At 46.7% G+C, this 57093-nt stretch carries 61 protein-coding genes (1 of these 61 cut by a window edge); 24 read left to right on the top strand and 37 right to left on the bottom strand.

What is annotated here, in order from left to right; translation table 11 throughout:
- From gluQRS to pgi, 7 genes are all read left to right on the top strand, one after another.
- Positions 1 to 378 carry the 3' end of a tRNA glutamyl-Q(34) synthetase GluQRS gene (gene gluQRS / locus E0D71_RS16325; RefSeq protein WP_243712065.1) on the top strand. It extends 504 nt beyond the left edge of the window, so 378 of the gene's 882 nt are visible here — the last part of the coding sequence; the start codon falls outside the window, past its left edge; its stop codon occupies positions 376 to 378.
- Positions 379 to 469: 91 nt separating this feature from the next.
- Entirely contained in the window at positions 470 to 1885 is a 1416-nt protein-coding gene (locus E0D71_RS16320) for a sigma-54 dependent transcriptional regulator (RefSeq protein ID WP_133004380.1), read from the top strand.
- A 538-nt stretch (positions 1886 to 2423) separates the two neighbouring features.
- Positions 2424 to 3854, top strand: a complete 1431-nt coding sequence (pcnB, locus tag E0D71_RS16315) for a polynucleotide adenylyltransferase PcnB (protein ID WP_133004379.1) — start codon at positions 2424 to 2426, stop codon at positions 3852 to 3854.
- Positions 3855 to 3865: 11 nt separating this feature from the next.
- Entirely contained in the window at positions 3866 to 4351 is a 486-nt protein-coding gene (gene folK, locus E0D71_RS16310) for a 2-amino-4-hydroxy-6-hydroxymethyldihydropteridine diphosphokinase (protein ID WP_133004378.1), read from the top strand.
- Between the two features lie 3 nt (positions 4352 to 4354).
- Positions 4355 to 5182: a 3-methyl-2-oxobutanoate hydroxymethyltransferase gene (panB, locus tag E0D71_RS16305; RefSeq protein ID WP_133004377.1), complete on the top strand. Its 828-nt coding sequence runs from the start codon at positions 4355 to 4357 to the stop codon at positions 5180 to 5182.
- A complete protein-coding gene (gene panC / locus E0D71_RS16300) occupies positions 5179 to 6030 on the top strand; it encodes a pantoate--beta-alanine ligase (protein WP_133004376.1) in 852 nt (283 codons plus the stop codon). The genes panB and panC overlap by 4 nt, the downstream gene beginning before the upstream one ends.
- Before the next feature lie 27 nt (positions 6031 to 6057).
- Positions 6058 to 7704, top strand: coding sequence for a glucose-6-phosphate isomerase (gene pgi, locus E0D71_RS16295; protein ID WP_133004375.1), 1647 nt, complete (start codon positions 6058 to 6060; stop codon positions 7702 to 7704).
- A 119-nt stretch (positions 7705 to 7823) separates the two neighbouring features.
- On the opposite strand, the gene E0D71_RS16290 is transcribed toward pgi, so the two are convergent.
- A complete protein-coding gene (locus tag E0D71_RS16290) occupies positions 7824 to 8162 on the bottom strand; it encodes a zinc ribbon domain-containing protein YjdM (RefSeq protein WP_133004374.1) in 339 nt (112 codons plus the stop codon).
- Between the two features lie 286 nt (positions 8163 to 8448).
- Between E0D71_RS16290 and E0D71_RS16285 the strand changes: the two genes are divergently transcribed.
- The 3 genes from E0D71_RS16285 to E0D71_RS16275 are packed head-to-tail and all read left to right on the top strand — an operon-like array spanning position 8449 to position 10158.
- Positions 8449 to 8781 carry a cupredoxin domain-containing protein gene (locus E0D71_RS16285; RefSeq protein WP_133004373.1) on the top strand — a complete coding sequence of 111 codons (333 nt, stop codon included), beginning with the start codon at positions 8449 to 8451 and terminating at the stop codon, positions 8779 to 8781.
- Positions 8782 to 8795: 14 nt separating this feature from the next.
- Complete coding sequence (locus E0D71_RS16280; protein WP_133004372.1) at positions 8796 to 9632, top strand: FTR1 family protein; 837 nt, start codon at positions 8796 to 8798, stop codon at positions 9630 to 9632.
- Positions 9619 to 10158 carry an iron transporter gene (locus E0D71_RS16275; protein WP_133004371.1) on the top strand — a complete coding sequence of 180 codons (540 nt, stop codon included), beginning with the start codon at positions 9619 to 9621 and terminating at the stop codon, positions 10156 to 10158. The genes E0D71_RS16280 and E0D71_RS16275 overlap by 14 nt, the downstream gene beginning before the upstream one ends.
- Positions 10159 to 10276: 118 nt before the next feature.
- Here the strand turns inward: E0D71_RS16275 and E0D71_RS16270 are convergent, their stop codons facing one another.
- From E0D71_RS16270 to E0D71_RS16225, 9 genes are all read right to left on the bottom strand, one after another.
- Positions 10277 to 10531, bottom strand: coding sequence for a Txe/YoeB family addiction module toxin (locus E0D71_RS16270; RefSeq protein ID WP_133004370.1), 255 nt, complete (start codon positions 10529 to 10531; stop codon positions 10277 to 10279).
- Positions 10528 to 10779, bottom strand: a complete 252-nt coding sequence (locus E0D71_RS16265) for a type II toxin-antitoxin system prevent-host-death family antitoxin (protein WP_113916061.1) — start codon at positions 10777 to 10779, stop codon at positions 10528 to 10530. Before E0D71_RS16265 ends, E0D71_RS16270 begins: the two co-directional genes overlap by 4 nt.
- Positions 10780 to 11122: 343 nt before the next feature.
- Positions 11123 to 11779: a nitroreductase family protein gene (locus E0D71_RS16255; protein WP_133004399.1), complete on the bottom strand. Its 657-nt coding sequence runs from the start codon at positions 11777 to 11779 to the stop codon at positions 11123 to 11125.
- A 194-nt stretch (positions 11780 to 11973) separates the two neighbouring features.
- On the bottom strand, positions 11974 to 12450 hold the full coding sequence (gene greA, locus E0D71_RS16250; RefSeq protein WP_115898375.1) for a transcription elongation factor GreA: 477 nt from the start codon (positions 12448 to 12450) through the stop codon (positions 11974 to 11976).
- Positions 12450 to 15665 (bottom strand): carbamoyl-phosphate synthase large subunit, encoded by a 3216-nt coding sequence (carB, locus tag E0D71_RS16245; RefSeq protein ID WP_133004368.1) that lies wholly within the window; start codon positions 15663 to 15665, stop codon positions 12450 to 12452. Before carB ends, greA begins: the two co-directional genes overlap by 1 nt.
- Before the next feature lie 16 nt (positions 15666 to 15681).
- Positions 15682 to 16812, bottom strand: coding sequence for a glutamine-hydrolyzing carbamoyl-phosphate synthase small subunit (gene carA, locus E0D71_RS16240; protein WP_133004367.1), 1131 nt, complete (start codon positions 16810 to 16812; stop codon positions 15682 to 15684).
- A gap of 259 nt (positions 16813 to 17071) precedes the next feature.
- Positions 17072 to 17623 (bottom strand): DJ-1 family glyoxalase III, encoded by a 552-nt coding sequence (locus tag E0D71_RS16235; protein WP_133004366.1) that lies wholly within the window; start codon positions 17621 to 17623, stop codon positions 17072 to 17074.
- 63 nt (positions 17624 to 17686) lie between these two features.
- Positions 17687 to 18166, bottom strand: coding sequence for a GNAT family N-acetyltransferase (locus tag E0D71_RS16230; protein ID WP_133004365.1), 480 nt, complete (start codon positions 18164 to 18166; stop codon positions 17687 to 17689).
- Between the two features lie 87 nt (positions 18167 to 18253).
- The gene (locus E0D71_RS16225; RefSeq protein WP_133004364.1) at positions 18254 to 19075 is read right to left on the bottom strand and encodes a hypothetical protein; all 822 of its coding nucleotides are present in this window, start codon (positions 19073 to 19075) and stop codon (positions 18254 to 18256) included.
- Between the two features lie 265 nt (positions 19076 to 19340).
- Between E0D71_RS16225 and E0D71_RS16220 the strand changes: the two genes are divergently transcribed.
- A complete protein-coding gene (locus E0D71_RS16220) occupies positions 19341 to 20135 on the top strand; it encodes a transporter substrate-binding domain-containing protein (protein WP_133004363.1) in 795 nt (264 codons plus the stop codon).
- Between the two features lie 32 nt (positions 20136 to 20167).
- On the top strand, positions 20168 to 21031 hold the full coding sequence (locus tag E0D71_RS16215; protein WP_243712064.1) for an amino acid ABC transporter permease: 864 nt from the start codon (positions 20168 to 20170) through the stop codon (positions 21029 to 21031).
- A gap of 127 nt (positions 21032 to 21158) precedes the next feature.
- Here the strand turns inward: E0D71_RS16215 and E0D71_RS16210 are convergent, their stop codons facing one another.
- Positions 21159 to 21605 (bottom strand): DUF6314 family protein, encoded by a 447-nt coding sequence (locus E0D71_RS16210; protein WP_133004361.1) that lies wholly within the window; start codon positions 21603 to 21605, stop codon positions 21159 to 21161.
- Between the two features lie 245 nt (positions 21606 to 21850).
- Between E0D71_RS16210 and E0D71_RS16205 the strand changes: the two genes are divergently transcribed.
- Positions 21851 to 22630: an acetoin reductase gene (locus tag E0D71_RS16205; protein WP_133004360.1), complete on the top strand. Its 780-nt coding sequence runs from the start codon at positions 21851 to 21853 to the stop codon at positions 22628 to 22630.
- A gap of 103 nt (positions 22631 to 22733) precedes the next feature.
- Here the strand turns inward: E0D71_RS16205 and E0D71_RS16200 are convergent, their stop codons facing one another.
- The 9 genes from E0D71_RS16200 to nrdR form a co-directional block, all read right to left on the bottom strand.
- The gene (locus E0D71_RS16200) at positions 22734 to 23216 is read right to left on the bottom strand and encodes a phosphatidylglycerophosphatase A (RefSeq protein WP_133004359.1); all 483 of its coding nucleotides are present in this window, start codon (positions 23214 to 23216) and stop codon (positions 22734 to 22736) included.
- Positions 23217 to 23277: 61 nt separating this feature from the next.
- Positions 23278 to 24228 carry a thiamine-phosphate kinase gene (gene thiL / locus E0D71_RS16195; RefSeq protein WP_133004358.1) on the bottom strand — a complete coding sequence of 317 codons (951 nt, stop codon included), beginning with the start codon at positions 24226 to 24228 and terminating at the stop codon, positions 23278 to 23280.
- Positions 24229 to 24400: 172 nt separating this feature from the next.
- Entirely contained in the window at positions 24401 to 24697 is a 297-nt protein-coding gene (locus E0D71_RS16190; RefSeq protein ID WP_133004357.1) for a YkgJ family cysteine cluster protein, read from the bottom strand.
- 71 nt (positions 24698 to 24768) lie between these two features.
- Positions 24769 to 26052 (bottom strand): MFS transporter, encoded by a 1284-nt coding sequence (locus tag E0D71_RS16185; protein ID WP_133004356.1) that lies wholly within the window; start codon positions 26050 to 26052, stop codon positions 24769 to 24771.
- 442 nt (positions 26053 to 26494) lie between these two features.
- Positions 26495 to 26995, bottom strand: a complete 501-nt coding sequence (gene nusB, locus E0D71_RS16180; protein WP_133004355.1) for a transcription antitermination factor NusB — start codon at positions 26993 to 26995, stop codon at positions 26495 to 26497.
- 8 nt (positions 26996 to 27003) lie between these two features.
- Entirely contained in the window at positions 27004 to 27480 is a 477-nt protein-coding gene (gene ribE, locus E0D71_RS16175) for a 6,7-dimethyl-8-ribityllumazine synthase (RefSeq protein WP_133004354.1), read from the bottom strand.
- An 11-nt stretch (positions 27481 to 27491) separates the two neighbouring features.
- Positions 27492 to 28634 (bottom strand): bifunctional 3,4-dihydroxy-2-butanone-4-phosphate synthase/GTP cyclohydrolase II, encoded by a 1143-nt coding sequence (gene ribBA / locus E0D71_RS16170; RefSeq protein ID WP_133004353.1) that lies wholly within the window; start codon positions 28632 to 28634, stop codon positions 27492 to 27494.
- Positions 28635 to 28800: 166 nt separating this feature from the next.
- Entirely contained in the window at positions 28801 to 29967 is a 1167-nt protein-coding gene (gene ribD / locus E0D71_RS16165) for a bifunctional diaminohydroxyphosphoribosylaminopyrimidine deaminase/5-amino-6-(5-phosphoribosylamino)uracil reductase RibD (RefSeq protein WP_133004352.1), read from the bottom strand.
- A complete protein-coding gene (gene nrdR / locus E0D71_RS16160) occupies positions 29964 to 30464 on the bottom strand; it encodes a transcriptional regulator NrdR (RefSeq protein WP_133004351.1) in 501 nt (166 codons plus the stop codon). The genes ribD and nrdR overlap by 4 nt, the downstream gene beginning before the upstream one ends.
- Positions 30465 to 30748: 284 nt before the next feature.
- On the opposite strand from nrdR, the gene E0D71_RS16155 reads away from it, so the two are divergent.
- On the top strand, positions 30749 to 31654 hold the full coding sequence (locus tag E0D71_RS16155; protein ID WP_133004350.1) for a DMT family transporter: 906 nt from the start codon (positions 30749 to 30751) through the stop codon (positions 31652 to 31654).
- Between the two features lie 129 nt (positions 31655 to 31783).
- Positions 31784 to 33445, top strand: a complete 1662-nt coding sequence (gene ettA, locus E0D71_RS16150) for an energy-dependent translational throttle protein EttA (RefSeq protein WP_133004349.1) — start codon at positions 31784 to 31786, stop codon at positions 33443 to 33445.
- A gap of 131 nt (positions 33446 to 33576) precedes the next feature.
- On the opposite strand, the gene E0D71_RS16145 is transcribed toward ettA, so the two are convergent.
- The 4 genes from E0D71_RS16145 to E0D71_RS16130 all read right to left on the bottom strand — a co-directional run bounded on the left by E0D71_RS16145 (position 33577) and on the right by E0D71_RS16130 (position 36452).
- Entirely contained in the window at positions 33577 to 33879 is a 303-nt protein-coding gene (locus tag E0D71_RS16145; protein ID WP_133004348.1) for a DNA-binding transcriptional regulator, read from the bottom strand.
- Positions 33872 to 34213 carry a type II toxin-antitoxin system RelE/ParE family toxin gene (locus E0D71_RS16140; RefSeq protein ID WP_133004347.1) on the bottom strand — a complete coding sequence of 114 codons (342 nt, stop codon included), beginning with the start codon at positions 34211 to 34213 and terminating at the stop codon, positions 33872 to 33874. The genes E0D71_RS16145 and E0D71_RS16140 overlap by 8 nt, the downstream gene beginning before the upstream one ends.
- A 299-nt stretch (positions 34214 to 34512) precedes the next feature.
- A complete protein-coding gene (locus tag E0D71_RS16135) occupies positions 34513 to 35178 on the bottom strand; it encodes a DUF2971 domain-containing protein (RefSeq protein WP_165943022.1) in 666 nt (221 codons plus the stop codon).
- A gap of 314 nt (positions 35179 to 35492) precedes the next feature.
- Entirely contained in the window at positions 35493 to 36452 is a 960-nt protein-coding gene (locus E0D71_RS16130; protein WP_133004345.1) for a DMT family transporter, read from the bottom strand.
- A gap of 134 nt (positions 36453 to 36586) precedes the next feature.
- Here E0D71_RS16130 and E0D71_RS16125 point away from each other — a divergent pair, with 134 nt between their 5' ends.
- Genes E0D71_RS16125 through E0D71_RS16110 form a run of 4 tightly spaced genes read left to right on the top strand, consistent with a single transcriptional unit; the run spans position 36587 to position 41155 of the window.
- Positions 36587 to 37063 (top strand): Lrp/AsnC family transcriptional regulator, encoded by a 477-nt coding sequence (locus E0D71_RS16125; RefSeq protein ID WP_133004344.1) that lies wholly within the window; start codon positions 36587 to 36589, stop codon positions 37061 to 37063.
- A 37-nt stretch (positions 37064 to 37100) separates the two neighbouring features.
- Positions 37101 to 38342 carry a cytosine deaminase gene (gene codA / locus E0D71_RS16120; protein WP_133004343.1) on the top strand — a complete coding sequence of 414 codons (1242 nt, stop codon included), beginning with the start codon at positions 37101 to 37103 and terminating at the stop codon, positions 38340 to 38342.
- On the top strand, positions 38343 to 39737 hold the full coding sequence (locus tag E0D71_RS16115; protein ID WP_133004342.1) for a DUF2868 domain-containing protein: 1395 nt from the start codon (positions 38343 to 38345) through the stop codon (positions 39735 to 39737). It begins immediately after the preceding gene.
- A 2-nt stretch (positions 39738 to 39739) separates the two neighbouring features.
- The gene (locus E0D71_RS16110) at positions 39740 to 41155 is read left to right on the top strand and encodes a DUF3482 domain-containing protein (protein ID WP_133004341.1); all 1416 of its coding nucleotides are present in this window, start codon (positions 39740 to 39742) and stop codon (positions 41153 to 41155) included.
- A gap of 17 nt (positions 41156 to 41172) precedes the next feature.
- Here E0D71_RS16110 and E0D71_RS16105 read toward each other — a convergent pair whose 3' ends face one another.
- The 4 genes from E0D71_RS16105 to E0D71_RS16090 all read right to left on the bottom strand — a co-directional run bounded on the left by E0D71_RS16105 (position 41173) and on the right by E0D71_RS16090 (position 46719).
- A complete protein-coding gene (locus tag E0D71_RS16105; protein WP_133004340.1) occupies positions 41173 to 41895 on the bottom strand; it encodes a 1-acylglycerol-3-phosphate O-acyltransferase in 723 nt (240 codons plus the stop codon).
- A gap of 132 nt (positions 41896 to 42027) precedes the next feature.
- Complete coding sequence (locus E0D71_RS16100) at positions 42028 to 44325, bottom strand: EAL domain-containing protein (protein ID WP_133004339.1); 2298 nt, start codon at positions 44323 to 44325, stop codon at positions 42028 to 42030.
- Between the two features lie 401 nt (positions 44326 to 44726).
- Positions 44727 to 45716: a 23S rRNA (adenine(1618)-N(6))-methyltransferase RlmF gene (rlmF, locus tag E0D71_RS16095; RefSeq protein WP_133004338.1), complete on the bottom strand. Its 990-nt coding sequence runs from the start codon at positions 45714 to 45716 to the stop codon at positions 44727 to 44729.
- Positions 45717 to 45786: 70 nt separating this feature from the next.
- On the bottom strand, positions 45787 to 46719 hold the full coding sequence (locus E0D71_RS16090; RefSeq protein WP_133004337.1) for a LysR family transcriptional regulator: 933 nt from the start codon (positions 46717 to 46719) through the stop codon (positions 45787 to 45789).
- Positions 46720 to 46757: 38 nt separating this feature from the next.
- Here E0D71_RS16090 and E0D71_RS16085 point away from each other — a divergent pair, with 38 nt between their 5' ends.
- Together E0D71_RS16085 and E0D71_RS16080 are read left to right on the top strand one after the other, a co-directional pair.
- Complete coding sequence (locus E0D71_RS16085) at positions 46758 to 47798, top strand: DMT family transporter (protein ID WP_243712062.1); 1041 nt, start codon at positions 46758 to 46760, stop codon at positions 47796 to 47798.
- 107 nt (positions 47799 to 47905) lie between these two features.
- A complete protein-coding gene (locus tag E0D71_RS16080) occupies positions 47906 to 48322 on the top strand; it encodes a CBS domain-containing protein (RefSeq protein ID WP_133004336.1) in 417 nt (138 codons plus the stop codon).
- On the opposite strand, the gene E0D71_RS16075 is transcribed toward E0D71_RS16080, so the two are convergent.
- The 9 genes from E0D71_RS16075 to E0D71_RS16035 all read right to left on the bottom strand — a co-directional run bounded on the left by E0D71_RS16075 (position 48319) and on the right by E0D71_RS16035 (position 55166).
- On the bottom strand, positions 48319 to 48669 hold the full coding sequence (locus E0D71_RS16075) for a DUF6164 family protein (protein WP_133004335.1): 351 nt from the start codon (positions 48667 to 48669) through the stop codon (positions 48319 to 48321). The two genes, E0D71_RS16080 and E0D71_RS16075, sit on opposite strands and share 4 nt — an antisense overlap.
- 76 nt (positions 48670 to 48745) lie before the next feature.
- The gene (locus E0D71_RS16070) at positions 48746 to 49306 is read right to left on the bottom strand and encodes a DUF3833 domain-containing protein (protein WP_243712061.1); all 561 of its coding nucleotides are present in this window, start codon (positions 49304 to 49306) and stop codon (positions 48746 to 48748) included.
- A gap of 23 nt (positions 49307 to 49329) precedes the next feature.
- Positions 49330 to 50061, bottom strand: a complete 732-nt coding sequence (locus E0D71_RS16065) for a hypothetical protein (protein ID WP_133004334.1) — start codon at positions 50059 to 50061, stop codon at positions 49330 to 49332.
- Entirely contained in the window at positions 50058 to 50582 is a 525-nt protein-coding gene (locus tag E0D71_RS16060; RefSeq protein WP_133004333.1) for a DUF2878 domain-containing protein, read from the bottom strand. Before E0D71_RS16060 ends, E0D71_RS16065 begins: the two co-directional genes overlap by 4 nt.
- A gap of 6 nt (positions 50583 to 50588) precedes the next feature.
- Positions 50589 to 51860: a cyclopropane-fatty-acyl-phospholipid synthase family protein gene (locus E0D71_RS16055; RefSeq protein WP_133004332.1), complete on the bottom strand. Its 1272-nt coding sequence runs from the start codon at positions 51858 to 51860 to the stop codon at positions 50589 to 50591.
- Between the two features lie 23 nt (positions 51861 to 51883).
- Complete coding sequence (locus E0D71_RS16050) at positions 51884 to 52681, bottom strand: DUF1365 domain-containing protein (RefSeq protein ID WP_133004331.1); 798 nt, start codon at positions 52679 to 52681, stop codon at positions 51884 to 51886.
- Positions 52675 to 53925 carry an FAD-dependent oxidoreductase gene (locus tag E0D71_RS16045; RefSeq protein ID WP_133004330.1) on the bottom strand — a complete coding sequence of 417 codons (1251 nt, stop codon included), beginning with the start codon at positions 53923 to 53925 and terminating at the stop codon, positions 52675 to 52677. The genes E0D71_RS16050 and E0D71_RS16045 overlap by 7 nt, the downstream gene beginning before the upstream one ends.
- Before the next feature lie 52 nt (positions 53926 to 53977).
- Positions 53978 to 54724, bottom strand: a complete 747-nt coding sequence (locus tag E0D71_RS16040; protein ID WP_133004329.1) for an SDR family NAD(P)-dependent oxidoreductase — start codon at positions 54722 to 54724, stop codon at positions 53978 to 53980.
- A 10-nt stretch (positions 54725 to 54734) separates the two neighbouring features.
- Positions 54735 to 55166: a nuclear transport factor 2 family protein gene (locus E0D71_RS16035; protein ID WP_133004328.1), complete on the bottom strand. Its 432-nt coding sequence runs from the start codon at positions 55164 to 55166 to the stop codon at positions 54735 to 54737.
- 247 nt (positions 55167 to 55413) lie between these two features.
- Here E0D71_RS16035 and E0D71_RS16030 point away from each other — a divergent pair, with 247 nt between their 5' ends.
- From E0D71_RS16030 to E0D71_RS16020, 3 genes are all read left to right on the top strand, one after another.
- Positions 55414 to 55989 (top strand): sigma-70 family RNA polymerase sigma factor, encoded by a 576-nt coding sequence (locus E0D71_RS16030; RefSeq protein ID WP_133004327.1) that lies wholly within the window; start codon positions 55414 to 55416, stop codon positions 55987 to 55989.
- Between the two features lie 2 nt (positions 55990 to 55991).
- Positions 55992 to 56699 (top strand): ChrR family anti-sigma-E factor, encoded by a 708-nt coding sequence (locus E0D71_RS16025; protein WP_243712060.1) that lies wholly within the window; start codon positions 55992 to 55994, stop codon positions 56697 to 56699.
- A 122-nt stretch (positions 56700 to 56821) separates the two neighbouring features.
- A complete protein-coding gene (locus tag E0D71_RS16020) occupies positions 56822 to 57004 on the top strand; it encodes a hypothetical protein (protein ID WP_133004326.1) in 183 nt (60 codons plus the stop codon).
- The last annotated feature ends 89 nt before the right edge of the window (positions 57005 to 57093 follow it).

The following is a 57093-nucleotide window of genomic DNA, read 5'->3' as shown; positions in this document are numbered from 1 at the left end:
TCTTACCAGCTCGCGGTTGTGGTCGACGATCATTTGCAAGGCATTACCCACCTAGTGCGTGGCGCTGACCTCATTGAAACCACCGCACAACAACTGCACCTCTACCGTTTATTCGGCTGGCAAGCTCCGGCCATTGGCCACATACCTCTTGTCGTCAATCAAGCGGCCGAGAAAATCAGCAAGCAAAATCATGCCAAAGCCATTTTAAACGGCGATTTAACCACCTTAAAACGCGCGCTAAGCTACCTAGACATCAACGCAGACAAAGCAAGCAATATAGAAGAAGCGCTGAACCTCGCGGTTCAACAATGGCAACCTCAGCGACTCGCTCAAAAAACCACCACCGTCATTGCACCAGAAGATCTTCACTTCTTATAAGGCTTCCAGCACAGACACACCTACTCCGCTCTAGCTGTTAACCGGCCGATGTGTATAATCGTTACATTGGTTACAAGAGGTGACACCTGAAATGCATCATATAATGATAATCTGTCCTGAAGACTCACCACTCAAAGACGCAGACCGCTGGCTTTCTCGCTACGGATTTCAAGTCAACTTAAGCTACTCCCTTGAGCAAGCGAACAAGTATTACGAGCTGGCAGACTTTGACCTTTTGCTGATTGATCAAGTCATTCTAGCCGCGTTAGAAAACACCCAATCGGCACTAGCAGGCACACCGCCGCGCCTAGTCTTAGACGCTCGCCCTAGCCTCAATAACGGTATAGACGCGATGGCAATGGGTGCAAAATATTATCTCCCCTTGCCGACTGACTCAGAACAGCTTTTAAAACACGTTATTGATGCCTTAGAAAACACCACGCCACAACACAAACAAAACGCCGAATCAGAACCTGAGCTCGCGGCGCCACTCTTGTTTGCGCGCTCCGAAAAAGAAGAGGAAGCGGAAAACTTAGGCGCCTTAGACAGCGGCATCATAGGCAACTGCCCTCCCATGCAAGAACTCTTCAGCGACATCAGAAAAGTCGCTGGTACAGATGTGACCGTACTGATCCGCGGCGAATCAGGAACCGGTAAGGAGTTGGTGGCGAAAGCTCTGCATAATTTAAGCACCAGACATGACAACCCTTTGATCAGCGTAAACTGCGCCGCCATCCCAGAAAACCTAATAGAATCAGAGTTATTTGGTCATGAGAAAGGCGCCTTTACCGGTGCGGTTTCTGCCCGCGACGGGCTTATTTTCGCAGCGGACAATGGCACACTCTTCCTCGATGAAATAGGTGAGCTACCCCTTGAAGCCCAAGCTAGATTATTGCGTGTCCTGCAAGAAGGTGAAATACGCCGTGTGGGCGCCATTCAATCGACCAAGGTCAATGTCCGCTTAGTCACGGCGACACACAGAGACCTAATCGACATGGTCCGCAAGGGCTATTTCCGAGAAGATTTGTATTACCGCCTCTATGTCATGGAACTGCTTATTCCGCCTTTACGTGAGCGCAGCGACGACATTTCTATGATCGCCAAATTCCTGCTTGAAAAGGCCTGCAAAAAGCACAATCGCGCCGCGTTGGATTACAACAAAGAGTTTGATAAAGCGATTCGCGCCCACAATTGGCCTGGCAATGTACGAGAGCTCGAAAACGCCATCGAACGCGCCGTTATTCTCAGCCCTACTCATAGAGTAGAGGCGGCCAACCTAAAGCTAGCAAGCCATTTAGCCAGCCCTAAAGCGAACACCACAAGCGCTGAACTATCTACACCATTAGATGGCACCACGCTGGACGATTACTTCAAACATTTTGTTCTGACGCACCAACACAAGATGACCGAGACCCAACTTGCACAATCTTTGGGCATCTCTAGAAAAAGTCTGTGGGAAAGACGACAAAAACTTGGCATACCCAAAAAAGTAACAAATGATAAGTAACACTTGTTACCAAATAACACAAAAAATAAGCAAGATATTGTAAAAAATATGAACAACAAAATGGCAAATCCTATACAATTCAATGAATTATCATTTTTGGCACAAGAAATGCCTTATATAGATCACAACGATAATAAGATTGACCAAGAATAAGAATAAGTTAGTCGTCGTGTGTAAGTTCTTAACAATAAAAATAAAATATAAGAACACCGTAGCCTCTTAAAACAAAAATAAAAACTTGAGGCTATGGATAGAAAATCGCTTTGGATAATTGATTTTTTTAGATATAGAAGCCTTCGGGCAATGAAAACATTGCAATAATAAAAATAAAACCTGAGTAGAACTGCATAAGCAGCACCCACTTTGTTTTCGGAACTAGTATCTTCATGTATCCAAAGCGATTATTTTGTTTTTAAATAATCGCTTCCCCCCTACGCTCGTCACACTAAAATCTTCCAATTTGAATACTCTAATACTCGTGTAACTTTTTAGCCACACGTGTAGAATACAGTTTTCGCTAACTAAAATTTGTCGTCTAATGCTTACAGGATTAAAATCTCTGGTACGTAAAGCCACCTCAATCTTTGCCTCCCCAAAGGCTCAGACTTACCCCATTATTATTCCGCGCAGCGATCACAGCTTATCTCGCCAAAATTTAAGCCCGAACGCAGTCAAAGTTCTCTATCGCCTAAACAAAGCTGGCTTCGATGCTTACCTTGTTGGTGGCTGTATTCGCGACCACCTTATTGGTGTTGACGCGAAAGATTTCGATGTCGTGACGAACGCGACCCCAGAAGAAATCCACGACCTTTTCTCAAATTCACGACTCATTGGCCGACGCTTTCGCCTTGTTCACGTGACATTTGGCCGTGAGATTATCGAAGTCTCTACCTTCCGAGCACCCTCCGCTCAAGAAGACAGTGCAAGCAAGCCACAAGAGTCCCTGAAAGGGAAAGACTCAGCCCGCTCTGCCCATGGCATCGTGCTACGTGACAACGTGTACGGCAGCATTGAAGAAGACGCCGAACGCCGCGACTTTACTTTTAACGCCCTGTATTACAATGTCCAAGATTTTAGCATCCACGATTATTGTGGCGGCCTAGAAGACATTGCGAATAAAAAAATTCGCATCATAGGCGACGCGAGACAACGCTATCAAGAAGACCCTGTACGCATGTTACGTGCGATTCGCTTCGCGGGTAAATTAGGCTTTGATATTGATGAAGAAACCGCCGCCCCGATCAAAGAAATGGCGCATTTACTAGACCATATTCCGCCTGCCCGTTTGTTTGAAGAAGTCCTCAAATTACTTGGCAGCGGCAACGGCATCAAAACCTTCCATCTGCTACGTCAATACGGCTTATTCAAGTACTTATTCCCTGACACAGAAGCACTGCTGGTTAGCGGCTGGAAACGTGACGATCTCAACCCTGAAGCGTTTATCCTTCAAGGTTTAGAAAATACCGACAAGCGACTTCAAACAGGCAAAACAACAGCGCCCTACTTCTTGTATGCCGTGATGTTGTGGCCAAGCGTTGTGCTGCGTCATGAAGAATTTCAGTCACAAGGCATGCCTGCGACTCCAGCACTTCATCAAGCCGCAAGCATGGTACTGGATAATCAAGTGGCTTCTACTGCGATCCCTAGACGCTTCTCAACGCCAATGCGTGAGATTTGGGATATGCAGTTCCGCTTACCAAAGCGCTACGGTAAACGTGCCTTTGTCTTGCTTGATCACCCTCGTTTTCGTGCGGCCTTTGATTTCTTGCTGATTCGCGAATTAAGCGGCACTGAACTAGGTGGCCTTGGCGCATGGTGGGAATCTTTCCAATTTGCCAATGAAAACGAACAAAGAGAACTAATTAAGAGCATTGACCTTCGTGCGAACGACAAAGAAGGGCCGAAGAAACGTCGCCCCCGTCGTCGTAAAAAGAGCAATGCACCGCAAAGAGAAACTCCTGAAGAATAAGAGGGACCAGAGTGAAACTGGCTTATATTGGACTTGGTAGTAATTTAGAAGAGCCAATAGCTCAAATGCACAGCGCTATTGAGCACTTGTCTGCACACCCAGATTTGGCCGATTTTCACGTTTCCACACTCTATTCCAGCAAACCGGTTGGTCCTCAGGATCAACCGGACTATGTCAACGCAGTGGCTTCCGTGCGAACCCAGCTAACCCCGATCGAACTACTCGACGTCTTGCAAAGTATTGAGCAAGCGCACCATCGCGTCCGAGAACGTCATTGGGGGCCGCGCACACTCGACCTTGATTTATTGCTATATAACAATGAGACCATTGATTTACCTCGCCTCACTGTTCCTCATCCTTACATGCTAGAAAGAGGGTTCGTCATCCGTCCCCTTATGGATCTGGCACCAGAAATGCTTCTGGCTAACGGCAAAACCGTGGCAGAGCATTTACGCCAACTTGATACCAGCGATTTGGTTTCTATAGAAGAAGAATGATCTATGTATTCAAACAACTCTGAAAAAAAGCTCGGCCGTCCAATCTCTTTGTCTGATCTTCAAAAAATGAAGGAAAACAAAGAAAAGTTCACCTGTTTGACCAGCTATGATGCCACCTTTACTCACGTCATGAACGAAGCAGGTGTTGAAACTATTCTGATTGGCGACTCTCTTGGCATGGTTATTCAGGGGCACGACAGCACGTTACCCGTCACCATTGAAGACATGTGTTACCACACGGCGGCAGTCAAACGCGGCAACACCAATGCCTTTATTCTGGCAGACATGTCTTTCATGACGTACAACTCCACCGAACATGCACTGGAAAACGCTGGCAAACTCATGCAAGCCGGTGCCAACATGGTAAAAATAGAAGGCGCTGCTTGGCTAAAAGACATCATTCAAGCGCTCAGTAATCGTGGCATCCCTGTGTGTGCGCATCTGGGTCTAACGCCTCAGTTTGTTAACAAACTCGGCGGCTACAAAGTACAAGGTAAAGGCCAGCAAGCGGCAGACTTATTACTCGCAGACTCGCTTGCTTTGGTCGAAGCCGGTGCCGATGTATTGCTTTACGAATGCATTCCAACTGAGCTTGGTAAAACCCTAACAGACGCGGTTTCCGTGCCGACTATCGGCATTGGTGCAGGCCCACACACAGATGGACAAGTGCTGGTCATGCACGACATGCTGGGGGCCAACATAGGCAAACGTCCTCGTTTCGTGAAGAACTTTTTAACCGACGGCCGTAGTATCCAAGACGCTTTTGAAGCCTATGTTTACGAAGTAAAAAACCAACAATTCCCTGCAGCAGAACACGGATTTAAATCATGAAAACCTTTCACACAGTTGCTGAACTTCGTGCCGCACTAAAAAAAGAACGCCTACAAGACAAAAGCATTGCGTTCGTGCCAACCATGGGCAATTTGCACGATGGCCACATGTCTCTTATTCGACGTGCGGTGACAGAAGGCGATGTAGTGGTCTCTTCCATCTTCGTTAACCCTATGCAATTTTCCGCAAACGAAGACTTAGAGCGCTACCCAAAAACACTAGAAGAAGACAAAAAAGTGCTTGAGGCCAATGGCTGTCAGTACTTATTTGCCCCAGACGCAAAAGAAATGTACCCAGATGGCAAACGCAGCCAAACACAAATCGAAGTTGTCGGTTTATCTGATATTTTGTGTGGCGCTTCTCGCCCAGGACATTTTGTTGGTGTTTCCACCGTTGTGACAAAATTGTTTAACATTGTTCAGCCAGACTGTGCCATATTCGGCAACAAAGACTTTCAGCAACTTAAAGTCATTGAAGATATGGTGCGCGACCTAAGTTCTAACGTTCGCATTATTGGCGTCGATATTGCGCGTAACGATGATGGCTTAGCCATGAGTTCGCGTAACGGCTACCTAACAGAAGAAGAAAGACGCATCGCCCCTGCCATGTACCAAACCTTGTTGTGGGCAAAAGACGCGCTATTAGAAAACCGTGCGAGTCACGAGGACATTCGCGAACAAGCTCAACAGAAGCTTGAAGCGGCTGGTTTCCGTCGTGATTATTTCGAAATCCGCGCACAAGATAATTTACAAACACCGTCAGAAGAAGAGAAAAGCCTGGTCATTTTGGCCGCGGCATACCTAGGCAACGCACGTTTAATCGACAATATACGCATTGAACTGGCCTAACTCACTTTAAGACCAAGGGAGATTGTAATGCATTCACCTACCCAACTTAGTGCTTGGCAAGCACTGGCAGAGCACCAAAAAGAAATCGACTCTGTTGAAATGAAATCCTTGTTTGAAAAGGATAAAAATCGTGCCGAGAAGTACACTACCAAAGCCGCTGGCTGGACATTAGATTACGCAAAAAACCGCGTTAATGAAAAAACCTTAGCACTGTTAATTGAACTGGTTAAAGAAGCCGGTTTAGAGACGGCGATTAAAGGCATGTTCAGCGGCGAACACATTAACAACACAGAAGACCGTTCTGTGTTGCACATTGCCTTGCGCGCGAGCCAAGCACAAGAATCGCTCATGGTAGATGGCGTTAATGTCCTAGCAGAGGTTCGTGACACCCTAGAGCAAATGGGCAAGTTTGTTCAGCAGCTACACAGTGGCGAATGGCGCGGCTACTCTGATCAGCGCATCACTGATGTGGTTTCGATCGGTATCGGTGGCTCTTACCTAGGACCAAAAGTCGTAGCGGAAGCGCTTACACCCTACAAAAAAGACGACATCAAGGTGCATTTCGTCGCCAACATTGATGGCTCCGATATCACTGGTAAGCTAAAACAGCTCAATCCAGAAACCACCGTTTTTGTGATCTCTTCTAAAACGTTTGGCACTCTAGAAACCTTATCAAACGCCAATGCAGCACGCGATTGGTTCTTAGCCAATGGCGGCTCCCAAGAGACCGTTAGCAAGCACTTTGCTGCGGTCAGCTCGAACGTCGAAAAAGCCGTTGCGTTTGGCATGGCCAAAGAAAACATCTTCCCGATGTGGGATTGGGTGGGCGGACGTTACTCCCTTTGGTCAGCAATTGGCTTGCCGGTTGCGATCGCCGTTGGCATGGATAACTTCTACGCGCTGCTAGACGGTGCTCACCAAATGGATGAGCATTTTCGCACCGCACCATTTGAAGAAAACATCCCCGTCATCATGGGCGCTTTGGGCGTGTGGTACATCAATTTCCACAACGCACAAACTCACGCTTTGATTCCTTATGACCACTACCTACGTGCAATGCCTGCTCATATTCAGCAGCTTGATATGGAAAGTAACGGTAAAGCGAATTTATTGAATGGCGATGGCGTTGAGACAGACACAGGGCCAATCATCTGGGGCGGCGCTGGCACCAACGGTCAACACGCTTACCACCAGTTATTGCATCAAGGCACGCGCCTTGTGCCTGTGGACTTCATTGCACCATTAGCATCGCATAACCCAATTAAAGATCATCACGCACAATTGTTCGCTAACTGCTTAAGTCAGTCGCAAGCCTTAATGGTCGGCAAAACGCTTGAACAAGCAAAACAAGAACTGCGTGATGCAGGCGCGACGCCTGAACAGGTCGAAGCCATTGCACCGCACAAAGTGATCAAAGGCAATCGACCAAGTAATACGCTGCTTACCGATAAAATGACACCAGAAACCGTCGGTGCATTGATCGCCCTTTATGAGCACCGTACTTTTGTACAAGGCACCATTTGGGGCATCAACTCATTTGACCAATGGGGTGTTGAACTAGGCAAAGTATTGGGAACCGACATCTTCAACCGCCTTGTTAGCGACAGCGACAACAGCGCACTGGATGCCTCTACCCAAGCCTTGATCAATGCCTTCAAAAAAGCACAAGCTTAATGGCCTAATCATTAAGCCATAAACGCTCAGGTTTCTGATAGCACCACTAAAAACACCAGCCTCGGCTGGTGTTTTTGTTTATGGGGTTTACCTCTTACCGCTCCCTGCTAAAGATATGGCTAGGCTTTTTTCACGAACTTAGCGGTCACCATCATTTCGCCAGCACCATCCACCCGACAGTCGAGCTGATGATCTTTTTTATCAAAAATGCGCCTGATCACGGCTTTTGTGCCTATTTTCAGCACCAAAGAACTGCTTTTCACTTTGAGGTCTTTGGCAAGAGTGACCTTATCGCCTTCTGCTAACAGGGTACCGTTGGCGTCTTTGACCGCCAGGCTTTCTTGCTCTGTGGCAACTTCTTCAGGATTCCACTCATGACCACATTCTGGACACAGTAAATTCGTTTGATCTTGGTAAACATACTCAGACTGGCACTTTGGACAAGGAGGATAAGACATAATCTGTGGTTTCTACTTTCCTAAATAACGGGGTGATAGCGTCAGCTTTCATTTTGAAAGGAACCGACCTAAGGCCTCTATTTTGCCATATAATTCTCTTCTCCCCCATTAATTACACTATTTGTGCGTCAGGTAAACATTACTGACAAAGCTAGAAATTACACATCATGCAATTGACGCAGATCACCGCGAAGCAGGAGAATCAACAATCGTACTGATAACAATTATCACTACTTATTTACTTTGGACAAAGCCTTCGCTTTTCTAAAACAAAGAGAGAAACCTCATGCTATTACGTTGTTTGCTTTTAGCCTCTATCTTTTCAGCACTTAGCTTACCGGCTTACGCAGAAAGGCTTACCCTTCAATTGCAACTCAATGCTGACGGATTTTCTCCGAAAACACTCACAGCCCCACCAAATAAAGCCATCAAAATCGAACTAATCAACAACACAAACAAGGTGGCAGAGCTTGAAAGCTACGACATGAAATTTGAAAAAATCATCGTACCTAAGGGGAAAATATCTGTGTATACCGGGCCGTTAAAAGCAGGTAAATACCACTTTTTTAATGACTACGCCTCCAACGTAGTCGGCATAGTTAACGTTAAACTCCCATAAGGACACCCGCAGGCATGCTTGCTGTTTTACTCATCGTATTTAGAGAAGTACTCGAAGCTGGATTGATTATTTCCATCGTCGCCGCGGCCTGTAAAGGCTTAACCATTCGCCTTCAGGTGGTCTCTGGCATCGTTCTTGGCCTACTTGGCGCAGTGCTGCTAGCAAAATTCACCAGCTTAATAGAAGACTCTCTGTCAGGCTACGGACAAGAGGTTTTTACCGCGTCTATTCTAGCCATTGCTACCTTGATGCTCGCTTGGCAAAACATCTGGATGTCGGTAAAAGGCCGCGAAATCGCCGAAAAAAGTCGTCAGAACATCAAGGGCCTACTGTTGGAAGGAAAAGGCAGCTTCGCCATTGTGATCGTGATTGCCATTGCGGTATTACGAGAAGGGTCTGAAGTGGTGCTGTTTTTATACAGCCTCTTTTTATCGTCTGGTTTAACCGAAAATTCCATGCTGCTTGGTGGCTTACTTGGCACCGCTCTGGGCGTTTTAGTCACCTACTCCCTGTACCGCGGCATAGTGATGATTCCTCTGCGTTACATTTTTTCGTCCAGCAACGTAATTTTATCCTTGATTGCAGCCGGTTTATCCAGCCAAGCCGTTGGTATTCTAGCGAACATAGGCTTTTTGCCCCAGTTAGGCTCGCAAGTTTGGGACAGCTCTTTTCTCTTATCCAGTAACGGTTGGGGCGGTGTATTAGCCCATTCTGTTATTGGCTACACCGCAACCCCTATGGGGGTGCAAATACTCACCTGGTGTACCGTTTTGTGCGTTATTTCTCTAACCACTCAACGACTTAAACAAAGCCACAACCAAAATAAGGACACTCTAAATGCAACTCACTAATAATGTGAAAAAAGCGCTTTCCTTCACCGCGTTACTTTGCAGCGCCGCCCTCATGAGTCAATACGCAAGCGCCCGAGAATACCCAGTTGGTGGTCCCATCCATAAAGATGGCATGGAAATCGCCTCGTCTTATCTAGTTGATATTAAGACTGACCCTTCTCCAGCCTCAATGATAATGGGCAAGGACGTAGTGCATCTCGAATCTGATGTGCATGCAACTCAAGACAACCAATGGGGCTTTCCTAATGGCGCTTGGATTCCTTACATGAGCATAAATTATGTCGTGACGAAAGTTGGTGACCCAAGCTTTATGGAGTACGGTCAGATGCTGCCAATGACCGCTGGCGATGGTCCACACTATGCGCATTCCGTACAACTAAAAGGCAAAGGCACTTACATTGCCCACCTTCAATACACGGCACCAGACGAAAAAGGCTTCTTACACCACGTAGACAAAGCCACTGGCGTACCCTCTTGGTTCAAACCATTCAAAGTCGATTTTAAATTCAAATACCCACAGTCTTAACCATTACTTAAATAAGACGCTATAAACAAAAACACCGGCGAGGCCGGTGTTTTTGTTTAGTCAGCTCACTTGGCGCTTCTCTACTCAGATAACATCAAGCCTGACTCAAACAGAAGACTTAATAGTGATATCGTAACTGCGCTATCAATATGACATCGTTTTGATATTTATAAACAATTCGGTGTTCATCATTAATCCGGCGAGACCAATAGCCCGCAAGACCATGCTTTAAAGGTTCAGGCTTGCCAATCCCTTCATAGGGTTCGCGCTGAATATCTTTAATCAGTAAGTTAATACGCTTTAGTACTTTTTTATCCGTGCTCTGCCAATAAAGATACTGATCCCAAGCCGCAGTTGAATACGTCAGCTTCACTCAATCAATTCTCTTTCAACACCTTTACCTGCTTCCAGCTCGGCAATGGATTCCAGCAATACTCTTGCGTTTGCTGGTGAACGTAGTAAGTAGGTGGTCTCTTGCATGGCCTCATAATCTTCTAACGACATCATGACAACTGGGCTCTCGCTTTTACGCGTAATAATGACTGGCGAATGATCATCACAAACCTTGGCCATCGTCTTCGCTAAGTTGGCCCGAGCTGTGGTATAACTGATAGCATCCATTACTTATTTCCTGTACTTAATTCTGTACCACTGAGTATAAAGTAAACACTCAAAGCAAATCAACAAATCACACTCAGGACATGATCAGCGGACTCCCTTAATCAGGTAACACCGCCCCATACCTCGTATTTCTGCCGCCACCTTCAAAACAGTCGGATCCTGCATTCAGACAAGCGACCAGCCTCTAACGCGTACTGATACAAAGCATCTCGGCATTGCGTTTCGTCAAAGGTGAAATTTGGCCAATCAGGGTTCTGCCAGCTGTATTTCATAGTAAAACAAAAAGCCACCTTGCTTTCACAAGATGGCTTTCTATATTCGCGAGAAGTGTCTAACGGTTCGATTAGGCGGTCGCGATAATATCGTCCATCGCTAGGCGAGCTTTTGGTAGACCGTGGTTCCAGTCGTCGCCGTCTTTGTGGTAACCCATTGCCAAGGCTACTTCACACACATGACCGTCTAATTCTGCTGCAAATTTTTCGCCAATCAATTCAGGATCAACACCTTCCATTGGCGTAGAGGCAATGCCTAGGCGCGCTAGGGTGTGCAGTATGTTTCCTAACGCTAAGTAGACCTGTGCTTTAGTCCAGCTCGCGTTATTACCTGCTTCATCCGTGTTCATTTCAGCGAATGCATAAGCGCCCATGAAGGTATCGTACATTTCAGCTGGCAGGTGACCTGAGCTTACTTCAGCATCTACACGTTTTCTAAATTTGTCTTTGGTAAACGCAGGATCGTATGCCAGTAATAAAGTATGTGAGGCTTCTTTCGCGTGCAGTTGATTGAACTGATGCTTATTGGCAAAGGTATCATGTAAACGCTGTTTACCTTCATCACTTTCTACCAAAACAAATTTCCATGGCTGAGAGTTGATCGAAGAAGCTGACAAGCGGATCGCTTCTTTAATCACATCCAAGTTTTCAGGCGAAATGCGCTTATCCGCATCGTATTTTTTAGCCGTATAGCGGCTGTTCAAGTCTTGAATAATTTGGTGAGCCATCATCTTCTCCAACGAGTTATAAGGGTAATAACGAATTGAAGCCATTATAAATACATCACTTTAATTTTATAATTAGTCATTAAGACTAAACTCTTTAAGCTTTTTGTTAACAATCTACCTTCTCGTTAGGCATAAAAAAAGCCACGATGCTTTCACATCGTGGCTTTTAGAAGAATGAAATCATCTAATACAAATTAAATGTATTCGACTTTCTCAATCTCATACGTTGCTTCACCGCTTGGAATTTTAACAAGGACTTCGTCGCCCTCTTCTTTCCCAATGATGGCTTTGGCAATCGGAGAAGCGTAAGAAATTTTCTTCAGCTTCACGTCTGCTTCATCATCACCTACGATACGGTAAGTCACAGTCGCTTCAGTATCTACGTTATATAAGGTGACAGTGGTACCAAACACAACTTTACCCGTTGCTGGCATTGCCTTAACGTCGATCACTTGTGAATCAGACAGCTTGCCTTCGATCTCTTTAATACGACCTTCAGCAAATCCCTGTTCTTCACGTGCAGCGTGATATTCCGCATTTTCTTTTAAATCGCCGTGTTCACGAGCGGTTGCAATATCAGCAATCACTCGTGGACGAACTACGGTTTTAAGGTGATTTAGCTCTTCGCGTAAGCTAGCTTCACCTTCTACCGTCATTGGTACTTTTTTCATTATTTCCCCAAGTGCAAATCTTGCAGTCTTCTAACTTTGGTTTCACCCTTCAAGCTGATCGCCATGCTAGTCGCTTCAGCGCCGGCCAATGTAGTAGTGTAACAAACCTTGCGCTGCAATGCTGTGCGGCGAATGACCGAAGAGTCAGCAATTGCCTGAGTGCCGGAAGTAGTGTTGATAATATAATCAATTTCACCATTTTTCAGCATATCGACAATGTGTGGACGACCTTCATTCACCTTGTTGACTTTATTTACCGCTACGCCATGCTCTGCTAAGTATTTCGCAGTACCTTCGGTACCAACGATATCAAAACCTAGCTCAGAAAGACGACGCGCTACGTCAACCGCCCCTTCTTTGTCCATGTCACGAACACTGATAAAGGCACGTCCAGACGTTGGCAACACAGTACCACCACCTAGAACCGCTTTGCCAAAGGCTTCAGCGAACGTATCGCCAACACCCATGACTTCACCAGTCGATTTCATTTCAGGGCCAAGAATAGGGTCAACACCTTGGAATTTGTTGAACGGGAAGACCGCTTCTTTCACGCTGTAGTAAGAAGGAATGATTTCACTTGTGAAACCAAGCTCTGCTAGCGTTTTACCAGACATAACCAATGCCGCGACTTGCGCTAAAGAGCGGCCGATGCACTTAGAAACAAACGGTACAGTACGTGAGGCACGAGGGTTTACCTCGATCACATAGATTTCGCCATCTTGTACAGCAAGCTGAGTGTTCATCAAACCGATAACACCAAGCTCAAGCGCCATGTTTTTAATCATTTCGCGGATGTCATCTTGAACATTCGCAGGCAATGAGTAAGGAGGCAAAGAACACGCAGAGTCACCAGAGTGAACACCCGCTTGTTCGATATGCTGCATGATGCCGCCGATAACCACTTGATTACCATCACTGATACAGTCGATGTCGATCTCAATCGCCGCATTCAAGAAGTGATCCAACAACACTGGGCTGTCGTTTGACACTTTCACAGCCGTGGTCATGTAGCGCATCAATTCTTTTTCGTTATACACGATTTCCATTGCGCGTCCACCCAGTACATAAGATGGGCGAACCACTAGAGGGTAACCGATTTCAGCGGCTTTCATTGCGGCTTGGTCAACGCTACGAACGGTCGCATTATGCGGCTGTTTGTAACCCAAACGCTGAATCATGCTTTGGAAACGCTCACGGTCTTCTGCACGGTCAATCGCTTCTGGCGTCGTACCAATGATAGGCACGCCTTCATTTTGCAAGGCACGAGCAATTTTCAGTGGTGTTTGACCACCGAACTGAACGATGACACCTTTTGGTTTTTCTTTGCGAACGATTTCAAGCACATCTTCCAGAGTAACTGGTTCGAAGTACAAACGATCCGAGGTATCGTAATCGGTAGAAACGGTTTCTGGGTTACAGTTCACCATGATGGTTTCGTAGCCCGCTTCGCGTAAGCCTAGCGCCGCGTGTACACAGCAGTAATCAAACTCGATACCTTGACCGATACGGTTTGGACCACCACCTAGAATGATGATTTTTTCTTTGTCTGTTGGCGCCGCTTCACACTCATCTTCATAAGTGGAGTACATGTACGCTGTGTTGGTTGCGAATTCAGCCGCACAAGTATCAACACGCTTGTAGACAGGATGCACGTCAACCAAGTAACGACGCTCACGCAATGACTTCTCAGTCACTTGCAACAAGCTCGCTAGACGTGAGTCAGAGAAGCCTTTGCGTTTCAAACGACGCATCACGTCGTAAGTCATGTCGACGAGACCTTTGTCAGCCAGACCCGCTTCTTCTTTGATCAAGTCTTCGATCTGAACTAGGAACCAATGATCAACGCCAGTCACCGCGTAAATCTCATCGATTGTCATGCCAGAACGGAACGCATCGCCAATGTACCAAATGCGGTCTGCACCTGGATTTTGAAGCTCATACGCCAGTTTTTCTTTGCTGTTTTCTTCTGCGAAATCCAATTGAGGATTAAAGCCATCCGCGCCCACTTCCAAACCGCGCAATGCTTTTTGCAAAGACTCTTGGAAAGTACGGCCAATCGCCATCACCTCACCAACCGACTTCATTTGCGTCGTTAGGCGATCGTTCGCTGTTGGGAATTTTTCGAATGTGAAACGTGGGATCTTAGTCACAACGTAGTCAATTGCTGGCTCGAAGCTCGCTGGTGTTTGACCGCCAGTGATGTCGTTTTGCAATTCGTCTAGGGTGTAACCAATCGCCAATTTCGCTGCGATTTTCGCGATAGGGAAACCCGTCGCTTTGGATGCCAAGGCAGAAGAACGAGACACACGTGGGTTCATCTCGATAACAACCAAACGGCCTGTTTTCGGATCCATACCAAACTGTACGTTTGAACCACCAGTCTCAACACCAATCTCACGCAATACCGCTAAAGAAGCGTTACGCATGATTTGGTATTCTTTGTCTGTTAGAGTTTGTGCTGGCGCAACCGTAATGGAGTCACCGGTGTGAACACCCATTGCGTCGAAGTTTTCGATCGCACAAACAATGATGCAGTTGTCTTTTTTGTCACGGACAACTTCCATCTCGTACTCTTTCCAACCGATCAAAGATTCATCGATTAGCAATTCGTTGGTTGGCGACAAGTCCAAACCACGAGTACAAATTTCTTCAAACTCTTCCATGTTGTACGCGATACCGCCACCGGTGCCGCCCATGGTAAAAGAAGGTCGAATGATACAAGGGAAGCCAAGCTCTGATTGAACTTGCAATGCTTCTTCCATGCTGTGTGCAATGCCGGCACGCGGACATTCAAGACCAATGGCTTTCATTGCTTGGTCGAAACGATTACGGTCTTCCGCTTTGTCGATGGCATCCGCCGTCGCACCAATCATTTCAACATTGTATTTTTCTAGTACGCCATGACGCTCAAGATCCAACGCACAGTTCAGCGCCGTTTGGCCACCCATGGTTGGTAGCACAGCATCTGGACGCTCTTTCTCGATGATTTTTTCAACGGTTTGCCATTCGATCGGCTCGATGTACGTTGAATCCGCCATCACAGGGTCGGTCATGATAGTGGCTGGGTTAGAGTTCACTAGAATGACGCGGAAACCTTCTTCGCGCAGCGCTTTACACGCTTGAGCACCAGAATAGTCAAATTCACAGGCCTGACCGATAACGATAGGACCTGCACCCAAAATTAAGACGCTTTTTATGTCAGTACGCTTTGGCATAGTATTTCGTTCCTGCTCAGGCTTTGGTGGCTTTGATGTTTTCGATGAACTGATCAAACAGTGGCGCAACGTCGTGCGGCCCTGGGCTCGCTTCCGGGTGACCTTGGAAGCTGAACGCGCTCTTATCAGTACGGGAAATCCCCTGCAAAGAACCATCGAACAAGGATTTGTGCGTCATCTTAAGATTGGCAGGCAAAGTATCTTCATCTACCGCGAAACCGTGGTTCTGGCTAGTAATCATCACAGTGCCTTTTTCAATGGCTTGTACTGGATGGTTAGCGCCGTGGTGACCAAATTTCATTTTCTTCGTTTTCGCGCCAGAGGCCAATGCCAATAGCTGATGACCAAGACAGATACCAAAAACAGGAATGTCTGTTTCTAGGATCTCTTTGATCGCTTGAATCGCGTAATCACATGGCTCTGGGTCACCAGGGCCGTTAGAAAGGAAAACGCCATCTGGATTCAAGGCAAGCACGTCACTTGCTGGTGTTTGTGCAGGCACAACCGTTAGACGGCAGCCGCGCTCAACCAACATGCGCAAAATGTTTTGCTTCACACCAAAGTCATAAGCCACAACGTGGAAGTCGAATGATTCAGGCGTGGTATGACCTTTTACCAGATCCCAAGTTGACTCGGTCCACTGGTAAGACTCTTTCGCAGACACTTCTTTCGCTAAATCCATGCCTTTTAGGCCAGGAAAACCTTTCGCTGCGGCAATCGCTGCTGCTTCATCTAGGTTCTCACCTGCCATGATGCAACCCGCTTGCGCGCCTTTTTCTCGTAGAATACGAGTCAATTTACGCGTATCAATGTCAGCGATGCCCACTACGCCTTTGCGTTTTAGATAAGAGTCTAACGACTCTTCTGAACGCCAGCTGCTAGCAACTAAAGGAAGATCACGAATGATCAAACCTTCACACCAGACATTGTTGGATTCTTCATCTTCAGAGTTAACGCCAGTATTCCCAATATGGGGATAGGTCAAAGTGACCATTTGTCGAGCATAGGAAGGATCTGTAAGAATTTCTTGATAACCAGTCATCGAAGTGTTGAAAACCACTTCGGCTGTTGAGGAGCCATCCGCTCCGATCGACACCCCTTTAAATACAGTGCCGTCTTCCAGAGCCAGAATCGCTGATGTTGCCAAAGGAACCTCCCGTTTAGAGCCTATCAGGTTGCAAAAAAGCGAGAGAACCATCGGCTCATCTCGCTTTTAAGAAATTGCGTTTTTGCCGTTCATCTATTGATCAATTGCCAATAGATCTCGCGTTCAAAAAATCTGCCCAATTTTACTCTTATACGCCGTGAGCGTCCACCGCAAAGCCGCCCAAATACGGAAAAAGTATGGCTTTAGGGCTGATTTTAATTGACTTTTTGGTCAAGAATAACTATTCCACCACAATCTATTAACACAAAAGACCATTGGCTACTTCTTGAGCGCTTTCATATCCATTTAGGTTCGCCAATACCGCCAACGAAAACGTCATGGCAGCGGCCGGTCCTTGCCCAGTAATAATATTATCATCCATAACGACCGGTTGATCCGCCATGTATTGCGCGCCCGTCAAACCAGACTCAAATCCTGGGTAACAGGTTGCTTGTTTGTCTACGACAAAACCATGGGTCCCAAACACTACGGCAGGAGAAGCACATATCGCACACAACAAAGCATCTTGAATATCATGCTTTTCCAGCATATCGATTAACAACTCGCAATCGCGTAAATGCTCAGCCCCTGGCATGCCGCCGGGAAGAACAATCGCGTCGTATTGCACATCAGCCACGTCGGTGAGTAGCACATCGGCTTCAATTTTACAGCCATTGGCACCTGTGATGTTTTTCACCTCGTGAACACTGGCAACGGTCACTTCAACGCCGCCACGGCGCAGCACATCAATAATAGTGATGGCTTCAATGTCTTCATTACCATTGGCAATAGGGACTAATACCTGACTCATAATATGATTCCTTATTTTCTGTTTGTGCTATTCAATGAGATTTAACAGGGCGTGCGCCTGCTTTTAGACGCTTAAGGTAAACAAACACGCGGCTTCTTTACCTTGATCTGTCACATAATAATTTTTGCGGCGCCCTACTTCCTCAAAACCTAACGAACGATAAAGCTGGATGGCGCCCAGATTAGACTCGCGTACTTCTAACAGGTATTCCACCACCCCTTTGCTCGCCATTTCTTCCGTCCAAGCGGACAACAGCTGCTTCGCGAAACCTTGGCGACGTTGCGCCCGATCCACCACGATAAGCTCAAGCTCCGATTGCTCGAACAATAAAGACGCGGTCAGCCAGCCAAGCAATGTGGTTTCATCTTTCTGCGCGATGGTGTCATCTGCTTCTAGCGTCGCTTCGATGACCCAGTTAGCGCGTGACATAAGCGCCTCTTCAATCAGCGATGCATTCCAAGGATGAGGATTTGATCCTTGATCAAGCTGCACAATGGCGTTGAGATCGTCGAGTGTGGCGTGGCGAATAAGAAACGAGGCCATGACTGAATGATTTCCGTTATAAAGTAAAAGGTGAGACAACACCGAGTAACGCCCGCTGCTACGAGCAGAAGGGCGAATACAAAAGCATTAAAACAAGGCACGCTGCATAATTTGCCAAGCGTCTTTGCGTAACTCAGGAATACGGAACAGCTCAGGCAGACTCACAATGCGTGCCACAGGGAAGGCTTTTAGTTCGCACTCTGCTGGCAGTTCGTCAAACAGTGTGGCGATATTATCGCCTGCCAGCACCACTTTTGGCGTGCCAGTAAAGGTCGATGTAAGCCCTATAATAAAACGCTCGAGCGCGCCTAACAGCCAATCTTGTCGTGTTAAAAAGTGAGGATTTCGCAAGGCACCAGGCCAAGACAAGCCACGACTCGTCCATTCTTCAATCGGTGTTTTTAATAGTGCCTGCCCCATTTTAACCGCCAAACGGTCAATGTCTTCTTGCTGCGAGAAAGACACAGGCACTTCGCTCACAATCAGTAACTGATTGGCGAGCGCGTAGGCTCTTAACTCAATGTGAGTGATCGATGAGGTTAGCGGCGCAACATGGACGGGGACATCGATATCGACGGCCAGCTCTTCGATCGGTTGTAAGTCCTCGACAATGATTTCAGGGCCAGCATTCAATTGCTCGCGCAAATACGCCACCGACTGCTCTTTTTCTTCTGGCGCGACTGGTTTCGCCATAGGCTCTGGCAAACCAGACTCAAACCCTTGAGTCGGCGCAACCCGACTCGCGGTTGGCACTGCGCTGGGCTCAAATGCCTGATCCATCGCCCAAGGCTGAGGCGCGTAAAACACAGTCCCCGCCACACCGCTCGGAGCGGACAACCATGAGGTCACCCCCATCTGCGCCAAGCAATGTGTCTGAAAAGCTTGTTTTTGATCCAATTCGCGCGTCATAGCACCCTTATATTCTCAGAAAAAAACGCCGCTATCTGACCAATCAGCGTCGCGATGTTACGAACCTTAATAAAGCAGGGAATATACGCTTTTAGCCAAAAAGTTGCCACTTCACCCCCACTTAATCCTCGTTTAAACTCGCAATATAACGATCATTGATTCACTCTCATTAGGATGGCGTAGTCGACTATTATTGACCTGTGTATAATCTCACCAAAATGATCGATCATTCCCTTAATTATTTGCCTTCGAAGGACAACCATTCATGAAATCTCTTATTTCATGTCTTGCTCTTACTGTCGCTGTTACGTTCAGTGGACTAAGCCAAGCAGACAATTTACCAGATTTAAAAGGTCGCACCATTGTCGCGGTAACCGAAAATGCTTACACGCCACTAAACTTTGCAGACCCAGAAACAGGTAAAGGCATTGGTTGGGAATACGATGCAATGAACGAAATAGCTCATCGCCTAAACGCCAAAGTCGATTGGCAATTAAGCAGCTGGGACACCATGATCCAAGGGGTGAAACAAGGCCAATATGACATTGGTATGGATGGCATCACGATCAATGCAGAACGAGCGCAGCAAATCGACTTTTCGATTCCATATATGACCTCACAACAATTTATGCTGGTAAGAGCCGACGAAAATCGCTTTGATGATGCCAAATCCTTTGCCGCCAATAAAGACCTTCAATTTGGCGCCCAACCTGGCACCACAAACTTTTACGTGGCGGTGTACGATGTTTTGGATGGCAACGAAAATAACCCAAGAATCACCTTGCTCGAAACCTTTGGCGCGTCCGTTCAAGCGCTAAAGACTGGCGATGTAGACTGCGTATTAATGGACGCGACATCTGCTCGTGGTTACATCGGCGCCAACCCAGGCGCTTTTAAAATCGTTGGTGGCCCACTTGGCTCAGAAGATTTTGGCTTTATTCTGACGCCGGGATCTGATCTGCGACAACCCATTAACGCCGCGATTAAGAGCATGCAAAAAGATGGCACAATGGACGCGCTAAATCAAAAATGGTTCTTTGATTACAATCAACACCACTAAGCCTTCTGAGCCATCGCGTTATTCATAACGCGATGGCTCTGTTTGAATTCATCCGATCGCCATCCGGCGGTCTAGCTATTTTGATCATTATGCCCTTTAAAAAGACCTTAGAACGAACGCCTTGGTGGCTAGTCGCAACCATTATCATTTCTATAACGCTACTTTGGCACATGGTCGCAGACCAAAGCTATCAGCGTATTGCTGGGGTATTAAGTAAAGGCCTATTAACCACACTGGGCGTCACCCTTAGCGCCTTTTTACTGGCCAGTATTATCGGCTTGCTGATTGCCTTAGCGGGCTTTTCTCGGTGGCGAGCCATACGAGAATTTAGCCGTTTTTATGTGGAAATCATTCGTGGCATTCCGGTTCTTGTTTTATTGTTTTATATCGCTTTTGTGGGCGCACCTGAACTGGTTAAACTCTATAACTGGGTGTTGCAAATACCCATTGATGCGGGCGTATTAGAAAAAGCGCGCACCCGTGATTTCAGTATGTTGTGGCGAGCTATTTTTGCGTTATCCATTAGCTACAGTGCGTTTATTGCAGAAGTGTTCCGAGCGGGTATCCAAGAAGTAGGTAAAGGGCAAATCGAAGCGGCACAGGCGCTTGGGTTGTCTAACTGGCAACGCTTCCGCTTTATTACCTTTCCACAAGCCATTCGAAAAATCCTGCCGCCACTGGGCAACGACTTTGTGGCCATGATCAAAGATTCTGCCTTGGTATCGGTACTGGGTGTGCAAGACATCACACAGCTAGGCAAGATATTCAGCGCATCATCGTTTCAATTTTTTGAGACTTATAATGTCGTGGCCTTTATGTATTTGGTGCTAACCCTGACCTTATCGCTGATTATTCGCGGCTTTGAAACGCACTTAAAACGCAATGACCATCATTGACTAAAGACGGCGCACTGTTCCAACTAGGCATAAAAAGCCCCCTGTCATTAAATAGTCAAACTATGGGAGGGTCACTGCAAGATTGGCTTTTTATGCCTGAATTCAGTCGCGCAACACTCGCTACTATTTAAGCCAGCAGCTTGGTAAAACGAGTTTGAATGGCGTAATCTTTTTTCGGCCCAACCACACTAAAACTCAGCGCAAACTCATGCTCTGAGAGAAATTCAAAGGTGGCGTCGTAATGATCTTTAATGCATAAATGATGAGACGTTAATGTGCTGGCCTGGGTAAAAGCAAAGCTCAAAAACAAGTCCCCTTTTGTTGCCCCATCCGAGAAAAATATATCAAAGCCAGACGCCGTCATCCGGTAACTGTAACGGCGAAATGCATTGGGCTTTTGCTGATCTGAATTCGGCAATACCATGGCTTCTTGATAGTCTAGCCATTGTTTATTGTCCGCATGGCGATGAAAACTGGCTTCCCCAGGGATCTCCCCAAATCCCGAAATCGTGCGCTGTACTTTCCAGTCCCCCAAAAAATACCTCAAAACGTCTTTTGCTTCTATTGCATACATTTAGATAAACACTCTGTTCAATATCATGATGATGTGAATTAAAACATAACTTGCCTTTAAATAGCGCTCTAACCCATACGTTGAGTAGCGCCATTAAAACTCACCTGACAATCTGTTCATTTATTGATCTATATCTAATCCCACCCTCTATAAGAGCTGTAAACTCAAACCCAACGGATGGCTTATAAAACAAACAGCCTTCTCACAAGCAATATTGCCTGAATCATACCCACAAGGAGTCAGTTATGTCATTACACGGTAAGGTCGCACTTGTAACAGGTGCAGGACAGGGCATTGGACGAGCTATTGCACTTCGCCTAGCAAAGGAAGGTGCGGATATTGCGTTGGTTGATTTAAACGAAGAAAAAATTCTAGCGGTGGCACGAAAAATAGAAGCATTAGGTCGTAAGACAGCCATTTTTACAGCGGATATAAGTGACCAAAAACAAGTTTATGCGGCAGTCGATCACGCTGAAAAAGTCTTAGATGGCTTTGATATCATGGTAAACAACGCTGGCATTGCACAGGTTCAAGCCATTGCAGACGTTACCCCAGAAGAGTTTGAAAAAATCCAACAAGTAAACGTTGGAGGTACACTTTGGGGGATTCAAGCGGCGGCGAAAAAGTTCATAGAGCGCAAGCAGAAAGGCAAAATAATCAACGCCTCTTCCATTGCTGGTCATAATGGTTTTGCCTTGCTCGGCGTGTACTCAGCAACAAAATTTGCCGTACGTGCGTTAACCCAAGCCGCTGCGCAAGAGTACGCAAGCCAAGGCATTACCGTCAATGCGTATTGCCCAGGTGTCGTAGGGACAGATATGTGGGTTGAGATTGATAAGCGTTTTTCCGAAATTACTGGTGTTCCCGAAGGTGAAACCTACAAAAAATATGTTGAAGGGATTGCGCTTGGACGGGCGCAAACACCTGAAGATGTCGCTAACTTTGTCGCGTATCTTGCCGGCCCAGACTCGGATTATATGACAGGGCAAGCCCCATTAATCGATGGCGGCATGGTCTATCGCTAATCGTTTAGCAAACATAAAAGACAACATTAAAAAGCCACCATACGCTTAGCGAATGGTGGCTTTTAAATCTAACCATAACAAAGAAACAGCAGGTTTCTAGGCACTAAAAAACAAAGTGTACCAAGGCTTGCAGCACAACGAATGACATCACGCCCGCTAGAATATCGTCCACCATAATACCGAAACCACCATGAACATTTTTGTCCAACCAAGAAATCGGCCAAGGTTTCAAAATATCAAATAAGCGAAATAACACAAAGCCCAGCACAATATAAAACCAACCTGCTGGTGCTAGCCACATGGTAATCCAGTAACCGACAAATTCATCCCAAACGATACCAGAGTGATCATGCACGCCGAGGTCTTTGGCCGTTTTGTGGCACAAGTAAATGCCGACTAAAGAGGTGACGATCAGCATTACTAAATACGCTTGATCCGTCAGATGTTGCAGAACAAAAAAGAATGGAATGACCGCAGCCAAAGTACCAAATGTACCTGGGGCTTTTGGCGCAGCGCCAGACCCTAAGCCAAACGCCAAAAAATGAATGGGATTACGCCAAATTGAACGAGGAACAGGATGAGCCATGAATCTTTTCCGTGTTTATTAAAATCTAAATACAAAGTTGATAACCGTCGCTATCAAGTCTTTAAAAATGTTGCCAGCCGTGACGCTCGCCATGATAACCATCGATTTCAAAGCCAGATTCCACAATGCGCCCCACTTTATTACAAGGCAAATGCAGCGTTTGTGTGATCAAGGCAATTTCTTCAGCCATTTCAGGAGCAGCGGTAAAGCAAAGTTCATAATCGTCGCCGCCCGTTAAGGCCAACGCAATCGCGGTGTCTGGTTGCCACTGACACAAGATATCAGAAATAGGCAACGCGTGAGCATCAAGCATGACCCCAACGTTAGAGGCTTTGGCGATGTGCTGAAGGTCTTGCGCCAGTCCATCGGAAATATCCATCATGGCGTGCACGACTCTCTTCAACGCCATACCGGCAATAAGGCGCGGCGTAGGGCGCCAAAAGCGATCATAAAAGTAATCAAAACGCTCACTGGAGACTTGCACCTCACCCGTCACAATAGGGACAGCAGCGGAGGCATCGCCCAGTAATCCAGTCACATAAATGTCATCGCCCACCTTGGCATGGGAACGCAACGGCACCTGATCGGCTTCTACGTAGCCATGAACCTGTAGAGTCAGAGTTAATGGGCCTTTGGTGGTGTCTCCACCGACGAGAATCAAGCCAATCGGCTCCGCCAATTCGGCCATGCCTTGCGCAAGCCCTGCGAGCCATTGTGGGTCTGATTCGGGTATCGTCAATGCCAGCGTAAAGAACGCAGGTTTCGCGCCCATCGCCGCCAAATCACTTACACACGTTGCTACGGCTCGATAACCAATATCCACCGGGTCCGCGTCGATTGGAAAATGACGCCCTTCCACCAAGGTATCCATGGAAAAAACCAAGCTTTGTCCCAAGGGCACAGCCACCTGAGCACAATCATCTCCAATGCCAACTAGAATATCGTCACGACCCTGTGTGTTGGCCATCATTGACGCTTGAAAGATGTTTTGTATTAACTCAAATTCTTTCAATAGAATGCCCTTTTTCTGATACGACGTAATGCCTTAATTACAGCCCCATATCTGCTTCATACTGATCTTTATAGAGGCTGCCATTGATCCGTAAAGAGGATACCCCATTGGCGCGACAGCTGCGACTCGAAAACGCGCAAAGCAGGTTGTGGATCGTTACTTTGATTCGGCGTTAACGACCTAAAATCTCAGCCCTTTCATCCAAACACTCATAGGAACCCATCTCGAATTCTCGGCAGATCCAAGGACGATTTTCATAGATGGTACACATTAAGGTTTCACGGTCGACTGCCGAACACCAACCATCGTCTAAACGCAGCATGGTTTCAGCGCCCCATTCATCCACAGAAATGTGTTTTTCAGGAACGCCAGTATCGGTAATGATCATCACTTCTAGACGACAGCAACAGGCCTCGCAATTGGAGCACGAGACTTCAGGGACGGTGACATTTTTAATCGGAATGGTCATTGCTATCTATCGTTAATATAAGTCGCCCTATAATACTGCAAAACGTCAGCAATTTATCTAACACTCTGATGCTAACCGTCTTGATCACGCTCTTCTTTTTCAGCTTCAGCTTCGGCTTCACTGTGCTCAACCGCCCACTCCCCAGCCGCTTCTACTGCGACCGCCGTCGCTGTTGGTAACACGCCCAAATAACTGTCGGTTTCTTCGACGGGCACCACAACCCCTTGTTGCGTCATGCAATACAAGGCATAACAAGCGATGGCGGCAAAGGTCACCGCCAGCACCAACCAGAACACAAAGGGGCCAAACGTTTGCATCATCCAACCACTAACGAGAGGCCCGCCGATGGCACCCAACCCAAAGGTAAACACCAAACCGCCTGACGCTGCTGGCATATCATCGGTGGATAAGGAGTCATTTGTGTATGCAAGAAACAGCGAATAAAGCGGCACAGTCACCCCACCAGAAAAGAAAGCGGTGACCATTAGCACCCAAAAAACATCGCCAAAATACCAGCCCATCACACAAAAAATGCCGCCAACACAAGACAAACCAAGGATTAACTTACTCCGATCCACCCGATCAGACAGCCATCCTATGGGGTATTGGAGAATAAGCGCACCGACAAACAAGACAGCCACAAACAGAGCAATATTGTTCGCCGTCATACCAATTTGGCTACCAAAAACGGCCCCCATCCCTGTTTGCACCGCGTACGCTCCACCCAACAGAAAAATACCTACCGTCCCTAATGGGGATCCAGCAAAGAGCGTAGCTAAAGACATTGGCTTGGTTACTTCCACAACCGGCACCGATGTGACCGATAACAGAATCGGCGCAAAAGAAATAGACACCAATATAGAAGCACCAATAAAGAGTGCAGAATTGCTCGCATCACCAAAGCCTAATAATCCTTGAGCACCGATAACACCAAGCGTTTGGGCAATCATGTAAGCTGACAGCACCTTACCTCGTGTGTCATTACTCGCGGCGGCGTTCAACCAGCTCTCTGCCACCACATAAATACCCGACATACAAAACCCCAACAGCAAACGCAATATCGTCCAAGCCCAAGGCTCTGCGAGCAACGGCAAAGCAATCACACCGGCGGACATAAAGCTGCCAAGCGCCGCAAACACTCGCACATGCCCAACACGAAGAATCAATAAAGGTGAAAAACGAGCGCCTAATAAAAACCCCATATAATAGCCAGAGGTGATAATCGCCAGCTCCGCCGCTGAGAAGCCTTCGATTCCGCCACGCAATCCAATGAGCGTGAATTGCATACCATTGCCCAACATAATCAGGACAATACCCAGCAACAAAGCCCAGACCCGCAATAAGACTTGAACCATAAACATCCCTATCAACACGCATTTGATTTATAAACAATGGCTCGTCTTTAGCACCTGGTGAACAGGCTAAAAACGTAATCTATCACCGTCGATGCAACCACTAAGGGGACGTCAAAAGACCATTTATCCTAGTGAAGGTGGCATTTTTCAGTCTATAACCCACATCTAAAAGCACATCGACTCACACCGCCATTATCTTATCTATTAACGCCATCCAAGACGTTAAGAGAGCCCGTTATTGACGCCTTATTTTACCGCTTGTCCCTAAGGCAAGTGTTGGCCATAAAAAAGCCCCCGCACGATCACTTTTCAGTCATCCTGCGGGGGCTATTTGCCATTTTATAATGGCGTTATCTTATTGACTCACATCGCTCATACAGCATCAAAACGGGCAAGGCGATCGTATTATTACCCACGCCCACCATGACCATAAGACGATATTTTAGCTATTACGACGTGCGGCAATTTCTTCGCGACGAACACGCTGGGCAAGCTTATCAAGAATACCATTTACGTATTTGTGGCTTTCTGTCGCGCCAAATCCTTTCGCCAGCTCAACGCCTTCGTTGATAACAACACGATATGGAACATCCAAACGCTCAGATAACTCAAACGCACCGATGCGCATCACGGCAAGCTCAATAGAGTCTAGTTCGCTCAAAGAACGGTCTAGCAGCTCTTCAAACAAATCATCTAGTTTTTTCGCACGGCTAGTCACGCCTTGCAACAATTCACGGAAGTAGGCCTTATCACAATCGCTCATGTCTTGGTCTAGGGTGAACTGTGTTTCGATCTCACTGACAGCGGAATGATTCATCTGCCATTGGTAAATCGCCTGTAATGCCAAACGACGAGAAGCACTGCGCATTTGAGAACGTGAAGGTTTTTTCGCCTTACGTTTCGGTGCTGGGTTTTGGTCGTTTGTTGTTTCCACTTCGCTCATTTTCTGCCTCAGTTATCCAGACTACGTAGGACAGCCACGGTTTCTAGGGCAGAAATTGCTGCTTCTGACCCTTTGTTACCCGCTTTTGTGCCCGCACGCTCAATCGCCTGCTCAATGGTATCTACGGTCAACACGCCGAAAGATACCGGAATACCATATTGTAGCGCTAATTGGCCAAGGCCTTTCACACACTCACCAGCCACATATTCAAAATGTGGCGTACCACCGCGAATGACCGCACCTAATGCGATAATGGCATCGTGCTTTCCTTGGTCAGCCACTTTTTTTACCACCACTGGAATTTCAAATGCACCAGGTGCACGAACAATGGTTAAATCTTCTTTGCGAATACCGTGACGCACTAATGTGTCCACAGCACCTTCTAATAAACTTTCAACGATGTAGCTGTTAAAGCGACCAACGACAAGCGCAAATTTCGCTCCTGGTGCTGAGAAGTTACCTTCGTAAGTAGTAATATCGTTCATTATCATCTCTCTTAATCTTGTTTCACGGCTGCATTGTCTGCACCCGGATAAGGAATAAATTCAACCGCTTCTAAATCGAAGCCCGTCACCGAAAATTTCTTCGGTGAGCTTAATAAACGCATTTTACGAATACCAAGGTCTCGCAAAATTTGTGACCCTGTGCCGACTGTCAAATAGGTACCAGAACCACTTTTATCTGGTCCTTTTCCAGCTGGAGGAGATAACGACGCTTCGAAGCTGCTCGCTAAATCATTCGTTTTCTCTGGGCTGTCGATCAACACAACCACACCTTGCCCAGCGTTACCTATGTATTCAAGTGATTTGCTCATCGACCAACGTGGTTCGTCTGATTCACAAATAATGCCTGCGAAATCACGCGCAGGATCGGCCACATGAACACGCACTAAACTCGGCTCATCATCTTTAATCTCACCTTTCACAAAAGCAAGATGCGATAAGCCTTGAACGGTATCACGATAGGTAATTAGGTTGAATTCGCCCGCTTCAGTTTGCACGGTACGCTCGTTTTCACGAACCACTGTGGTCTCATTCAGCGTACGATAATGTATCAGGTCGGCAATTGTACCAATTTTTATGCCGTGTTTCTCGGCAAACTTCTCTAAATCTGGTCGACGCGCCATAGTTCCATCATCATTGATTATTTCAACGATCACAGAAGCCCCTTCATAGCCTGCCATACGAGCCAAATCACAGCCTGCTTCGGTGTGTCCTGCACGGCTTAATACACCACCAGCACGTGCCATTAATGGGAACACATGACCCGGCTGAACAATATCAGAGGGTTTCGCGTTCGCCATCACGGCACGCTTAACCGTCAAGGCTCGGTCTGCCGCAGAAATCCCTGTCGTGACGCCTTCTGCCGCTTCTATCGAGAGGGTAAAGTTGGTCGCATAAACCGTGCCGTTGTCATTCACCATCAAGGGTAAATTCAGCTGTTGGCAACGCTGCGGAGTCAGCGTTAAGCAGATCAGGCCACGGGCATGAACCGCCATAAAGTTAATGATTTCTGGAGTAATGCATTCTGCTGCAACGATCAAATCGCCTTCATTTTCGCGGTCTTCATCGTCCATCAAAATAACCATTTTACCCTGACGGAAATCGGCTAAAATTTCATCTACACTATTTAACGCCATGTTTTTCTCACTTCTTATTCATGGTTGTCGTTGTATGTATTTTAAAATACGCCAAGGCGTGACCTAATGGAGACGCCCAATAAACCCTTGTTCTGATAAAAAAGCCCCACGGATTCAGCGAGTCTTTTCTTTGCTTCATCGTGCTTATCGTCGAAAACTGGCCAGCTTACTCTTGAGGTGCTTCGTCTAAGTCGCTGTCATCTTCTTCAAATTCTAAATATTGAGGCACATAGACCAAACGCAAATCTTGACCTACTTGACGCACTGAGGTTAATTCTAAATTCAGCGCTTCATCCATCTTATCTAATGGTAGTTGAAACATAGGTCGAGCGGTTGACCCCAGCAATTTAGGCGCCATGTAAACCACTATTTCATCGACCAAACCGGCTTGTAAAAAGCCACCAGCAAGCTCAGCACCGGTTTCCACCAGCACTTCATTAATGCCCGCGTCGGCCAATTGTTCCATGGCATCTAGCAGATCCAAACGACCGTCATCACCACGGGGCGCAAAACGCACATTCACGCCTTTCTCTTGTAAGACATCCAAGTGCTCAGATTCCACTTCATCTTCCAACACAAACACACAGGCTTGCTTCGTTGGGTAGAGAATTTTGGCTTCTGGAAGAATCGACAAGGCCGTGTCCATCACAACACGTAGCGGCTGGCGAACCCGTTTTGCTTCAATCGCCTGATCAGCCTCATTAATACGTACCGTCATGCTTGGGTTATCAGCCAAGACAGTGCCTATACCGGTAATAACCGCATCGCTTTGCGCTCGTAAGCGCTGCACATCTTGACGAGCCTCCGCGCCGGTAATCCATTGGCTTTCACCGGATTCCATCGCGGTGCGACCATCGACGCTCATGGCCAATTTCACTCGAATAAAAGGCAAGCCTTCACGCATACGTTTAACAAAGCCTGGATTCAATGCTTCACATTGTGCTTCTAACACGGGTCCTATGACGTCAATGCCTGCTTTGTTTAGTTTAGTCAGCCCTTTTCCTGACACCGCAGGGTTAGGGTCTTGCATGCCGAAAACCACGCGTGCCACACCGGCTTTCACCAAGGCGTCGGCACAGGGTGGCGTTTTGCCTTGATGACTACATGGCTCTAGCGTCACATACGCCGTCGCACCGGCCACGTCTTGTGTGGCATTCGCAATCGCATTCACTTCGGCATGACCTTCACCAGAGCGAATATGGTAGCCCTCGCCAATCAACTCATCATCTTTCACCAGAACACAACCCACCCTTGGGTTTGGGTGCGTGGAGTACAGACCTTTACGGGCCAGTTGCAGCGCTTTCGCCATCCAATATTCGTGGTTATAGGTCATGATTTCTTCTCTTCTTTCAATACAGGGGATGGTTGATCGTCGTCGTTGTTGCTTTCTAGATGATCAATAGCATCGCGGAATTCACTAATGTCTTTAAAGCTTCGGTACACGGAAGCAAAACGAACGTAGGCCACTTGATCAAGACGCTGTAATTCGTCCATCACCGCCTCACCGGTCCAACGCGATGGTAACTCGCGCTCCCCTGTCGCCTGCATTTTTTCCATGATCCGAGTAATGGCGGTTTCTACTGCTTCAATACTCACTGGACGCTTTTCAATGGCTTTTAAAATACCACTGCGTAATTTTTCTTCGTCAAAAAGCTCTCGGCTACCATCGCTTTTGATTAACTTGGGCATCTGTAACTCGGCCACTTCAAACGTAGTAAAGCGCTCCTGACAATGGCTACAAGCACGTCGACGGCGCACTTGAGAACCTTCTGAGACTAGGCGGGAATCTACAACTTTGGTATCTTGCGTTCCGCAAAATGGACATCGCATGGCGTTTCCAGAATGACTGTAAAAAAGGATGAAAAAGCCGCCTGAACGGCTCTATTTTCTAACCAGAATAATACCAACCTCACTTTAATATAGCTACCAAACGACACACAAGCATTCCCCCATACAGTGATTTGGGTCATGGCTCTCGCAATGCTGGCTTAGCCTCCAATGAGTACTTTAATTAAGAAGCATTGGATTTATAAACTGAGACCTTTGTACAATGCGATAAATACAATAAAGGCGCTTAACAAAGCCTCTCATAAGCATTTTAATAAGGACATGACATGCCTTTCGCGGAATTATCTGGGCTCGTCGCAGCACTGTGCTGGACCATCTCTAGTTTAATGGCCCCTAGATTGATTGGCCGCTTTGGCACCATGCGATTCAACACCTTTCGAATCCTTACCGCCAGTACTATTTTGCTCTGTATTAGCCTCCTCACCCAGCGCTTTGACCCTTCTTTGTGGGAACATAAAAACAGCGTTATGTTGTCGGGCATATTAGGCATTTTCTTGGGTGACACCTGCTTATTCAGCGCGGTTCACCGGCTTGGCCCTAGACGCGCGGGCATCTTGTTTGCGACCAACGCTCCTATCTCGATTTTACTAAGCTGGTTGTTTTTAAATGAAACACTGACCCTATGGCAACTCTTCGCTTGTGGTTTAGTACTCACCGGTGTCGTCATTGCTATCCTGTTCGGCAGACGTACTCAAAGCCATGACTGGGAACAGACCAAAGGTCGTTTGAGTGTGGGCATCTTGATGGCATTAGGTGGCGCCTTAGGCCAAGCCAGTGGCGCCTTGCTCAGCAAACCCGCACTGTTGGATGGCGCAGACCCGATTGCCGTCTCAGCACTTCGCGTTTCCACTGGCGCCATTGCTCTGGCGCTTGCTTACGGCCTTTACTACCGTCATCGCTTACCGGCGACGGCGCTTTCTTTTCAACAACTGACGTACAAAGATGCGCTGGGCTTAATGACGATCGCGATTGTTGGCATGGTCATCGGCATGAGTGTTTTGGTTTGGGGGATCGGCCATGCTGACGTGGGGCTCGTGACCACGTTATCTGCCACAGTGCCCGTGCTGATCTTGCCGGGGCTTTGGATAACGACCCGACAAATACCTTCTTTTGGTGCTTGGTTAGGGGCAATTTTAGTTGTTATAGGAGCCTCTCTGATTATTCTGCATTAGGGTCAGCTGTGCTATCCTTAGCGCACTTTGTTTTATCAGCACCCCTGGTTTTTAACGGTTAAAAAATCGCCGTAAAAACGAGGCGTGTTTCGTCTATTCATTCATCTATTTCAGGATTATTACTCGCTTATGGCTCAGTTTGTTTACAGCATGAACCGCGTAGGGAAAGTCGTACCTCCTAAACGCGAGATTCTTAAAGACATCTCTCTTTCTTTCTTCCCTGGCGCCAAGATTGGTGTATTGGGTCTTAACGGTTCTGGTAAATCCACACTGCTTCGCATCATGGCAGGCGTAGACACTGAACATAACGGTGAAGCTCGCCCAATGCCGGGCATCAAAATCGGCTACTTGGAGCAAGAACCTCATCTTGATCCAGAAAAGAACGTCCGTGGCATTGTTGAAGAAGCCTTTACTGACGTTATTGAAGCGATGGCCCGCTTGGATGCCGTTTACGCGGAATACGCAGAGCCAGATGCTGACTTCGATGCGCTAGCAAAAGAGCAAGGCCAACTTGAAGCCTTGATCGAAGCGAAAGAAGGCCACAACCTAGAGCGCGCGCTTGAAGTTGCCGCCGACGCCCTTCGCTTGCCGCACTGGGACGCGAAAGTAGAGCACCTTTCTGGTGGTGAACGTCGCCGTGTTGCCCTTTGTCGTCTATTGCTAAACAAGCCTGACATGATACTTCTCGACGAGCCTACCAACCATTTGGATGCAGAATCCGTGGCTTGGCTAGAGCGTTTCTTGAAAGACTACCCAGGCACAGTGGTCGCCATTACCCATGACCGTTACTTCCTAGACAACGCAGCGGGCTGGATTCTGGAACTTGACCGTGGTCACGGTATTCCATACGAAGGCAACTACTCGTCTTGGTTGGAGCAAAAAGACGCTCGATTGGCCAGCGAAGCGAAGCAACAAGCTTCTCACCAAAAAGCCATTAAATCGGAACTTGAGTGGGTTCGCCAGAACGCCAAAGGTCGTCAGTCTAAATCCAAAGCACGTTTGGCTCGCTTCGAAGAAATGAACTCTCAAGAGTTCCAAGATCGTAACGAAACCAACGAATTGTACATTCCACCAGGACCACGTCTTGGCTCTAAAGTCATCGAAATCGAAGGCGTTAGCAAAAGCTTCGAACACAAGATGCTACTAGAAGACTTCAACATGGTGGTACCGCAAGGCGCGATCGTTGGTGTTGTTGGTGGTAACGGTGCGGGTAAATCGACGCTGTTCAAAATGATCGCAGGCATCGAACAACCCGACACAGGCACAGTCACCATAGGCGAAACCGTACAGCTTGCTTACGTAGACCAAATGCGTGAATTGGACGGTGACAAAACCGTCTTTGAAGAAATCGCTGACGGCCAAGACATGATCACGGTTCACAACTACAAGGTGCCGTCTCGTGCTTACATTGGTCGCTTTAACTTCAAAGGGTCTGATCAACAAAAATTGGTTAAGCATCTGTCTGGTGGTGAGCGTAACCGTTTGCACCTTGCGAAATTACTTAAAGAAGGCGGCAACGTATTGCTACTGGATGAGCCGACCAACGACCTTGACGTAGAAACCTTACGTGCACTGGAAGACGCGCTATTGGCCTTCCCAGGCGCCGCGATTGTTATTTCCCACGACCGTTGGTTCCTTGACCGTATCGCCACACACATCCTAGCGTACGAAGGCGACTCTAAAGCCGTCTTCTTCGAAGGGAACTACGCAGAATACGAAGCCGACTACAAACAACGTACCGGTAACGACGCGACACCAACTCGTATCAAATACAAACGTATTGATGCGTAATTAATTCTATTTAATAGGATTGCTTGGTACAGAAATGAGAAGCCGCTTTCAGAAATGGAAGCGGCTTTTTTATTGGCCTTCATGAACACTTGGAAGACAAAAGGGGAAGGTTCTGGTTCGGTGTATAAAATTTAAGCGATCGCTTCGATTCCATTTTTCTCAGCCAGCGACAGCATTTTCAGCGCAGCACCTCTAGGCTTGCTTTCGCCTTGTTCCCATTTTTTGACAAGTTTATCGCTGACGTTTAAGTATTGAGCAAAAACAGGTTGGGAGAGGTTGTTAGCCAGTCGCAGTTGACGAACTTTCTCAGGCGTAAATTCATGGATAGACGTGAGGCACAATGCATCAAACTTACGCATAGTCGTTTTGTCTATCACACCAGCTTTGCTTAGCCCTTTGGCCGTTTTATGTACAGATGTTAAAATATCACTCATGATCCTCTCCTTTCCCACTAGCACCGACTGTCGTTAATTCACCAGACAAGATCAGGCGATCTATCTCTTCCGAATCGAAAGAAATAAAAGTTTGAGCCAACTCTCTAAGTGCGAGTTTTTCTTGATGAGAAATATTTGCTCGTTGATTCTTGGCAAATGCATATAAGAAGAAGTACTTCTCACCAATAACCGCACCAATCAGAGTACGAAAGCCTCCACTCTTACCTTTATTTCCTGACGCAACTCTCTTTTTATAAAGCGATCCGCCCAAGTCCGCATCGATCAAACCTCGCTTTATTTCGTCACATGCCTGAATCAAATCTGCATCAGACATGCCTTCTTTCTTAGTTAAAGAACAAAACGCTCTTGTCTTATAAATAAAAGTATACCCTCCTTGGGTAGTATTTCAACAATACTCTACACATCCTGTGTTTGTTTTATCTTGCCATCTATTTCACTGTAGCACTCTTTTAGACACTTCAACTAAGCACCTTAAAAGCCGATCGCTATGGCTCAAGTTATGCGTTTGCAACGCAGTGCGATCGTGTAGGGTTAGAAATGAGAAGCCGCCTTCAGAAATGGGAGCGGCTTTTTAAGACATAAAGAGGGTGGTTTTATCGATTTTTGAGGGGGTTAGAGGAAGAATTTTCCGATCTGGATCTTAAAACTGTCTTTTTGTACGAACGCGTATTCTACTTTGTTTAACAGCCCTAAGTTTCCTAGCACGCTCAGTAAGACGGTTTCATCGCAGCTCTCCATCCGCTCGCCGATGATGATTTTAGACAAGGACTTCTTATCATATTGCAGAGAGTCGGATTTTTCCGTTATAAAACGATATTCCCTTTCATTCTCAAATTCTTTCGGCTTTTGGAAAAAGAGGTTTCGATACATGTTTTTGTCGCGCAAAACCTCATGATCAACACCGGATAGCGGCTCTGGCCCTTGGTCGCTAGACAAGGGATCTAACAAGGTTCTACCCGATTGATAATGCACATCTCCATTGAATAAAACGGCACTCTCTATGCTTGAAACAAAGCTGTCGAAGCCAAACACCAAACAGAAACCTTTTAATTCATTGCCGTAATGCGCCCACATAAAAGGGGAGTTTTCTATTTGAGAAGGCTCCCCTTTCGTCATACTAAGAATGCCAAATTTTTTTAAATCTTTACTGTGCCCCTCTAAAGCAAACATGCCTTCTGTTGGGTCATTTAACTGATCAGTTCTGGCAAAATATAGGCTATGTTTGATTAACCCTTCTAACGAAAGGTTATTGATCGTTTGAAACTTATATAGATTCATCCAATACTCCATCGATAACTTTTGATGTGCTCGGCCATCACATCAATGTCTTTTTCAGCCAATGACAGTATTTTCAGCACAACATCTTGAGGGCATTCGCCTTGCCCCCATTGTTAACGCGCTTGTCGCTAGCATTTAAGCATGGTGTAGAAAACGCTGGCGACCGTTTGTTGATGAGCCTTAAAGCCTTGACCTACCCTAGGATGAAACCATAAATACAAGTAAGGCATCAAATTTACGCAGAGTTATTTCCTCCCGATAGACATTGCTTTAACCAGCCTACCGGTCATAGAGTCGTAATAGTGGCGGTTTGATCACGGCCGTTTTTTCAAGATGCCACTGGCGATAAGCACGCCGACGCTCACAAGAACTAAGCCAACAATAGCGTAGCTGGTAATGGCCTCGCCTAATACTGGAATGGCAATAAGCGCAGCGAGAACTGGCGTAAAGGCACCGATGGCCGCCATGTTTTCGGCCCCCAACTTATGAATGGCATACCCATAGGTAAAACCAGTCAGCAATCCCACCAGCAAACTTTGCACCAGTATCTGTCCTGCTAACATATCCCACGAAGCATCTGCCAATCCGCTAGACACCATTCCTGTGGCGTACATAAACAAGAGAATCACGGTGGACGATAATCCCATTAACGCGGTGGACACTAAGGGTGGCAAACCAGCAATGCGAAGGCTTACGGTATATATAGCCCAGAAAACACTGGCGCCCAGCAACATTAAATCCCCTATCCAGGTGCCTGCTGGTGCGGTAAACAATGATAAAACCATTAATACCACGACGCCTGCACACACAAAACTCAAGCCAATTTTACGCGCAGGGCTGACCTTCTCTTGATAAAAAAGCACCGCCAACAAGGTGACAAAAAACGGATAGGCGCCGAGGATCAATAAACCGGCATGGGACGCTGGTGCGTACTTTAGCCCTGTGGCGCTTAAATAGAAAAATGGTAATCCGGCACCACAAATAATGCCTAATAACAGCAGCGGCGATACCGCTTTTACTTGCCCGCGAGCGCGCCAAAGAATCGGCCACAACAGCAATGCCGGTGGCGAAAAACGCAATATGCCCAGGTCAAAGGCGGTTAATGAATTGGTCATGCCAGCACGCATACTGACCAACCAAGATGCCCAAATCAAAATGCTCACCAAGGCCGCTAATAAGCCAAGGCGAAAACCCCACCCGGTCGCGTATTGTTTGTATTTTGGAGGCTCGGCCGCCACGGTTTGTTGAGACTTTTCTAGGTATATTTGTGACATAGCCACCTCACGGAAATCGATACGCCATTATCTGTGCAGAACCGTGAGCATGTCCTTGCTATTACCCCTTATAAAAGGCTACTTTTTAGCATATAACACCCTAATACAATCTATAAAATATGAAGTATGCCAATATGGACAAAACCGATCTTGAAATCCTGTCTCATCTTCAATCCGATGGCCGCCTAACCAATGTGGCGTTAGCAGAAGAAATCCACCTCTCGCCGTCCCCTTGTTTACGTCGCGTTAAGCAATTAGAAGACGCGGGCGTCATCGAGGGCTATCACGCTCGTATTGATCGCCAAAAAGCCGGATTTTCAATGACGGTATTTGTTGAAGTGCGCTTAAAAAGCCACACAGACGACAAACACATCGCTTTTGAAAATGCGATTTTAGAGGTCAGCGACATCATCAGTGCCCACCTTGTTTCTGGCAGCGCGGATTACCGTTTGGAAGTCGTGGCGGTTGATCTACAAGACTACGAGCGCATTTTAAAAAAACTACAATACTTGCCTCACGTAAAAGACATTCAAAGCCATTTCGCCATTCGCACGGTGAAAACCGCAGCACCTTTGCCTTTAACAAAAGCATCAGGTAAAACAAAGGCATAGTCTGAATAAAATACCGTCAGCATAATGGAGTATGGATATGAGAATCATCAATGCACGCTTAAGACAAAAAACCGAGCTCTATACCATAGAGATCGAAAAAGGTCTGTTTTCTGCCATTAACGCGCAAGACAAGTCACTCGCCGCGAGCGAAGGTGACATTGATGCTCGTGGGCAGCTGTTGTGCGCGCCATTTGTAGAGCCTCACATTCATCTTGATGCAGCCTTAACCGCCGGCGAACCAGAATGGAATCGCAGCGGCACCTTGTTTGAAGGCATCGAGCGCTGGTCACAACGCAAGCCCATGCTCAACCGTGAGGATATTCGCCGCCGCGTTAAAGAAACCTTAGCCTTATTGATCGACAATGGCGTGCAGCACATTCGCACTCATATCGACACCACAGACCCTTCACTGATTGCTATGCGCACCCTATGTGAGCTGCGCGACGAGCTAAAAGACGTATTAGACATTCAAGTGGTGGCCTTCCCGCAAGAAGGCATTCACTCTTACCCAAATGGCGAAGCTTTAATGGCACAAGCCATGGAAATCGGTGCCGACGTTGTCGGTGGAATTCCGCACTTCGAATACACTCGAGAGCTGGGCGAAAAGTCCGTTAAAACCCTGATTCAATTAGCGCTGAAGTACGATCGTTTAGTGGATGTGCATTGCGATGAAATCGACGATCCAAATTCGCGCTTTTTGGAGTTTCTCGCGCACGAGGCAATGCAAGCTGGGATTGGCGATCGAGTCACCGCAAGTCACACAACCGCGATGCATTCTTACGATAACGCCTACTGTTCAAAGCTATTCCGTTTGCTCAAGCATTCCGGCATTCATTTTGTCTCTTGTCCAACAGAAAGCATTCATCTGCAGGGTCGCTTTGACTCCTACCCAAAACGCCGCGGCTTAACCCGTGTTAAAGAGCTCACCGCGGCAGGAATGAACGTCGGCCTTGCGCAAGACTCCATCTTCGACCCTTGGTATTCGCTGGGTAATGGCAAGCTGTTACGCTCGCTGGATTTCGGCCTGCATATCTGCCAAATGATGGGCTATGACGATTTTGTTCGTGCTTTGGATTTTATTACCGACAACAGCGCCAAACTGATGCAGCTGAAAAACTACGGCATTGTTGAGGGGCATCCAGCCAATGCTATTTTGTTAAGCGGCGAAGACGATTACAGCGTACTGCGTAACCAAGGTGAGGTACTATTGAATCTGCGCCATGGCAAAATTTTGATGCAACGACAGCCTTCCACCGTTACTCAACGAGTCAGCTTGTAAATGTCTTTATCGTCGCCACACAAAACAGATCCACTTAACGCACCAAAAACAGGTCTTTCACAACGTGCGCAGTTATCCATTGCCGCTTGGTTGGAATCCAACACACAGTTTCGCTTACCCAACCAAGCAGCGACTTTAAAAGGGGCTCTGCAATCGCTGAGCGCCTCGCCACAAGAGAAAAGTTACCTAGCGCAAGCGGAGCAATTAAGACGCTATTTTATGCGCGGTTTGTTGCTGCTTTTTGCACTGACCTTTGTCTTAGGTTTGCTGGCTGTGCCACCTGCTTTTGCGGTCTCAGCGTCTGGTAAGGTGAATATTTTCTGGTTGCTGATCGTCATGCTGGGGTTTCATGGAATCAATCTCGCCATCTGGTTTATTGGTATGTTGGCGCTGGGACGTTCATCGAACCAATCGAAAGGCATTGTGCTCAGCACCCTTATATTCCTGAACCAAAAGATTAGTAAGTATTCACATATAAACACGGACACCAGTTCGGCATTTTGGCATTGGCAGTGCCCTGCTCATTCTAATCGTTGGCTATTAAGCACTATTTCACATACTGCTTGGCTGAGTTATTTACTCGCGGGCTTTCTTATGACCCTGCTGCTGTTGCTCACCAATCAGGTCAATTTTGTTTGGGAAACCACACTATTAGACGACCAACAGTTTCTTTGGCTCACGCAACAACTCAGTATTCTGCCAAATTTATTGGGGATCACAGTCCCCAATCAAGTCGACATTCTTGCCAGCCGCGTCGACATCATTTCTCAATCCGCCAGCACCAGACAGCACTGGGCTAGCTTACTGCTCGCCAGCTTAATCTTGTATGGCGTATTGCCGCGACTTTTACTGGGTGTTATTAGCCTGCTTATGTATCGCTTGAAACGCGTAACCTTACCCAAAACAACACAAGAGCAAGCCATTGAGCGCCGCTATCAAGAACACGCCAATAGCCACATAATCGATAAAGAAACGCTCGATAAAGCAAAAACACAACGCCACACAAGCGCGTCCAATGCTCACCAGCAAGTTAGACTAACCGTCCTTCCCCAAGAGGCTCTCAGCCAAGTATGGGGATTGTTTGAATGGAGCCAAGCCGCGCCAACTTGCCTCGCCGGAGCCAGCCTTGTCACCATGCTCAATGATGCCAGCCAACAACACGCCTTTTTAGCAACACCTCATCCACAGCCGATGTACATTCTGGTGGATGGCGAGCACAGCCCTGATCGTGGCTCTCGGCGCTTTTTATTAAACGCGATCACCTCACACCCTGATGTCTCTTTAGTCATAGCGAATGGACAGAGCGCCCCATTTGCCACCGATTGGCAACGTACAGGGCTGGAATCTGGCATTCATCCAGAGCGTCTTTTTCGCCTAATGGATGATAAGGAGTAACTGTGTCGATTTCTCTTTTGGTAGTGGGTCATGCAAATACAGGCAAAACCTCTTTGATTCGTACCTTGCTGCGCCAACAATCGTTTGGTGAAATCAGCAATCAAGCAGGCACCACACGCCATGTAGAAAGCGCGGTGCTCACATTGGCCGGAAAAACCCTGCTTACCTTGACCGACACCCCAGGCTTTGAAGATTCTATTGGCCTTTGGGAAGCTCGCCAAAAAGCCCCATTCGCCGCCTACCAAGGCGCAGATTGGATCGCCCCTTTTTGCCAGAGCCACTTAGCCAATGATGAGTTTGAGCAAGAGGCTAAAATTCTCAAACAATTGGATCGCTGCGATATCATTCTGTACGTGGTGGATATCCGCCAAGCACCATTGGGTAAATACCTCGACGAACTGACACTGCTCGCCAGTGCCAGTAAACCCATAGTACCGATTCTAAATTTCAGCGCGGCGCCCAGCGCGCACTTAGAGGCATGGCGAAAAGTGTTAGCGGCTCGCCACCTTCATGCGGTGGTACGCTATGATTCGGTCGCCTTTTACTTCGAAGATGAAAAACGACTTTACCAGAGCCTACAAAGCTTGATGCCCGACCATTACAACGACATTGACGCCCTGCTTAAAAGCCGTGAAGAAGCCGCACAATCACGTCGAAGCGCCGCCATTGAATTACTCGCCAACTTACAAATCAATGCCGCAAGCAGTCGTAAACGCTGCGCTCAACACCCTCCTCTGGCCTCCGATGTGAGCGAGTTTGAAAACCAAATCAGACGCTTGGAAAGCCAATTTATTCGCGCCTTATTACAGCTATATGCGTTTCGAGAAGAGGATGTGTTACCTGATAATTTTTCTATTCAAAGTGGTGCCTGGCAGCAAGATATTTTTGCTCTAGACACGTTAAAAGAATGGGGACTAAACACTGGGGCTAGCGCGATGACCGGCGCCGCGATTGGGGCTGGAATCGATGTGATGACCGGTGGTTTATCATTAGGTGCCGCCACCACTATAGGCGCTATTTTAGGCGCGTCTTGGCAAACCAGTCGTCACTATAAAGACACCTTAAAAAGCAAACTCACAGGACGCCATTACCTGTGTGTTGAACCCGCCACATTGGGTGTGCTCTGTTTGCGAGGACTCGCGCTTATTGGTCACCTTGACCAACGAGGACACGCATCACAACAAGCCTACTACTTAGACACAGCGGCTCTGAACAACACAGCGTCAGACAAAAAAGAAGCACAAGAAAAGCACGTTAAACGCTTAATCGAGACGTTAACACCAATCTGGAAGAACGCTCAACAGCACCCAGAGTGGGCGAGTCAAGAATTGGCTGCTGACCACGCGAGTAAACAGGCGCTTATTCAGGTGCTCACCGACACGCTGCGTCAGAGCAGCTGGCCAAAAAGAACAGCTTAATAGCCAGCGCTCGTCATCTAGGCGTTGTTCTTGAGCTCGTCGTCTAGGCGCTGTTTTGTTTCGTGCATGAGCGTTTCGCACTGCTTCACCAAATGCACGACATCGGTCTCATGCAACCCTTCGGTGCTGATCGGTGGCAGCATTTCAACAATCACTTTGCCATTGCTCCAACGGTTCACCTTCACTTGTTCGTGGGTATTACTGCACACGATGGGAATAATAGGAACGCCAGCTTGTACCGCCGCATGAAATGCCCCTCGCTTAAACGGTAACCAACCTCGACCTCGGCTGCGAGATCCCTCAGGAAACATAAAAATAGACAATCCGGTGGTTTTCATCCCCGCCACGACTTGATCGATGGTTGCGATGGCCTTCTTTTTGTTCTCACGATTGATCATGATATTGCCGCTAATCCAATACAAGGCGCCGAAAAAAGGCACCCAACGTAAAGAGCTTTTGCCCACCGTCACAGCGCCTTTAGGAAACACCACAGGCACAGTAAAAAGGTCAAAATTGTTTTGATGATTAGACACATACACAGCTTGAGGAACCGACTTTGAGGCATCTGCCATTCGACCTTCTACTGATAGACCAAACAAGGGCGCGACTCGAATAAAAATTTTGCTAAGGTGATAAACCCGATCTTTAGACCCCAACCTAAAAGCGCAATAAACCAGCCCCCATAAGGTGACGCCGATAATCAGAATCAGTAATAAAATCATGCGTATTAGAAACAACATATGCGAACTTACCTTGCCCTCAAAAATAAATACAACCAAACCACATTGGCGCAACTCAGACGCTGCTACTCTTGCTAGTTGTTATGAGCAACCGCCCTGATTGCTCAGCCATCAAGGCGGCACAACGATCTGTTAAGCAGGCTGAAACGCTTGCTGCCATTGTAGAAAATCGTCTGCCATAAGTGGTTTAGAAAAATAATAACCTTGTATTTTATCACATTGATAATGCTCAAGAAGCGCAACACCTTCGATATTCTCGGCGCCTTCTGCGGTCACTTGGAAGCCCAAACTGTGAGATAGTTCAATCGATGCTTTCACAATAAACTCATCCCCCTTGTTGGTATCAATGTATTGAATAAATGCCCGGTCAATTTTCACTTCATTGACCGGCAATTCGCGTAAATACGCCAATGAAGACTGTCCCGTGCCAAAATCATCAATCGCTAAATGAATCCCTAACGACTGCAAACCGTTTAGTACTTGAATGACTTTATTACGGTCTTTCATGACCGCACTTTCTGTGACTTCTAACGCCAACGCTTCCACAGGCAATTCGTTTTCTTTCAGCGCCTGCTCAATAAACTTCGGCAACTGCTCGTTGACCAAATCATGGGCTGATAAATTAATCGCCACCCGAATTCTATGCCCATCACGCCACCATACTTGCAACTGCGACAATACCGTGTTGATAACCCAATGGGTCAGCAACTGAATATTGCCAGCCTGTTCTAACAAAGAAATAAACTCATCGGGTGGAATAAAACCTAACTCAGGATGCTGCCAACGCACCAAAGCCTCGGCTTCGTTACAATCCTTCCCAGCCACACCCACTTTTGGCTGATACACAACAAACATTTGCTGTGATTCCAGCGCGGTGGATAAATCGCCGATAATGCGCAACTGGCGCTGATGACTCTCATCTTGGCCTGTTTGGTAAAAGGCAAAGCCTGCTGACTCTTCTTTGGCTCGGTCAACGGTGATGTCCAAACGGCGCATCGCATCATTGACGCTGGTAATGGTTTCTTCAAAAGGCAAAATGCCCACCGCGACCGACAAATGCACTTCCGAACCTTCTACGATAAAGACCGGATCAAAACAGGCGCATAAAGAGTGACATTGCTCAGGTGTGATGTCGCTTTCAAACACTAATAAAAACTGATCTCCCGCGATACGAGCCTGCATCACAGCGTGACTCGCCCAACCGAGTAAACGCTCTGTCACACTGAGTAATAATGCATCTCCGTTATCAAACCCCAACATATTATTAAGGTCTTTGAAATGACGAATATCCACTAGAACTAAGCAGCCATTTTCACGAGGCAGCGTGCTTGCTAGGTGCTGCTCAACAGCGTTTCGGTTATACAATCCAGTGTGCAAATCGTGCAACGCTCGATTGGTCAGCTCCTCTTCGCGCAACGCGATCGAACTTTGCATCGACATCATGGTATTGGATAGCACGCAAAACTCTCCCGTCACCGCCGGGGCTTTTGCGTCGCTGCCGACCAAACCAATTTGCCGAGCGAATTCGACTAAACGCTCAATCGGCGCGGTCAAGTTTCTCGCCAGTAAGATACCAACCAACAATGCCAGCGCCAGCGCCCCAGTAAAGATCAACAACAATTGATTGCGCGCCCGATTGTAGCTTTCAAGCCAGGGTTTATAAGGCAGATGCAAAACACCCCATTGATCCTTAGCGGTTAAATGAATGCTCAACGAAAGGTATTTATCCGCATTGGTAAATTGTGGCTTTTCCGACATGCCAGCAACATCTTGTATCTCTTGAAATAAGTCGTATTTGTCTTGCTCGGGCAAGGTGGAATAGCCAGAGAAATCTTGCCCACCATTCGTGTCGCCTAAAAAGCTAATATCCAGCCCTGTGACCGCCTTGATTTGTTCGGCTAATTTTTTATCCAATAAAAAAGTCATGCCCACCCAAGCAATGGTATTCGGGGCTTTAATTGGCACCAGAACCAATTGATAGGCTTGGCCGTCAAACGAAATCATTGTGTTGATGGCAGCCCCACCAGAGCGGCGTGCGGATTGCACTAAACGCGTCACTGTCTGGTCGATATTAAGCTCTTTCGTGGCGGCGATAATCTTGCCATCGGGCGCAATAAGCAAAGACACATCGGCGCCAATACGAGCGCCGTGATTCGCAAGAACAGAACGAATTGTGCCAATCTCTTGAGTAGCGACCGCTTGTTTGAAACCAAAGTCTGACGCTAAAATTTTTACGCCTTTGGTTAACTGGTCCGCTCGGCTGCCTAACGAGAGATCAAACACATTTTTCGCTACGTCTATCGCCTGAACGCCTTGCTTGTAATTGTCTTCTTTTAACGAGCTAAGCACCGCCACTGCAGTTCCTAACTGAACCATCGCAAGCAAGCCCAACAATAAAGCAATTAACCGCGACCGAAAGCTGGTTAACATCTATGTATATTCCCTTCTGTAAGCATCAATATATGCCTTATTAAACAAGCGAAACCGCCAAGAGTTCACCACACTACCCACCCCACCACGAACAGGGTTAAACCATTCTCCCGTGGCGCATTAATGACTTAATTAGAAACTATCCTTTTTTCGACCATTGATCTATCCCTCAGGTTCAATAGAAGCGTCATTAAAAAATCTCCGCCAAGATAATACTATTAAGAAATGAAGCGAGCCGCCTTATTGGAGGCATGATTGATGTGGGTAAGACATTGTTAATAAACAGTAAATGGAAAGTGAGCGCAGTTACCATAAAAACTAACGAGGCCTTCTTAGGAAGGGGCTACATGTGAGGCTATTTCTACAAAGAACATCAGCCGCATTCGCACCTTCCCAAGAGGTTAAGATTGCCAGTGGTTGTCTTGCCAGTAATCTATTTGATCGTCTTGTAAGAAACTCCACGCCACGAAGCGGCTTATTTTTTGCCCTTGGGCCATTTCGATGGTTTTTACTTGTCGGGCGCCGGCTTCTTTCAAAGCACGGTAGATAGCATCAAGATTGCCTTGTCTTGCCACCAAGGACGTAAACCAAAAACAGCGATCCGCATAGTGCGTGCTTTCTTTGATCATTCGAGACACAAAACCTGCTTCGCCGCCCTCACACCATAATTCAGGTGCGGTGCCACCAAAGTTCAATACTGGCTTTTGATTGTTAGTCACGACCTTGCCTTTTACACCGCGCCACTTACGGTTTGACTCACTCTGCATAGCGGCTTCGCTGGTATGAAAAGGCGGGTTACAAAGCACCACATCAAAACGTTCTTTTTCTTTCCAAATGCCGTCAAATAACTTGGCTGCATTGTGTTGCAAGCGAGCACTGATGGCGCCTTTTAAGCAGGCATTGGATTTAATAATGGTTTCGCAGGTTGCCACAGCAATAGGGTTAACGTCTGAACCAACAAACTGCCAGCCATATTCTTGATGACCGATAATAGGATAAACGCAATTTGCTCCCACACCGACATCAAGCGCCCTGACACTTTTCCCTCGAGGAATAACGCCATGGTTACTGCTCGCCAGCAAATCGGCCAGATAATGTATGTAGTCTGCGCGACCCGGAATAGGCGGGCAAAGATAGCCTGCTGGGATATCCCAAAATGCCACACCATAAAAATGGCTTAAGAGAGCACGATTTAACGTTTTGACAGCATCAGGATTAGCAAAATCCACCGACTCATTGCCATATTGATTTGGCTTAATGTAATGAGAGAGTTCAGGACAAGAGTCCGCTAACAACGCAAAGTCGTACCGAGCTTGATGTGGATTGCGTGGGTGCAACTCAAGCTTATTAGTGCGTCGTCCCTTTGATTGTTTGTTTTTCAATGCCGCCATAATGTTGTCGATTTGATCAAAACGTTAGTATAACTGAGTTTGTCTTTAAGGTGGACTAACTAGATCCCCTCTAATCTGCAGGATACGGTATTAAGGTCTTAACGACGCGTTCGCAAATACCTCTAAACCAAATAACGCCTGGGTCATTTTGTGCCGATCTCGGCCAGCTCAAGTAATAATCTAGAAAGGGAAACTCCATCGGTAAGTCTTTTATCACCAACCCAAACTGGGCGCTAAAACGTTCTGGTAATAGACCGCTGTTGCTCATTAATAACGAGGTTCTGCCCACAGTTTCCAACGCGGCCAACATATAAGGAGTGCGAAAAGCAAAATGCCGCTCGCGGGCGCGCTCACCTAATAAGGCGTCGCTTACCACTGGGTTAGACCCTCCTAGATTCACTAAAACATGCGAGTGCGCCAAATAATCCTCTATGGTGATGCTGTCTTTGCTCGCCAGCTCATGATTAGCCGACATAATACAACGAAACTTTTCACGCCCTAATAGGACTTTTTCAAAACGCTTTGGCAGATGTATGTAGTCACTGCATAAGGCGACATCAATAGAATGCTCCGCTTGATTCAACAAGCTAGATTCTGTCAAGGTGCTGGCCTCTAACGAAGCGAATGGAGCCTCTTGATAGAACTGCTCAGCAATGGCCGGCATATAGGCTTGCGCTTGGTAATGCGTGGTTTGAATACGAAAGGTTCGATGGCTACTTTGCGCTTGGAATTCAGACGAGGATCCCAAGCCCACCATTTGTTCTAGCATCTGCTTTAAGGGGGCTTCTAATGCTAAGGCTTTTGACGTGGGCACCATGGCCCTTGAGGTACGGATAAACAAAGGATCGTCAAACGCATTGCGTAGACGATTTAACAGGCGACTCATCGCCGATTGGCTTAAAAATAATCGCTCTGCAGCACGCCCAACATTACGCTCTTCCAGCAAATACAGAAGCCCTGTTAGTGATTTCAAATCCAAATGCTGTAGCGCGCTGGGGATCATAAGCTAATTCCGATTTGTGCATAATGGTTAGGACTATTATGCATTGGATTTCGCACCAATGGAAAGCCATGATGCTGAGTCGCTCCTTACTTTTTTTCAAGGTCATCATTATGCTCACCTCAAAACAAATTTTCCTATATGGCCTCTTTTTTAGCTGTATTACCGTGCTGTTCTGGGGAATGCTGCCGATCGCCTTGAAACTGTCATCTGGTTTTTCGGACCCTATCACCTTAACCTGGCTACGTTTTTCAGTGGCCGGCATTATTTTAGCCCTATGGCAGTGGCAACGCGGCAAGCTGGGCGAGTTTAAACGCTTGTCCAAAAAGGATTGGCTGCGCATTGCCGCCGCCGGCACCTTCTTAATTATCAACTACACCAGCTTTGCTTGGAGCCTACAGTTTTTGCTTCCTGGCTCAGCACAGTTGAGTTTTCAAATTGCGCCACTGTTCTTAGCATTAGGCGGATTAATTTTCTTAAAGGAAACCATTCATATCAAACAATGGGCCTGCTTTGCCTTGCTTGGTATCGGTATGATGGTGTTTTTTCACCCAGTATTTTCGAATAATCAAGGCAATACCATCTGGATTGGATTTGCCATTGTGCAGATGTCTGCATTGGCTTGGTCACTCTACGCATTGCTGCAAAAATCGCTTTTTACTCAGTTATCGCCATCCAACATATTGCTCGCTATTTATGGCTATGCTCTGGTGGTTATGTTGCCCTTTTCTTCCCCTGCGGAGCTAACCAAGATGTCCTTTACGGATGGCATGGTGGCGGCATTTTGCTGTTTCAATACCTTGATCGCTTACGGAGCATTTGCTCAGGCGTTACGTTATTGGCAAACCGTTCAAGTAAGTGCTGCGATCGCACTCACTCCTGTTACCGCTTTTATTTTGACTGAAGTTTGCGTGGCATGGGGCGTGTGGCCGGAGATCATTCAATCCTCTCATGCCGACATGTTAAGTCTATTAGGTATGTTTTTAGTGATTGTGAGCGCCATCAGCGTGCAGTTCATTAGCGCCTCAATGCAGCGTAAGAAAAATCGAGAAATTCTAGAACAACCGCTTAAAGTGGCGTGAGTATTTGCCTCAAGTCCGCAGAAAAAAACAGCAAGGACGACCATAGCGAACTACACTAAAAGAGTCGCAACATCGAATCTTAATGGGTTTGTCATAAGGAGAACAATATGGCAGCAGAAACTCTTTTAGTGAGAGACATCATGTCCAAAGATACTTTTTTTGTGCATCCAGAAAACAGTATCACGCAATGCGCCATAGGCTTAGCTCAACACAACCTATCTGGCGCACCTGTCGCAGATCAGCATGGAAACCTAATAGGTTTTGTCTCAGAGCAGGACATGTTATCGGCATTAGTACAGAGTGCTTACTACTGCGATGAATCGAATAGCGTAGACAGCGTCATGCAGCATAATGTGTTAAGCGTCAGTCCGAATCAGCATGTCTTACAAGTCGCCAAACTCATGATGGAGGCCAAACCTAAAGTTTACCCTGTGGTGGAAGGTACCCGACTTATTGGCGTCATTACCCGCAAGCATGTTGTGCGGGCTTTGATTCAAAGTCAGGAAAAATGCGTTCCAGTTTAAAGCCAAGCCAAGAAAGGCAGCACAGAAACACTTAATATTATTAAGATCGCAAATAACGTAAACAGGCTTTCTACTGGGTTTTGTCGAGCGTATTGGACATAACCTACTAACCATTCCCAAGGCGTTGGCGGCTTTCGATCGGTTACGCGTTTCGCCTGATCTTCGCGAATGAGTGCCAACGCGGCCTTCGCCTGCTCTTTCTCTTTGACCCAAATGCCTGCTAACGAGATTTGCCAGCGGCCTGCGGATGTTTCATAAAAAGGAATATCATTATCAAACAGCAGTTGGCGGATGTCGTCTGCTTCTTCATCAGGAACATATTTAAGTCGAAAAACCAGAGTTGCCATAACACGCCTTTTGCTTTCATGAGGGAGAGAACCGCGCAAGGATAAGAGAAGCCCCTAAGAAATACAATCGCCCGCTTTATTCTGAGTCTACGACTTTCTCTATTACTAACGTCAGATAGCCAACGTCAAAGCCGAACTTACTCAGTACAGATTCATTAATAACAACACGATCATTCACTCGATACATTCTATCGTCCACGCTCACATCAAGCGTATCGCCATCATAAGGGATGCGTAAAACGTACTGCATAAAAAGGGCGTTACCCGCTTGACGAATCACACCATGACCAATGACATCATTAGCGGTTGCAATATATTGCCCATGTTTGTCTGGGGCCATCGTCCAGGTGCGGTGTTGTTTTTCACCATCGTCAAAGACAAAGTCTTCTTTTAACGTGCCCACACCATCTTGCCATTGACCGTGTAAGTCGGCATCAAAATACCGAATCACCTTACCACTGCGATTTTTTAAAATGCCATGCGCCGTAAGATGGCCTGAGAAAAACTGAGATAACGCAAAATCGGGGGAGTTATCGGCATACTCAGATACCGTTGGGGAGGAACAGCCGAGCAAGCCGATAAAGCTCGCAAACACCACTCCTTTTAACCACACCATTCGTCTTGTTAATAACGCCATGTCTGGCTCCCCTAAATACTGAATCAATAATAGTGGTATTGGATATCAACCGCTTGGTAGTCGCCGTTTTTATCCGCTATGTTGGCACGACCGGTAAAACGCAGTAAGCGTTTTGTGTCTGAATCATAGGCTAATAAAATAGGGTCAACGAGTATTTTGACTACCCAAGAATCTGGGGTCAGAACAAAACACTCAGCGCCTTTTTGTGTGTCTGGTTTGCATAAGCTGCGACTCACGGTAAAACCAACCGTTGACTGTCGGCTCGGTACGACAAATTGAATGTCCATTTTGGTGTCATTCTCTAGCGACTGCCAATACTGCTTCACAAACGCATTAAAGCCTGCATCCACCACCATACCCGGTTGATAATCAATGCTGGCTACTTTGCGCTCTGTTTCTCGGTCTTTTTTATAATGCACAACAATTTGCTTGGCACTGCTGTCTACTTTGATTTCTTCGCCATTGCGCATATTGGTCTGAGTAAAGCTTGGCGCAATTTTGGAATGGCTTTCATCAATCACTTTATGACCAAACACCAAACCATCCGGCTCTGAATACTCCACCTTGTGTTTTCCATCTTCACTGATGGTATGCGTTTCTCGGTATAAAAGCGCACCAGTTTTTACACTATAAGCCGACCCCACTACCTTCTGAAAGCTCTCTTGGGCCGACGCAATTTGACTAAACGTCGCCCCTAAAAAAAGCGTAAACAACAAAGGCAAAAGTGGTTTTTGAATAATAGATTGTTTGATCATAACGGCTTATCCTCTTTCGAATACAAGGCCCATTTTTCGCAGTAATAAACACCTACGGGCAAAATCAGCGACCAAGCTAAAGCAACGGCAAATAAAGACAGCCACCAAGGTTCAGCTAATGAAATACCAGTTAGCTTTACACCAGCAAGGTAGCTACAGGTTGGCCCAATAAAACCCAGCATAGCACTCAAATAATAGCGGGTTCTCAAAAAGGCCAAGCTATGGGCAAATAAAGTGGCAACCGACACCCACAAACACAACAACCATATTGGCGGGAGGTTACCAAAATATTGCGCGTCGGCTGATGAGGAGAAAATACCAAAGTGGAAAAAACTACCGTCTATCAGAACGCCCAAGAGGAAAAACAGTAACACTAAACGCCACTCAGAGCGCTTATTCATAAAGTAATGATCATGCAAAAATAAGTACACTGACGTAATTATCAACGCCAGCGTATCGCCACCCAACACACAAGCGAACCACACCCCTTGAAACATCATGGCATTCATCAAGGGCTTCATCCCTTTCTACCGTACCGTAGCCAATTCGAAACGATGCTCAGGTTTGGCAAAAACAAATTGCCCGGTGCTGATAGCACGCTCTTTAAAGCCGCCTTCGCAATACGCCAAATAGAAATCCCACATACGACAAAACACATCATCGAACCCCATATCGAGCACTTCTCGACGGGCATTGTGAAAACGAGCCCGCCAATCTGCCAAGGTTTTCGCATAATGCTCGGTAATGTCTTCTAAACCGATAATCTGCATGTCCGTTTTTTGGGCTATTTTATGGGCTATCACCTGGTTCGATGGCAAGCAGCCGCCGGGGAAAATATAACGCTGAATAAAATCCACCGAACCGCGCGCGTAGTCATAACGCTGATCGGCAATGGTAATCGCTTGAATCACCATCACACCATGAGGCCTCAGTAATTCACTGCATTTACTAAAGTAGCTGTCGTAATATTCATGACCCACCGCTTCGATCATTTCAATGGAGACCAGCTTGTCATATTCCCCCGTTAAGTCTCGATAATCTTCTAATAAAAGGGTAACTTTATCACTCAAGCCCGCTTCTTCAACGCGGCGTTTAGCAAACTCATATTGCTCTTGGGAAATAGTGGTCGTGGTAACATGACAACCATAATGCTGCGCCGCATGAATGGCCATCCCGCCCCAACCGGTTCCGATTTCTAACAGATGATCGTCCGCGCAGAGCTGCAGTTTTTGGCAAATACGATCCAGTTTATTGACCGCAGCGTCTTCTAAAGAGGCGCTACTACTGGGGTAAATAGCGGCTGAATACATCATGCTAGGATCGAGAAATAACGAAAAGAAATCGTTGCCTAAATCGTAGTGAGCAGAAATGTTTTTCTTTGACCCTCGCTGACTGTTGGCATTCAACTTGTGGGCGATTTTGGCGCCCATTCGACTCCAGATAGGACGTTTGGCATCCATCCTATTGATCACATTTAGGTTCGCAACCATCAGACGAATAACACCAACAAGGTCCGACGAGCTCCACCAGCCTTTCATATAGGCTTCCCCAGAGCCAATGCTGCTGTTTAAGAAAATATCCCGATACGCATTCTTATTATGAACCTGTATATGAGCATGGTAGCTGGCGCTTTCTTTAGGCTCACCGAATTCATACATTTGCCCCTCATCGTCTAAGGTTAAATGCCCCACGTCGAGTTTTTTTAACATGCTAAACACGACACGTTTCGCAACTGCATTAAACCACTCACTGCGGCGGCTCTTAGTGACTTTCTGGTTATTGATACTGACTGAATTCATGCAACCATGCCCCTTTATCTTGATCATTTATGATGCGATGACGCGTCGCTTGGATGAGAATGAAATGGCACTTTTTTCAACCATAACTTCAACGCTTGCCAGTAAATCCCCATCGCCACTTTGAGCGTCATAACAGGATAGTTAAACAACACCTTAGCCAAAGCAGAGCGAGAAATACTCGCTCGATTGAGCGTTAAAGTCGCATCAAATACGCAGCGCTCGTTGTCATCTTGTTCTTTATTCTGCATGTGAATCGCCAACTTCTGACCTGGTAACGAACTACGCCAATCATAAAAATGGTTCATCGGATGAAATGGCGAAACATGCATTTCTTTATTAAAAATAATACGTTGAGAATGACGAGTCGGATCACAAGAAAGTACATAAGTTACTCGCTCCTGCCATGGCGTATTCGTTACTTCTAGTAAGATGGCGCAAAGCTGCTCTTGTTCATTAAAGCAGTAATACAAAGTAATAGGATTAATAATAAACCCAAAATAACGACAGTTTGTGAGCACCCTAACCGGGCCATTTAGCTGCGTTCCAAGCCTATTGTTAACCGCATTGAGCACCGCGTCTTTTAGCGGCACTGTGTCGTCACCAAAATAATCTTGGCGTTTAAATCGCGCCAGACGGAACGCCTTTTTTGACCACCAAGGGCTCAGGGCTAACACCTCATCCAGTTCATCAAGGTCAAAATACATCATGAAAACCGCATAACTAAAATCATGTTTTTTAGGTTCAAACCGACGATGTCTCACGGTGCCATGATAGATAGCACTGTGATAGCCGTCAGCCTTGATCGCCTTGTCCGTTACCATTCAACCCCCAAACCATTGGCCACCCGTACGCCACTCCAGCAGCCATCTTCATGGAAACCATTACGCCAATAAGCACCGCAAAACCATGTGTTGTTCACGCCATTAATGTCCTGCCAACGTTGCTGGGCCTTAATGCCATCTAAGGTAAATGTAGGATGAGCATACTGATAACGACCAAGCACCTTTTTGGCGTCAATCATCTCTGTTTGATTGAGCGAAACAACGTAGGTTGTTTCGCTGCTAAAGCCCTGCAAGATATTCATGTTATAGCTTAACGTCGCAGGCTTATTTTGTTCTTTTCCAAGATGGTAATTCCAACTCGACCACGCCAGTTTGGCATTTGGCAGCAAGCCTGTGTCAGTGTGCAGCACCACTTCATTATTACGGTAAGGAATAGCGGATAAAATCGCTTGTTCGTCGTCACTGACATCATCGAGCAAAGCCAACGCTTGATCACTGTGGCAAGCAAAGATTACTTGATCGTAGTTTTCTGTCTCCCCATGCTCAAAGTGTAGCGTCACAGAGTCCCCTGAGCGCGTCACTTTTTTGATGTTGCAACTGGTTCGAATACGATCTTGGAACGAGGCCACTAAGGGCTTTAAGTAAGCGGAAGATCCCCCTTTGATAACACGCCACTGGGGGCGATGGCTCACACTGAGCAATCCATGATTTTTAAAAAAACGAACAAAAAACACCAAGGGAAAATCCATCATTTCTTCAAGTGTTGCGGACCAGATCGCGCTGCCCATAGGAATCAAATAATGGCTAGCAAAGCGTTCACCATAGCCTTTATTTTTAAGGTATTCCCCCAGCGACAAACCTTCTTTTAACTCACCACTGTCTAAGTCCTGAATGGCTTCTTTGTTGAACCGCATGATGTCTTTTAACATGCCTAAATAGGACCAATTAAAGAGATTACGGCGTTGAGCAAACAAGGTATTCAGGTTATTGCCACCGTACTCAAGTCCAGTGTTCTGGCAACTCACGCTAAAGCTCATTTCAGTAGGAGTAGACGCCACGCCTAATTCATCCATCAGGCGAATAAAGTAAGGGTAAGTCCAGTCATTAAAAACAATGAAACCGGTATCAATAGCACGCAGTTGTTGCCCTTCTGGAATCTGCATTGTGGCCGTATGACCGCCGATTCTTGAGGCTGATTCAAACACAGTTATCTGATGTTTCTTTTGTAATAAGTAGGCACTCGTTAACCCAGAAATCCCTGATCCGATAATGGCAATATTCACTTACTGTCTCCTTAAACTCACTTGTTTCATCCAACAAGCGCATACTATTACTCTATTGTTTGGGGGCCGTCATAGCGGTCCAACGTTTTGGAAAACACCTTGCGAGCCACAACATGGCACTCAGCCGCTTGGGGAACGCATATTCATATGGGCGCTTCATTAACGCCGACTCGATGCGCGCGGCTGCGTCTTCGGGCGACATAAGAAACGGCATTGAAAAGGTGTTTTTTTGAGTCAGTGGTGTGTCGACAAAACCGGGCAGCACGCAGGTCACATCAATATTTGAAGACTGCAAATCGACCCGTAACGAAGACAGAAAATAGCGCACCGCCGCTTTACTCGCGCCATACGCTTCAGCTTGTGTAAAGGCCGCTTGTACCGCCTGAGAACTGATGCCTACAAGGTGTGCAGACTGGGCCTTTTTCAGCAATGGCAAACTGACGGCGACGCAGTTCACCAGCCCAAAATAATTCACCGACATGATGCGCTTCATCATTTCCCAATCAGGGTGTTGGAGATCTAAATATTCGCAGTTGCCCGCATTGAGAACCACACAATCTAAATGTGGGGTTTGCTGCTGTATTAAGGCACGTACATGGTCAATCTGAGACGCATCGGTCACATCATAGGGAATAAATGTTAAGGCTGGATTTGCCTGTAATTCGCTCAGCTTCCCTTCGTTTCTGGCGCTTGCGAAGACCTGATAATCACGCGCCAAATAGCGCTCAACCAAGGCATAGCCAATGCCAGAACTTGCTCCGGTAATCCAAATGGTGAGCTTTTGCTGTACGTCTCCCATGCTTTACTCCCTAGTTCACCGCTAAGCGTTTTTTTAACCCTTTCACGACCCCGCCCAATAATGGCACCTGCTCATAGAGCATCTGGCCTAGGTCGTACACGTCTTCATGGTAGTAAATGCGCTCATTAAACTGGATTTGACTGATGCCACGAACGGTGATGGTCTGCTTGCCTAATTTAGGGTGCTTAAAGTGCATATTCCATTTAATGTAAGCGCTATGCTCTGCCACCATCTGATCCAGATATTCGAAACGTCCACTGTGAACATCCAGGCATAAATCGGATAAATAAGCATGCAATTGCTCTATGTTTCTGACTTCCTGTACTGGGTCTTTAAAAATGACATTGTCGTCATAAATATCGCCAATTTGAGGCAATGGGATCCGCTTTAGATCCTTATAAAAAAATTTAAAGCGCTCTATCAATGTGTCTTTAGCGTCCATTTTGGCTTCCACCGTCGCTTTGCAAGTCATCTTCGCAATGGCGGTATTTATTTGGCCATCGCACTACAAGAGGTTAAACGTATGCATTCTTCACTTGGACCACTTTAAAAACGATAAACACCAGAAAAATCTTTATAGGTTTATCAATTCACAAGTGATCCACTATGCTTAACCCAGCGTATAGATAACAAACACACGGCACGACAGTGCTACGACGTCGCCTTCTTAGCCTTTGATGGAGTCATATATGGAGCGTGCCAAACAGACACTATCTGATGACCAGTTAGTGCAAGACATACTTGCTGTAGCTGAACATCGAGATCAAGTTGCCTTGACTCGTCTGTTTGATCACTACGTGCCTAAAATCCGAGCGTTTTGTTTAGCGGCACAACCGGGAGCCAATTTAATGGCCGATGACATCGCTCAAGAGGTGATGATTCGAGTCTGGCGTAAAGCGCATTTTTATAACCCAGAATTAGCGGCCCTCAATACTTGGATTTTCACCTTAGCAAGAAACGCCAGAATCGATTACTTCCGTAAAAATGGGCGCCATCAAACCAACATTGATTCCGACTTTTTGTTTCAAGACATTGTTGATGAAAACGCAGACCCTTTCAAAAGTGCTCAGCATAAACGTGATCAAGAGCAGATTAAGCAAGGATTTAGCCATCTTCCGGAAGACCAAAAACAGGTGCTGTATAAAGTGTATTTAGAAGGCAAAACCCATAAAGAAGCGGCACAAGAGTTATCGCTACCACTTGGGACAATTAAATCTCGAGTACGATTAGCGCTCCATAAACTAACGATTCACATAAAGAGGTAGTCATGATGCTTAACTACCATCCAACCATAGAAATGCTCACGGACTATGCCGCTGGCTCATTACCATTGACCTATTCTTTGGCGGTTTCGACCCACTTAGAGCAATGCCAAGAATGTCAGCAACACGTACGTAAACTGGAACTATTAGGCGCTAATTTATTCACCAAAAAAGCCCCTGATCAGCAGACAACAGACACGCTAAAACAGACCTTTTTTGACAAACTCAACGCTGAAGTTGAGGCGAATACGGCGGCTCAAACAATGGCTAGTACTTTAGAAGATACGGAAAAAGCACCACTCGATGGCTATTGCATTCCCCGTAGCCTGCGCCAATTTGTCAGCCGTAATTATGATGAACTGAGTTGGATGAGGCTGTCCCCTGCGGTCAAAATCGCCACCTTGTGCGAAGAAGATGGCGTGCAAGTAGCGCTGACTCGTATAAAAGCGGGCGCTCATATCCCGACCCATACTCATGCTGGCGAAGAAATCACTCTGGTTCTTGAAGGCGCCTTCTCCGATGAAAAAGGCATCTATTCGTGTGGCGATTTTGTCAGCCGTAATGCCAAACACAAACACAAGCCAAGAGTCACCAAAGACGCGGAATGTATTTGCTTAACGGTATTGGACGCACCCATCGAATTTACCGGCTGGTTGACGCGTTTTCTCAACCCTATTATGCGCCGCCATCATCCCAGTACGCAGCGTGGCTAAAGTGGAAGGCTTCATGAATAAGCGGAACGATAGCGACGCGTTTTCCGAAGATAGGCTACAACAAGAAATAATTATGAAAATATGGTACAGTCCTTGTTCAACTAACAATAAGGACTCACATTATGGCTACTAAAAAGAAGCAACCTGCCGCCTCGGAAACTTCGGAATCCATTGAAAAACAAATGCAAGAGTTCCTTGCTCGCGGTGGTCAAATCGACCAAATTAACTCAGGTGTCAGTGGCCAATCTCAGCTTACGGGATCTCGTCATATTTCCCTAGGTAACAATAAAACGAAAAGCCAATAAGCTTTTCTTTTTATTGTTCAAAGCGTTAATTTGTATTGCAAGGATAGCGATCAAATGACCCTTTCCTTGCTATACAGCCCAAATCACTG

This window comes from Marinomonas sp. KMM3893 (assembly GCF_004352855.1).
Classification (GTDB): Bacteria; Pseudomonadota; Gammaproteobacteria; order Pseudomonadales; family Marinomonadaceae; genus Marinomonas; species Marinomonas arenicola.
This window is presented reverse-complemented; position numbering and strand designations above follow the sequence as displayed.

Bases quoted from the DNA above. Each gene is read 5' to 3' on its own strand.
- ribD (WP_133004352.1), bottom strand. From the start codon at position 29,967: ATGACCTATAACCACGAATATTGGATGGCGAAAGCGCTGCAACTGGCC.
- pgi (WP_133004375.1), top strand. From the start codon at position 6,058: ATGCATTCACCTACCCAACTTAGTGCTTGGCAAGCACTGGCAGAGCAC.
- nrdR (WP_133004351.1), bottom strand. From the start codon at position 30,464: ATGCGATGTCCATTTTGCGGAACGCAAGATACCAAAGTTGTAGATTCC.
- E0D71_RS16275 (WP_133004371.1), top strand. From the start codon at position 9,619: ATGCAACTCACTAATAATGTGAAAAAAGCGCTTTCCTTCACCGCGTTA.
- greA (WP_115898375.1), bottom strand. From the start codon at position 12,450: ATGAAAAAAGTACCAATGACGGTAGAAGGTGAAGCTAGCTTACGCGAA.
- E0D71_RS16185 (WP_133004356.1), bottom strand. From the start codon at position 26,052: ATGGTTCAAGTCTTATTGCGGGTCTGGGCTTTGTTGCTGGGTATTGTC.
- E0D71_RS16155 (WP_133004350.1), top strand. From the start codon at position 30,749: ATGCCTTTCGCGGAATTATCTGGGCTCGTCGCAGCACTGTGCTGGACC.
- E0D71_RS16050 (WP_133004331.1), bottom strand. From the start codon at position 52,681: ATGGTAACGGACAAGGCGATCAAGGCTGACGGCTATCACAGTGCTATC.
- E0D71_RS16040 (WP_133004329.1), bottom strand. From the start codon at position 54,724: ATGGGAGACGTACAGCAAAAGCTCACCATTTGGATTACCGGAGCAAGT.
- E0D71_RS16115 (WP_133004342.1), top strand. From the start codon at position 38,343: ATGTCTTTATCGTCGCCACACAAAACAGATCCACTTAACGCACCAAAA.
- E0D71_RS16225 (WP_133004364.1), bottom strand. From the start codon at position 19,075: ATGACGCGCGAATTGGATCAAAAACAAGCTTTTCAGACACATTGCTTG.
- E0D71_RS16145 (WP_133004348.1), bottom strand. From the start codon at position 33,879: ATGAGTGATATTTTAACATCTGTACATAAAACGGCCAAAGGGCTAAGC.
- E0D71_RS16135 (WP_165943022.1), bottom strand. From the start codon at position 35,178: ATGAATCTATATAAGTTTCAAACGATCAATAACCTTTCGTTAGAAGGG.
- E0D71_RS16035 (WP_133004328.1), bottom strand. From the start codon at position 55,166: ATGGACGCTAAAGACACATTGATAGAGCGCTTTAAATTTTTTTATAAG.
- panB (WP_133004377.1), top strand. From the start codon at position 4,355: ATGTATTCAAACAACTCTGAAAAAAAGCTCGGCCGTCCAATCTCTTTG.
- E0D71_RS16020 (WP_133004326.1), top strand. From the start codon at position 56,822: ATGGCTACTAAAAAGAAGCAACCTGCCGCCTCGGAAACTTCGGAATCC.
- pcnB (WP_133004379.1), top strand. From the start codon at position 2,424: ATGCTTACAGGATTAAAATCTCTGGTACGTAAAGCCACCTCAATCTTT.
- E0D71_RS16070 (WP_243712061.1), bottom strand. From the start codon at position 49,306: ATGGCGTTATTAACAAGACGAATGGTGTGGTTAAAAGGAGTGGTGTTT.
- E0D71_RS16280 (WP_133004372.1), top strand. From the start codon at position 8,796: ATGCTTGCTGTTTTACTCATCGTATTTAGAGAAGTACTCGAAGCTGGA.
- E0D71_RS16290 (WP_133004374.1), bottom strand. From the start codon at position 8,162: ATGTCTTATCCTCCTTGTCCAAAGTGCCAGTCTGAGTATGTTTACCAA.
- nusB (WP_133004355.1), bottom strand. From the start codon at position 26,995: ATGAGCGAAGTGGAAACAACAAACGACCAAAACCCAGCACCGAAACGT.
- ettA (WP_133004349.1), top strand. From the start codon at position 31,784: ATGGCTCAGTTTGTTTACAGCATGAACCGCGTAGGGAAAGTCGTACCT.
- E0D71_RS16210 (WP_133004361.1), bottom strand. From the start codon at position 21,605: ATGTATGCAATAGAAGCAAAAGACGTTTTGAGGTATTTTTTGGGGGAC.
- ribBA (WP_133004353.1), bottom strand. From the start codon at position 28,634: ATGGCGTTAAATAGTGTAGATGAAATTTTAGCCGATTTCCGTCAGGGT.
- E0D71_RS16215 (WP_243712064.1), top strand. From the start codon at position 20,168: ATGGCTCTGTTTGAATTCATCCGATCGCCATCCGGCGGTCTAGCTATT.
- carB (WP_133004368.1), bottom strand. From the start codon at position 15,665: ATGCCAAAGCGTACTGACATAAAAAGCGTCTTAATTTTGGGTGCAGGT.
- ribE (WP_133004354.1), bottom strand. From the start codon at position 27,480: ATGAACGATATTACTACTTACGAAGGTAACTTCTCAGCACCAGGAGCG.
- E0D71_RS16200 (WP_133004359.1), bottom strand. From the start codon at position 23,216: ATGGCTCATCCTGTTCCTCGTTCAATTTGGCGTAATCCCATTCATTTT.
- E0D71_RS16265 (WP_113916061.1), bottom strand. From the start codon at position 10,779: ATGGATGCTATCAGTTATACCACAGCTCGGGCCAACTTAGCGAAGACG.
- E0D71_RS16105 (WP_133004340.1), bottom strand. From the start codon at position 41,895: ATGTTGTTTCTAATACGCATGATTTTATTACTGATTCTGATTATCGGC.
- E0D71_RS16085 (WP_243712062.1), top strand. From the start codon at position 46,758: ATGCATTGGATTTCGCACCAATGGAAAGCCATGATGCTGAGTCGCTCC.
- E0D71_RS16065 (WP_133004334.1), bottom strand. From the start codon at position 50,061: ATGATCAAACAATCTATTATTCAAAAACCACTTTTGCCTTTGTTGTTT.
- E0D71_RS16205 (WP_133004360.1), top strand. From the start codon at position 21,851: ATGTCATTACACGGTAAGGTCGCACTTGTAACAGGTGCAGGACAGGGC.
- codA (WP_133004343.1), top strand. From the start codon at position 37,101: ATGAGAATCATCAATGCACGCTTAAGACAAAAAACCGAGCTCTATACC.
- E0D71_RS16060 (WP_133004333.1), bottom strand. From the start codon at position 50,582: ATGAAGCCCTTGATGAATGCCATGATGTTTCAAGGGGTGTGGTTCGCT.
- E0D71_RS16230 (WP_133004365.1), bottom strand. From the start codon at position 18,166: ATGGCCTCGTTTCTTATTCGCCACGCCACACTCGACGATCTCAACGCC.
- E0D71_RS16140 (WP_133004347.1), bottom strand. From the start codon at position 34,213: ATGTCTGATGCAGATTTGATTCAGGCATGTGACGAAATAAAGCGAGGT.
- E0D71_RS16190 (WP_133004357.1), bottom strand. From the start codon at position 24,697: ATGACCATTCCGATTAAAAATGTCACCGTCCCTGAAGTCTCGTGCTCC.
- E0D71_RS16320 (WP_133004380.1), top strand. From the start codon at position 470: ATGCATCATATAATGATAATCTGTCCTGAAGACTCACCACTCAAAGAC.
- E0D71_RS16080 (WP_133004336.1), top strand. From the start codon at position 47,906: ATGGCAGCAGAAACTCTTTTAGTGAGAGACATCATGTCCAAAGATACT.
- E0D71_RS16030 (WP_133004327.1), top strand. From the start codon at position 55,414: ATGGAGCGTGCCAAACAGACACTATCTGATGACCAGTTAGTGCAAGAC.
- E0D71_RS16130 (WP_133004345.1), bottom strand. From the start codon at position 36,452: ATGTCACAAATATACCTAGAAAAGTCTCAACAAACCGTGGCGGCCGAG.
- E0D71_RS16055 (WP_133004332.1), bottom strand. From the start codon at position 51,860: ATGAATTCAGTCAGTATCAATAACCAGAAAGTCACTAAGAGCCGCCGC.
- E0D71_RS16220 (WP_133004363.1), top strand. From the start codon at position 19,341: ATGAAATCTCTTATTTCATGTCTTGCTCTTACTGTCGCTGTTACGTTC.
- E0D71_RS16025 (WP_243712060.1), top strand. From the start codon at position 55,992: ATGATGCTTAACTACCATCCAACCATAGAAATGCTCACGGACTATGCC.
- panC (WP_133004376.1), top strand. From the start codon at position 5,179: ATGAAAACCTTTCACACAGTTGCTGAACTTCGTGCCGCACTAAAAAAA.
- E0D71_RS16100 (WP_133004339.1), bottom strand. From the start codon at position 44,325: ATGTTAACCAGCTTTCGGTCGCGGTTAATTGCTTTATTGTTGGGCTTG.
- E0D71_RS16235 (WP_133004366.1), bottom strand. From the start codon at position 17,623: ATGAGTCAGGTATTAGTCCCTATTGCCAATGGTAATGAAGACATTGAA.
- E0D71_RS16125 (WP_133004344.1), top strand. From the start codon at position 36,587: ATGGACAAAACCGATCTTGAAATCCTGTCTCATCTTCAATCCGATGGC.
- E0D71_RS16075 (WP_133004335.1), bottom strand. From the start codon at position 48,669: ATGGCAACTCTGGTTTTTCGACTTAAATATGTTCCTGATGAAGAAGCA.
- rlmF (WP_133004338.1), bottom strand. From the start codon at position 45,716: ATGGCGGCATTGAAAAACAAACAATCAAAGGGACGACGCACTAATAAG.
- E0D71_RS16255 (WP_133004399.1), bottom strand. From the start codon at position 11,779: ATGGCTCACCAAATTATTCAAGACTTGAACAGCCGCTATACGGCTAAA.
- E0D71_RS16090 (WP_133004337.1), bottom strand. From the start codon at position 46,719: ATGATCCCCAGCGCGCTACAGCATTTGGATTTGAAATCACTAACAGGG.
- E0D71_RS16285 (WP_133004373.1), top strand. From the start codon at position 8,449: ATGCTATTACGTTGTTTGCTTTTAGCCTCTATCTTTTCAGCACTTAGC.